This is a genomic window from Telluria sp. ZB4P37, from assembly GCF_059685855.1.
Genome location: NZ_JCASID010000016.1, coordinates 57,423 through 102,903 on the forward strand (window position 1 = coordinate 57,423; position 45,481 = coordinate 102,903).

Annotated in this window: 39 protein-coding genes and 1 tRNA gene (1 of these 40 running past the window's edge); 12 read left to right on the top strand and 28 right to left on the bottom strand. The window is 68.4% G+C overall.

Annotation, left to right across the window (positions count from 1 at the left end; all coding sequences use genetic code 11):
* From AC56K1_RS20065 to AC56K1_RS20135, 15 genes are all read right to left on the bottom strand, one after another.
* Positions 1-2,580, bottom strand: partial view of a DUF8189 domain-containing protein gene (locus AC56K1_RS20065; protein ID WP_497159557.1) — the 5' portion only. The gene continues 153 nt to the left of window position 1, outside the view; the window shows 2,580 of its 2,733 coding nt (coding positions 1-2,580); the start codon lies at positions 2,578-2,580; the stop codon falls past the left edge of the window.
* Positions 2,581-2,803: 223 nt separating this feature from the next.
* A complete protein-coding gene (locus tag AC56K1_RS20070) occupies positions 2,804-3,277 on the bottom strand; it encodes a MaoC family dehydratase (RefSeq protein WP_497159558.1) in 474 nt (157 codons plus the stop codon).
* Entirely contained in the window at positions 3,274-4,413 is a 1,140-nt protein-coding gene (locus AC56K1_RS20075; RefSeq protein ID WP_497159559.1) for an acyl-CoA dehydrogenase family protein, read from the bottom strand. The genes AC56K1_RS20070 and AC56K1_RS20075 overlap by 4 nt, the downstream gene beginning before the upstream one ends.
* Positions 4,414-4,423: 10 nt before the next feature.
* Positions 4,424-5,626, bottom strand: coding sequence for an acyl-CoA dehydrogenase family protein (locus AC56K1_RS20080; RefSeq protein ID WP_497159560.1), 1,203 nt, complete (start codon positions 5,624-5,626; stop codon positions 4,424-4,426).
* A 132-nt stretch (positions 5,627-5,758) separates the two neighbouring features.
* The gene (locus tag AC56K1_RS20085; protein ID WP_497159561.1) at positions 5,759-6,421 is read right to left on the bottom strand and encodes a PEP-CTERM sorting domain-containing protein; all 663 of its coding nucleotides are present in this window, start codon (positions 6,419-6,421) and stop codon (positions 5,759-5,761) included.
* Positions 6,422-6,904: 483 nt separating this feature from the next.
* Positions 6,905-9,175 (bottom strand): carboxy terminal-processing peptidase, encoded by a 2,271-nt coding sequence (locus tag AC56K1_RS20090; protein ID WP_497159562.1) that lies wholly within the window; start codon positions 9,173-9,175, stop codon positions 6,905-6,907.
* 157 nt (positions 9,176-9,332) lie between these two features.
* Entirely contained in the window at positions 9,333-9,914 is a 582-nt protein-coding gene (locus AC56K1_RS20095; RefSeq protein ID WP_497159563.1) for a hypothetical protein, read from the bottom strand.
* Positions 9,915-9,919: 5 nt separating this feature from the next.
* Positions 9,920-10,471 carry a thymidine kinase gene (locus AC56K1_RS20100; protein ID WP_497159564.1) on the bottom strand — a complete coding sequence of 184 codons (552 nt, stop codon included), beginning with the start codon at positions 10,469-10,471 and terminating at the stop codon, positions 9,920-9,922.
* Between the two features lie 112 nt (positions 10,472-10,583).
* Positions 10,584-11,207, bottom strand: coding sequence for a PEP-CTERM sorting domain-containing protein (locus AC56K1_RS20105; protein WP_497159565.1), 624 nt, complete (start codon positions 11,205-11,207; stop codon positions 10,584-10,586).
* Between the two features lie 128 nt (positions 11,208-11,335).
* A complete protein-coding gene (locus AC56K1_RS20110) occupies positions 11,336-11,893 on the bottom strand; it encodes a sugar O-acetyltransferase (protein ID WP_497159566.1) in 558 nt (185 codons plus the stop codon).
* Positions 11,894-11,900: 7 nt separating this feature from the next.
* Positions 11,901-14,129, bottom strand: coding sequence for a penicillin acylase family protein (locus tag AC56K1_RS20115; protein ID WP_497159567.1), 2,229 nt, complete (start codon positions 14,127-14,129; stop codon positions 11,901-11,903).
* Positions 14,130-14,172: 43 nt separating this feature from the next.
* Positions 14,173-14,964 carry a hypothetical protein gene (locus AC56K1_RS20120; protein WP_497159568.1) on the bottom strand — a complete coding sequence of 264 codons (792 nt, stop codon included), beginning with the start codon at positions 14,962-14,964 and terminating at the stop codon, positions 14,173-14,175.
* Positions 14,965-15,094: 130 nt separating this feature from the next.
* A tRNA-Leu gene (locus tag AC56K1_RS20125) sits at positions 15,095-15,179 on the bottom strand.
* Positions 15,180-15,508: 329 nt separating this feature from the next.
* Entirely contained in the window at positions 15,509-15,706 is a 198-nt protein-coding gene (locus AC56K1_RS20130; protein WP_497159569.1) for a hypothetical protein, read from the bottom strand.
* A 9-nt stretch (positions 15,707-15,715) separates the two neighbouring features.
* Positions 15,716-16,120, bottom strand: coding sequence for a hypothetical protein (locus AC56K1_RS20135; RefSeq protein WP_497159570.1), 405 nt, complete (start codon positions 16,118-16,120; stop codon positions 15,716-15,718).
* Positions 16,121-16,237: 117 nt separating this feature from the next.
* On the opposite strand from AC56K1_RS20135, the gene AC56K1_RS20140 reads away from it, so the two are divergent.
* Complete coding sequence (locus AC56K1_RS20140; RefSeq protein ID WP_497159571.1) at positions 16,238-16,909, top strand: SOS response-associated peptidase; 672 nt, start codon at positions 16,238-16,240, stop codon at positions 16,907-16,909.
* An 89-nt stretch (positions 16,910-16,998) separates the two neighbouring features.
* On the opposite strand, the gene AC56K1_RS20145 is transcribed toward AC56K1_RS20140, so the two are convergent.
* Positions 16,999-17,556: a hypothetical protein gene (locus tag AC56K1_RS20145; protein ID WP_497159572.1), complete on the bottom strand. Its 558-nt coding sequence runs from the start codon at positions 17,554-17,556 to the stop codon at positions 16,999-17,001.
* Between the two features lie 218 nt (positions 17,557-17,774).
* Here AC56K1_RS20145 and AC56K1_RS20150 point away from each other — a divergent pair, with 218 nt between their 5' ends.
* Entirely contained in the window at positions 17,775-18,143 is a 369-nt protein-coding gene (locus tag AC56K1_RS20150; protein WP_497159573.1) for an Lcl C-terminal domain-containing protein, read from the top strand.
* Between the two features lie 52 nt (positions 18,144-18,195).
* Here the strand turns inward: AC56K1_RS20150 and AC56K1_RS20155 are convergent, their stop codons facing one another.
* Entirely contained in the window at positions 18,196-19,635 is a 1,440-nt protein-coding gene (locus AC56K1_RS20155; protein WP_497159574.1) for a M20/M25/M40 family metallo-hydrolase, read from the bottom strand.
* Between the two features lie 80 nt (positions 19,636-19,715).
* Positions 19,716-20,858 (bottom strand): metallophosphoesterase, encoded by a 1,143-nt coding sequence (locus AC56K1_RS20160; RefSeq protein ID WP_497159575.1) that lies wholly within the window; start codon positions 20,856-20,858, stop codon positions 19,716-19,718.
* A gap of 211 nt (positions 20,859-21,069) precedes the next feature.
* Between AC56K1_RS20160 and AC56K1_RS20165 the strand changes: the two genes are divergently transcribed.
* From AC56K1_RS20165 to AC56K1_RS20185, 5 genes are all read left to right on the top strand, one after another.
* A complete protein-coding gene (locus tag AC56K1_RS20165; RefSeq protein ID WP_497159576.1) occupies positions 21,070-21,639 on the top strand; it encodes a PXPV repeat protein in 570 nt (189 codons plus the stop codon).
* 133 nt (positions 21,640-21,772) lie between these two features.
* Positions 21,773-22,735: a serine/threonine-protein kinase gene (locus AC56K1_RS20170; protein ID WP_497159577.1), complete on the top strand. Its 963-nt coding sequence runs from the start codon at positions 21,773-21,775 to the stop codon at positions 22,733-22,735.
* The gene (locus tag AC56K1_RS20175) at positions 22,732-25,062 is read left to right on the top strand and encodes an FtsW/RodA/SpoVE family cell cycle protein (protein WP_497159578.1); all 2,331 of its coding nucleotides are present in this window, start codon (positions 22,732-22,734) and stop codon (positions 25,060-25,062) included. Before AC56K1_RS20170 ends, AC56K1_RS20175 begins: the two co-directional genes overlap by 4 nt.
* A complete protein-coding gene (locus AC56K1_RS20180) occupies positions 25,032-26,594 on the top strand; it encodes a hypothetical protein (RefSeq protein ID WP_497159579.1) in 1,563 nt (520 codons plus the stop codon). The genes AC56K1_RS20175 and AC56K1_RS20180 overlap by 31 nt, the downstream gene beginning before the upstream one ends.
* Positions 26,595-26,602: 8 nt before the next feature.
* Positions 26,603-27,058 carry an SH3 domain-containing protein gene (locus tag AC56K1_RS20185; protein WP_497159580.1) on the top strand — a complete coding sequence of 152 codons (456 nt, stop codon included), beginning with the start codon at positions 26,603-26,605 and terminating at the stop codon, positions 27,056-27,058.
* On the opposite strand, the gene AC56K1_RS20190 is transcribed toward AC56K1_RS20185, so the two are convergent.
* On the bottom strand, positions 27,047-27,511 hold the full coding sequence (locus AC56K1_RS20190) for a GNAT family N-acetyltransferase (protein ID WP_497159581.1): 465 nt from the start codon (positions 27,509-27,511) through the stop codon (positions 27,047-27,049). The genes AC56K1_RS20185 and AC56K1_RS20190 overlap by 12 nt on opposite strands.
* A 69-nt stretch (positions 27,512-27,580) precedes the next feature.
* On the opposite strand from AC56K1_RS20190, the gene AC56K1_RS20195 reads away from it, so the two are divergent.
* The 3 genes from AC56K1_RS20195 to AC56K1_RS20205 all read left to right on the top strand — a co-directional run bounded on the left by AC56K1_RS20195 (position 27,581) and on the right by AC56K1_RS20205 (position 31,577).
* Entirely contained in the window at positions 27,581-28,879 is a 1,299-nt protein-coding gene (locus tag AC56K1_RS20195) for an MFS transporter (RefSeq protein ID WP_497159582.1), read from the top strand.
* A gap of 77 nt (positions 28,880-28,956) precedes the next feature.
* Positions 28,957-29,922 (top strand): PP2C family protein-serine/threonine phosphatase, encoded by a 966-nt coding sequence (locus tag AC56K1_RS20200; RefSeq protein ID WP_497159583.1) that lies wholly within the window; start codon positions 28,957-28,959, stop codon positions 29,920-29,922.
* Positions 29,923-30,038: 116 nt separating this feature from the next.
* Positions 30,039-31,577, top strand: coding sequence for an FHA domain-containing protein (locus AC56K1_RS20205; protein WP_497159584.1), 1,539 nt, complete (start codon positions 30,039-30,041; stop codon positions 31,575-31,577).
* Positions 31,578-31,815: 238 nt separating this feature from the next.
* On the opposite strand, the gene AC56K1_RS20210 is transcribed toward AC56K1_RS20205, so the two are convergent.
* The 8 genes from AC56K1_RS20210 to AC56K1_RS20245 all read right to left on the bottom strand — a co-directional run bounded on the left by AC56K1_RS20210 (position 31,816) and on the right by AC56K1_RS20245 (position 44,077).
* The gene (locus AC56K1_RS20210; protein ID WP_497159585.1) at positions 31,816-32,718 is read right to left on the bottom strand and encodes a pirin family protein; all 903 of its coding nucleotides are present in this window, start codon (positions 32,716-32,718) and stop codon (positions 31,816-31,818) included.
* 45 nt (positions 32,719-32,763) lie between these two features.
* Positions 32,764-34,986, bottom strand: coding sequence for an SUMF1/EgtB/PvdO family nonheme iron enzyme (locus AC56K1_RS20215; protein WP_497159586.1), 2,223 nt, complete (start codon positions 34,984-34,986; stop codon positions 32,764-32,766).
* A gap of 8 nt (positions 34,987-34,994) precedes the next feature.
* The gene (locus AC56K1_RS20220) at positions 34,995-36,977 is read right to left on the bottom strand and encodes a coiled-coil domain-containing protein (RefSeq protein WP_497159587.1); all 1,983 of its coding nucleotides are present in this window, start codon (positions 36,975-36,977) and stop codon (positions 34,995-34,997) included.
* 65 nt (positions 36,978-37,042) lie between these two features.
* A complete protein-coding gene (locus AC56K1_RS20225) occupies positions 37,043-38,035 on the bottom strand; it encodes a hypothetical protein (protein ID WP_497159588.1) in 993 nt (330 codons plus the stop codon).
* Positions 38,032-39,066 (bottom strand): hypothetical protein, encoded by a 1,035-nt coding sequence (locus AC56K1_RS20230; RefSeq protein ID WP_497159589.1) that lies wholly within the window; start codon positions 39,064-39,066, stop codon positions 38,032-38,034. The genes AC56K1_RS20225 and AC56K1_RS20230 overlap by 4 nt, the downstream gene beginning before the upstream one ends.
* Before the next feature lies 1 nt (position 39,067).
* A complete protein-coding gene (locus AC56K1_RS20235) occupies positions 39,068-39,616 on the bottom strand; it encodes a hypothetical protein (protein ID WP_497159590.1) in 549 nt (182 codons plus the stop codon).
* Positions 39,613-40,899: a hypothetical protein gene (locus AC56K1_RS20240; protein WP_497159591.1), complete on the bottom strand. Its 1,287-nt coding sequence runs from the start codon at positions 40,897-40,899 to the stop codon at positions 39,613-39,615. Before AC56K1_RS20240 ends, AC56K1_RS20235 begins: the two co-directional genes overlap by 4 nt.
* Positions 40,900-40,990: 91 nt before the next feature.
* On the bottom strand, positions 40,991-44,077 hold the full coding sequence (locus AC56K1_RS20245; RefSeq protein ID WP_497159592.1) for a penicillin-binding transpeptidase domain-containing protein: 3,087 nt from the start codon (positions 44,075-44,077) through the stop codon (positions 40,991-40,993).
* A 233-nt stretch (positions 44,078-44,310) separates the two neighbouring features.
* Between AC56K1_RS20245 and AC56K1_RS20250 the strand changes: the two genes are divergently transcribed.
* Together AC56K1_RS20250 and AC56K1_RS20255 are read left to right on the top strand one after the other, a co-directional pair.
* A complete protein-coding gene (locus tag AC56K1_RS20250; protein WP_497159593.1) occupies positions 44,311-44,526 on the top strand; it encodes a hypothetical protein in 216 nt (71 codons plus the stop codon).
* A gap of 185 nt (positions 44,527-44,711) precedes the next feature.
* Positions 44,712-45,323 (top strand): YXWGXW repeat-containing protein, encoded by a 612-nt coding sequence (locus tag AC56K1_RS20255; protein WP_497159594.1) that lies wholly within the window; start codon positions 44,712-44,714, stop codon positions 45,321-45,323.
* A gap of 72 nt (positions 45,324-45,395) precedes the next feature.
* Here the strand turns inward: AC56K1_RS20255 and AC56K1_RS20260 are convergent.
* A partial coding sequence (locus AC56K1_RS20260) for an IS3 family transposase (RefSeq protein WP_497159595.1) occupies positions 45,396-45,481 on the bottom strand: 86 nt, incomplete at its 5' end.

The window sequence follows — 45,481 nt, forward strand, 5'->3', positions numbered from 1 at the left end:
GTTGACGAACAGCCGGTCGACCCAGCCGCCAAGCGAATTCCAGCCGCTCCAGCCGTTGTTGGGCGCGGTCTGCCAGCGGTGCCACACGGCCTTGTCGGAACCGCGCGCGAACACCTCGATGCGGCCGTCCAGGTTGCTGCCGACCGCGATCTGGTCGATCCAGCCGCCCAGCGAATTCCAGCTGCTCCAGCCATTGTTCGGCGCGGTCTGCCAGATGTGCCAGAGCGCGGCGTCGGAGCCGCGGGCGAACACTTCGATGCGCCCGTCCTGGTTGCGCCCGACGTCGAGCATGTCGATCCAGCCGCCCAGCGAGGCCCAGCCGCTCCAGCCGTTGTTCGGCGCAGTCTGCCAGTTGTGCCACAGGGCGCCGTCGCCGCCGCGCGCGAAGACCTCGATGCGGCCGTCCTGGTTGCGGCCGATGGAGAGCCGGTCGATCCAGCCGCCCAGCGAAGCCCACTCGCTCCAGCCGTTGCTGGGCGCGGTTTGCCAGCGGTGCCACAGCGCGCCGTCCGGGCCGCGCGCGAACAGTTCCAGCCGGCCGTCCTGGTTCTGGCCGATTTCGATCAGGTCGACCCAGCCGCCCAGCGAATGCCAGTCGCTCCAGCCGTTGTTGGGCGCGGTCTGCCAGCGGTGCCAGACGGCCTTGTCGGAACCGCGGCCGAATACTTCGAGGCGGCCGTCTGCATTGCGCGCACTGCGGATGGTGTCGACCCAGCCGCCCAGCGAGGCCCAGCTGCTCCAGCCGTTATTGGGCGCGGTCTGCCACAGGTGCCAGACGGCCTTGTCGGTGCCGCGCGCGAAGACTTCCATGCGGCCCGTGACGCCCGTGCGCGCGGCCCGCACCGCCGCTTCGGCGTTGAGGAATTTGCCCACGGGCTTGCCGGCGGTGGTGGTCACCAAAGAGCCCGTGGAGTTGAGCAGGTCGCGCACCTGCGCGTGGCTCAGCGAAGGGTTCGTCGACAGCATGAGCGCGGCCACCCCGGCCACCTTGGGCGTGGCGCCCGAAGTGCCGCCGAAGTGGTTGCTGTAGCTGGCGTCCGACGCGCTGTGGCAGGTCACGTCGTGGTCCGAGTCTCCGGGCGCGGCGACCACGATGTTGGCGCCGAAATTGCTGAACCAGGCGCGCGGGTTGGTGGCCGGGTCGTAAGCGGTGGCGCCCACCAGAATCGATCCGGTGGCCGGAATCGGGTTGCCGGCATCGTCCACGCCCGCGTCGCGGTCGCCATTGCCGGCGGCGACGCAGACCACCACGCCGGCCGCAATGGCCGTCTTGATCGCCGCATTCACCGAGGGCACCTGCTCGTAGTTGCCGAAGGCGCCGGTCTGCACCTCGAGGATGATGACCTTGCGCTTGCCGCCGCTGTCCGCGGTGCGGACCCAATCGATGCCGCGCGCCCAGGCATTGCCGCCCAACGACGAGCCGGGGCCGGAATCGGCCTGGATGCCCCACAGTTCGGACTCGAAGCCGAAGCCTGCCATGCCCTTGCCGTTGGCGGAGGCGCCGCTCAAGCCGAGCACGCCGGTGCCGTGATAGATCGAGCCGCCGGTGTTCACCGTGCCGGAACCGTCGAAGGCGTTATAGGTCTTGGCCAGATGCGGCGCCAGGTCTTCGTGGCCGGTCCTGTAGCCCCAGTCGACGTCGGCGATGACAACGTTAACGCCCGAGGACATGCTCCAGGCATGGTTGGCGCGGCAGCGGAAGATATACCACTGGTTTTCCAGGCCGGTATGCGGGTTGATGACGGCCTGGTCGCTGTTGCCGACCAGGGGTTCGGCCAGCGGCGTGGCCGGCGGAGCCACGCGCTCCTGGCGCAGCCGCTCCGGGAAGTCGCCCCCGGCGCCCTCGCGCGGCGCATCAATCGGGCCGACGGTGCGCGGCGGCGCCTGTTCCAGCACGTCAACCGGCGGCCGCGCGGTCGGCACCGGGACGGCGCGCGCCACCTGCGGCGAGCTGCACAGCTCGGCGGCAATCTCGGAGACGTTGGCGTCCGGCGGGAAATGCAGGGTGATGAAATCGGCCAGGTGCGGCACGTCGATGCCCTGCTGCTGCGCGGTGGCGCGCGCGCTGTCGCCTTCTTCGACCGTGCGGTTGAAGGTGGGCTCGGCGCTGACCAGGCGGTAGCGCTGCAGGATCTGGTTGACCGCATCCAGGCCCACGCTGTCCGGCGCCGAGCGCGCCTGCAGCAACACGGCGGTACTGGTGGCGTCCTGGGACAGGCTGGGCTGGAGGCCGTCGCGGAACTGGACCTCGACCACGCCCGGCTCGTACTGCGGCCCGCTTGGCCGGCCCGGCTGTACGAAGCGCGTGCTGTCGCCGCCGCCGCCGGCTCCGCCCCCGCCTGCGCCCCCGCTCATGCCCGCAGGACGCGGCATGCCCGCCCCGCCCGCCCCCTGCGCGCCCGGGCGCGGCATGGTATCGGCCGCTGCCGCGCCTCCTGCGCGGGAGGCGGCCTGGCCGGGACGCGGCATCGGGTCCCCGCTTGCCGCACCCATCGACGGCGTGGGCATGCCGCTGCCCATTGCCCCGCCCCCAGACATCCCGCCCGCCTGCATCTGTTGCTGCCTGCCTTGCTCGCTCATGGTTCACCCCTGTAGTTGGACCGCATGAAACTGCCAGGGCCAGGGGACAGGCAAGCCGTGCCAGTCCGATGGCCAGAGCGCAGCTTAGGAGCTCAGCCGGACCGATTCGTTTGCGTTTACGCAAACAAGCGCCACGATCGAAATGCGGGCGACGCGTCTGGACGAAGGGGATGGAGGGATGGCGCCGGCAGGCCCGCCAACGGCCTGCCGACATACTGCTGGCTTAGGTCGTGCCGGCGGCGGGACGGCGCCCGAACAGGCCCATGCCGTCGATGGTGCAGATTTCTTCGCCATGCTGGTTGGTCGCGATCCACTTTGACCAGACCACGCCGCGATCTCGCTTGGAGGCGGACGCTTTTACTCTTGTCGTCAGGTAGCGCACGTGCAGGGTGTCGCCGCCGCGCAGCGGCCGGCGCCAGCACACGCCATCCAGGCCGGGCGAACCCATGCTCGAGGCCGAGCACATCATGCCGTCAACCACCATCCGCATCATCAGGCTGCAGGTATGCCAGCCGCTGGCGATGACGCCGCCGAAGATGGATTCGCCGGCGGCGTCCGGGTCGACATGGAAAGGCTGCGGGTCGAACGCGCGCGCGAACGCGATGATTTCCTCTTCGCTCACGCTGCGCGCGCCGAGGTCGATCTCCTGGCCGACGTAGAAGTCCTCGAAGTAGCGCTGCGGCTGACCTGCGCTCACGCGGCCTCCTGGAAACCCGGCTGGGCGGTGAATCGCGCCAGGTGGTGGTCGCGGTCGCCCAGGCTCAAGTCGATGGTCGTCAGGCGCTTGAAGTAATGGGCCGCGGCCAGCTCGTCGGTCACGCCCATGCCGCCGTGCAGCTGCACCGCCTGCTGGCCGATGAAGCGCGCGGCCTCGCCGATCCGGTACTTGGCCGCCGACACCGCGCGCCGCCGCTCGCAGGGGTCGTCGCCGTCGAGCGTGACCGCCGCCAGCAGCGCCATCGAGCGCGCCTGTTCCAGATGGATATACATATCGGCCATGCGGTGCTGCAGGGCCTGGAACTTACCGATCGGAACGCCGAACTGCTGGCGCGTCTTGAGGTAGTCGAGCGCCGCGTCGAACAAGGCTTCCATCGCCCCAAGGGCTTCGAAGCACAGCAGGCCGGCGCCATAGTCGGCCGCGTGTTCCAGGATGTCCCAGCCACTCCCCGCCTGCCCGATGACGGCGTCAGACGGCAGCGTGACGCCCTCAAGACGCACGTCCGCCGCACGCAGGCCGTCCAGCGTGCGGTAAGCTAGGACCTGCACGCCGGGCGCGTCGATCGGCACCGCGAACAGTGTGATGCCCGCGTCCTCGCGCTGGCCGCCACTGCTGCGTGCAGCGACAATCAGCACCCCGGCCTCGGCCCCGTGGATGACCGCTTTCTTTTCGCCCGTCAGGCGCCAGCCATCGCCCGCCTGTTCGGCCCGGGTAAGGATGTCGCGCAGCTCGTGGCGCGACTGGCGCTCGCCCAGGGCGCAGGCAAGTTTGAGTTCGCCGCCCGCCACCGCCTCGAGCAGGGCCCCGTGCGCACCGCCCAGTGTCAGGAACTTTGCCCCCAGCACGGTGGCGAAATAGGGCTCGACCACCAGGCCGCGCCCAAGCTCGCGCATCACGACGAACATGTCGGTCGCGCCGCCGCTGAAGCCCCCATGCCGTTCCGGCACCGGCAGCGCCGTCATGCCCAATTCCACCAGCGTGGCCCAGGCTTCGTTCGAGGTGCCCTGCGCGGAACCGATGATGGCGCGACGCTGCTCGAAGCTGTAGTCGCGGCCGATCCAGCGTTTCAGCGCATCGGCGAACTGGACCTGTTCTTCCTTCAGATTGACATTCATCTGGCTCTCCTTACAGGCCCAGGATCATCTGGGCGATGATCCCGCGCTGGATTTCGTTCGAGCCCCCATAGATGGAGGTCTTGCGGTAGTTGAAGTAATACGGCGCGAGCGGAGCGGCATCGTCGTCGCCGGCGATACTGTGCTCACTCTCGCCTTCCAGATAGGCCGCGTCGAAAGGCAAGGCCATCGGGCCGGCCGCTTCCAGCATCAGTTCGGTCAGCATCTGCTGGATATCGGTGCCGCGCACCTTGAGCACCGAGGCTTCCGGCCCCGGCGCCTTGTTGGCCTGGGCCAGCACGCGCAGCACGGTCATTTCCAGGGCCATGAGCTCGATCTCGAGCGCACCCACCTTGGCTGCGAACAGGGGATCTGCCAGGAGCGGGCGGCCGTTCTTTTGTTCGCGCCGGGCCAGGCGCTTGAGGAAGGCCAGCTCGCGCTTGCTACGCCCGACCGCGGCGATGCCGGTGCGCTCGTGGCCGAGCAGGTATTTGGCATAGGTCCAGCCGCGGTTTTCATGGCCCACCAGGTTGGCGGCGGGCACGCGCACGTTGTCGAAGAAGACTTCGTTCACTTCGTGGTCTTCGTCGAGCATGATGATCGGGCGCACGGTGACGCCCGGCGCATGCATGTCGATCAGCAGGAAGGAGATGCCCTCCTGCTTGCGCACGGAACTGTCGGTGCGCACCAGGCAGAAGATCATGTCGGCGTGCTGGGCCAGCGTGGTCCAGGTCTTCTGGCCGTTGACCAGGTAATAGTCGCCCCCGGCGTCCGTATGGCGAACCGCGGTCGTCTTGAGCGAAGCGAGGTCGGATCCGGCGCCCGGCTCGGAATAGCCCTGGCACCACCAGTCGGCGCAGGACAGGATGCGCGGCAGGAAATAGTCTTTTTGTTGCTGGGAGCCGAAGGCCATGATCACCGGCGCCACCATGTCGATCCCGAAGGGCATGATGCGCGGCGTACCGGCACGTGCGCATTCTTCTTCGAAGATATGGCGCTGGATCGGCGTCCAGCCAGGGCCGCCGAACTCGGCCGGCCAGCCGGGCGCGGCCCAGCCCTGCTGCGCAAGGATCTTGTGCCAGCGGACGAAGTCGTCCTTGTTCAGGCGCAGGTGCTTGAGCACCTTGGCTTGCAGGTCTTCGGGAAGATGGGAATCGAGGAAGGCGCGGACCTGGTCGCGAAAGGCCAGGTCCTCGTCCGAGTAATGCAGGTCCATGTCGTCTCCTTGTTATTGGGCCGCCTGGAATAGCACGACCGTTCACAAGGATTGTACCGCAATAGGACACGGCGCCAAGTGGAAACACTGGCGCTCATGCAGGACGGGCAGAGCCGCCCTGCAGCAGATCAATTAGCGGGTGCGGCGGCGCGCTGCGCCAACGCCCAGCATACCTGCCAGCATCAGCGCCAGGCTTGCCGGTTCCGGCACGGCGACAGCGTCGGCGCCTGTACCTGCACCGTTGCCAGTGCCGATGCTAGGCGCCGTCACGCTGACCGAGCCGCCGGCCGATGCGGATGGAATGCCCAGGCCGGCAGAACCGGTCGAACCAGCCGAACCCGATGGGCCGCTGGCTGCACCGCCGCCGGCGGTGGCGCCGCGTGAGACAATCGCTTCCTGGACCACTGCGCCGTTAGCCGAGCCGACCAGCGAGACGCCGGTACCCATGGCGGCTGCCATGATGGCCATGTTCGAGCCCAGCAGATAGTCGCCCGCAATGCCGCGCTTGAAGAACATGGTGGTCTGGCCGTTGTCCTGGGCGATCGAGGCCGATGCCTTGCCGTCCAGGATGTCCGCCAGGGTGGCCGCCGACGACGAACCGGCCGAGTGGGCGACACCGCCGATGAGCTTCAGGCCGCCTTCGAGAACACCGGAACCGAGGACATCAACCCCGTTGCCGGCAGTCCAACCGGACAGGAAAGTCGGTGGCGCGGAAGTGCTCGACGAAATCGTATCAGCTTGGGCGGCACCTGCGCCGACCAGCAGCGCAGCAATAACGAGGTGACGAATTGTCATGGGATTAACTCCTAAGTTGAGATTCAATTATTGTTCTTACAACGTAGGATTATCCTAACACACATAGAAAAATTACAACAAGACCGATAGCTCAACCGTGCGCGGGGTATGAATGCGGGAATATGCCCCGTGTTTGCGTAGGAATCTTCTTACGGCTATGTCGGCTGATTAAGGTAGCGCGCCTGCTTTTCTTGCGGAAAATGCAATCTTCGTAGAATACGACGTGGAAACGAATGGCGCTGTCAGAATCCGGGGTGGAAAGTGAACTGATGAGATAACGTAGTGCAATATTTGTCGTGTCGACCGCGTCGCACCGTCCTACAGGATTTGCGTCCAAGGCGCGAATTAAACAACATTTTTTTGCACTGGTGTCGTGGCCGGGCATGTTGACATCAACAATGTGACTGCGCTAAACGACAATGGCCGGCCTGCAGCTGCAGGACCGGCCATTTTTCTCAGTGCCAGCGGGGCTGGCGCCGTCGGTCAGTTACCGCGTGGCGAGGCCATGTACGGCATGGCACGCGAGGCCATGCGGGAGTCAAGGCGCAGCATGCCCACTTCGTCCGCGAGGATGTTGGCGGCTTCCTGCAGCAGGATATCCTTGGCATCCTTGGCCGCCTTCTCGGCAGCGAGTTCGGCCTTCAGGTCGCGCTCGTCGAATTGCAGGCCGTCGTCCTGGCGCGGCGCGCCGCGCACCGCGACGGTCGTCTTGCCGGGCTTGGTCGAAGCCGGCACCTTGCCGCGTGCTTCCTTGCCGGCCGGACCCATGGCAGGCTCGTCGGTCGCCGTGCCGCTGGCGCCGGCCAGGCGTGCTTCGCGCAGCCTGGCCCTGGCATCCTGGGCGTCGCGTTCCTTGCGGCGCACGGCTTCGTTCAGCGAGATCGCGTTTTCCTTGCGCACCTTTAGCACTTCGGCGATGTCTTCCTGCAGGAACTGGAACTCCTTGTCCTTGGCGATCCGGGCTTCGTGGCGCTTTTGCAGCGGCGCGATCAGTTCCTTCAGGTCGCCTGCCGCAGCGAAGCTGGCCGGCTTGATCGCCACCCATGGCAGCGCATTGTCATAGGACGACTCGCCGAAGCTGTCGGTGTCCGACAGCACCGGCAGCTTGATGTCCGGCGTGACGCCGCGCAGCTGGGTGGTGCCGCCATTGATTCGGAAGAACTGGGCGATCGTCATCTTCAGCTCGCCGTAGCGCACTTTTTCGCCCGGCGAGAAGCGGTCGAGGTCGATCAGGGTCTGGACCGTGCCCTTGCCGAAGCTCGGCTCGCCAATGACGAGGCCGCGGCCGTAATCCTGGATGGCGGCGGCGAAGATTTCCGATGCCGAGGCCGAACCGCGGTTGATCAGGACGCCCACCGGGCCGTCCCAGGCCAGGCCGGCATTGGTGTCGGATTCGACTTCGATGCGGCCCTGGGCGTCGCGCTGCTGCACCACCGGGCCCTTGTCGATGAACAGGCCGGTCAGCTCGATCGCTTCGGTGAGCGAGCCGCCGCCGTTGTTGCGCAGGTCGATCAGCACGTTGTCGACCTTTTCCTTCTTGAGTTCGCCAAGGATGCGGGCCACGTCGCGGGTGGCGCTGCGGAAGTCCTTGTCGCCGCGGCGGCGCGCCTCGAAGTCGAGGTAGAAGGTCGGCAGCGAAATCACGCCGACCCGTCGCTTGACGCCGCCATCCTTGACTTCGATGATCGACTTCTTGGCGGCCTGCTCTTCCATGCTGATCTTCTTGCGCACCATCGACACGCTCACCGGCTTGGCGTCGGGACCGGCGTCGCCTGGCAGCACGTCGAGGCGCACGGTGGTGCCCTTCTCGCCGCGCACCAGCTGGACCACGTCGTCGATGCGCCAGCCGAGCACGTCGGTGAGGGCGCCATTGCCCTGGGCCACGCCGGTAATGCGGTCGCCCACCTTCAGCTTGCCCGACAGCGCAGCCGGGCTGCCCGGCACGATCTCGCGGATGATGGTGTATTCGTCACGCGTCTGCAGCACCGCGCCGATGCCTTCCAGCGACAGGCGCATGGCGATGTCGAAGTTGTCGGCCGAGCGCGGGCCCAGGTAGTTGGTGTGCGGCTCGATGGCGGTGGCGTACGCGTTCATGAACATCTGGAACACGTCTTCGTTGTTGAGCTTGCGGATACGGCCGACGTAGTTCTCGTAGCGCTTGTCGAGCGTCTCGCGGATACCCTTGTCGTCCTTGCCGGCCAGCTTCAGGCGCAGCCAGTCGTTCTTGACGCGCTTGCGCCACAGGTCGCGGATCTCTTCTTCGGACTTGGCGTAAGGCGCCTTCTCGCGGTCGAGCTGGAGCGTCTCATTGAGCGCGAAGTCGGGCGTGGTCTTGAGCAGCTGGCGCGCGTAGGCCATGCGCTCCGTGAAGCGCTGCTGGTAGAGGTTGTAGATGGCGAACGGGACCGTGAGGTTCTCGTTGTTGATGGCGTCATCCATCTTGGTGCGCATCGGCGCGAACTGGTCGACGTCGGTCTGGCTGAAGTACAGCTTTTCGCTGTCCAGCGTCTCGAAGTAATTGTCGAAGATTTTCTGCGACATCGCGTCGTCGAGCGGCAAGGCCTTGTAGTGGTAGCGGCCCAGCACGCGCGACGCCCAGACGGCTGCCTGGGTCTGCTCGGCGAGCGGCTTCATCTGGGTTGCGCCGGCGATCCTGGTCGGCTGGACCGAGGCGGTTTTTTCCGGCTGCGCGGTGACCACGTGGGCCGACATGGCGAAGGCCACTGCGGCCATGATCAGATGGTGCTTTTTCATTCGTCGTTTCTCCGAAACGTATAGTGCCTTTGGCGCGTGCGGCAAGGCATGCCGGACAGGTCGCCCTTTGCAGCCCATTCTACAGGAAGCTGCAAGCGTGCAAAGCCAGCTTGTGTGCTATTGCGGCGCGTCTTTAAGGCTGGCATAAGCCAGGCGTTCACCCTTTGACAAGCCCGGGCAGGCTGGCGCCGTATTTCATGGCCAGGACGGCAACGAGGATGAGGGGAATCCATGGCCAGGAGCGCGCCGCCAGCCGCCAGTCCACCGGGGATGGCCAGAACGACAGGAATTGCGGCGCCAGGAACACGGCCAGCAGCAGATCGAGCGGCTCGAAGGTCCAGCCGTGGCGGATGCGCCACCAGGCCACCGCGAACGGCAGGCCCAGCACCATCAGCGGCGCCAGTGCGCTCGGGGCCGCGTTGTACCAGCGCAGGTTGGCAAACGTGACCGAGCCCAGTTCCCAGTTGTGGCCCTTGCCCGGACGCTTGATGCGGCGCGGCAGCACGCTCAGGCCCACCGGCTCGGCATTGGTCAGCAGGCCGACCGAGAAATGGGCCAGCTCATGGCACAGCGTGCCGGCCGCGGTGAAGACAAAAAAGAAGGGATGGGCGCCCGAACCGATCCACAGCAGCAGCGCCAGCGCGATCGAGGGCGCCAGGTAGAGCAGCATGTCGATGATGATGCCGCCCGTGCAGGCGGCGGCCGGCAGCCAGGCAGCGCAGCCGATTGCCGGCGGCATCGGGCTCAGCGCGCGTAGAAGCAGCGGCCGCAGGCCTGGCGGTAGCTTTCGTTGCCGCCAATACTTACCTGCTCGCCTTCGCGGACGCGTCGTCCGTCTGCGTCGACGCGGATGTTCATGGTCGCTTTTTTCCCGCAGCTGCAGATGTTCTTGATTTCCTCGATGTCGTCGGCCAGGGCCAGCAAATACGCCGAGCCAGGGAAAGGCTCGCCGCGGAAGTCGCTGCGTAAACCGTAGCAGATGACGGGAATGCCGCGCACCTGTGCCACCTGGTGCAGCTGCTGCACTTGCAGGGTGGTCAGGAACTGGGCTTCGTCCACCAGGATGCAGGAGACCGGCTGGGCCGCCGCCAGGAAGTCGGTATCCCGCTCGAAGGTATCGACTTCGCGCTGCGGTCCCAGGCGCGAGGTGATCAAGCCGACGCCATAGCGGTTGTCGATCGCCGCCGTGTAGAGCTTGACCGCCTGGCCCTGCTCTTCGTAGTTATGCGCGACCTGCAACAGCGCAGTCGATTTACCGGCGTTCATCGCCGAATACCTGAAATAAAGTTTTGCCACGCCCTGCCCCGGATGCTGGTGAAAAATTGCCGCTGAATTGCTGCTGAAATCGCCGGATTATAGCAAGCCGGCAGGGTCCAGCACCAGCCGCCCGGGGCTGCCGTGGACCCGATCAGCTGCGGCGACGGCGCGTGAGGCAGCCCAGCACGCCGAGGCCTGCGAGCATCATCCCGTAGGTGCCGGGCTCGGGCACGGCCGCGGCCAGGGTCAGGTTGTTCGCCGTTGGCCAATAGCCTTCGCCAAAGGTTCCGACCACGACCGAGTTCAGGGGCGAGGTCGAGACGAAGCCGACGAAGCTGCTGGTCTCGCTTTCCGGCAATACATAGGTGGTCGACGTACCGTCCAGCGCGGTCAGGATGATGGTCGTGCCCGGCGTGAATTGACCTTCCAGGTTGCTGCCGAAGAACTCTCCGCCGAGGGCGTGGACCGTCGACGAAAAGTTGCTGAAGACCAGCCTGTCATAGCCGGAATTGGTCGACAGCCAGCCATCGCCCCCCTCGCCCGCACCATACAGCCCTTGGCCGGCGGACACGGTATAGCTGAAGTCGCCTGCGCTCCGGCTCAGCGTCGGCCCGTATTGCTGCACCAGCAGGTCATCATAGGTATCGGTGCCGGCAGCGCCGGTGGCTGCCTGGAAGGCGCCGTAGTCGGTGTAGACGGCGATCTGGGCGTGCGCGGACACGGCGCAGCACAGCAGCGCGGCCAGGGTCAGGGTGTTGAGGCGGGTGGTCATCATTGCACTCCGGGGAAAGGGATATCGATCGGAAACGGCGGTTCTGCCGGGTCCAGTAGACATCAGCTCGATAGGAGTTGCAGTGTTGCTAATCTTGTTTTTACAGCATCTTGAGCTGGCTGAAAGAAGCGTCAGCTTGTTGCGCCCGGTACAAGCCTGGCCGGGTTTCCGGCCACGGTCGCGCCCGGCGGCACATCATGGGTCACCACGCTGCCCGCCCCGATGACGGCGTCGTCGCCGATTGTCACGCCGGGCAGCACGATCGCGCCGCCGCCTATCCAGACATTGCTGCCGATCACCACCGGCCGGCCTGACTCCACGCCGCTGCGGCGGAGCAGCGCATCCAGCGGGTGCTCGGCGGTATAGATCTGCACCGCCGGGCCGATGCGGGTATCGTCGCCGATGGTCACAGGCGCCACGTCGAGGATGACGCAGCTGAAGTTGACGAATACCCGGCTGCCCAGCCGGATGTTCCAGCCGTAGTCGCAATGAAAGGGTGGACGCACGATGCTGCCCTCGCCCACCGCAGCAAAACGCTCGGCCAGCAGGGTGCTCCACACGGCGACCGGTGCGCCGAGCGCGGCATTGTAGCGGGCCAGCCAGGCGGCGTTGGCCGCCTGCTCGCCGACCAGCTCGGGATCGTCCGCATGGTAGGGTTCTCCAGCCAGCATCTTGTGCCGCTCGCTCATGCGCACCTTATTCTCCCGGGTGATATTTCCGCTCGAGCTGCTTCTCGATGTCTTCCTTGTAGAAGAGCACATCCTTGAACTCGCCGCGGCTGTACATCTCGGCCTGGTCGGCGAAATGCTTCGAGGCCGGATTGTTGCTGTTGCCGCCGGCCAGGATGCTCTTGGCGCGCAGGCGAGGGCCGAACTCGACGACCGCCACGAAACTGTTGCCGCGGTCGCCGTAGATGCGCCTGGTTTTTTGCTTGGCCACCATGCCGAACGAGGCCAGCGAGCCCCAGTTGGCCGAGGCGAAGCCCACCGGCCAGCTCGGCTTGCTGTCGTCATACTGCTGGTCGACGTCACCGCTGATGCGCTGGAAGCGGTTGATCTCGCCCCACGGGGTCTGCCAGCTGCCGAAGTCGGCGGTGAGCTTGTTCGATGCACGCGCAAGCGCAGCCAGGCGCTCGTCCGGGTTCAGGCTGGTGGTGATGAAATCGACGGTCGGCACGCCCGCAGCGCGGGCACGCGGCGCATGCTGGGCAACCATGTCCTGGCCCCAGTATATCGCCAACGAGGTGGGCACCGAGGCGACGCCAAAGCGCAAATCCCAGCCGCGCAGCGCGGCCACCTGGGCGGCCAGCCCAGCCTTGCGCGGGTCGCTCGCGGGCAAGGCCTCGTAGTCGCTCAGCACTTGCGGGACCAGCGGCTCGAAGGCAGTCAGGTGGCTGTCGTAGGCTGCCGCGATCAGGCTGTCGAGAGTAAATCCTTTGGCGTTCCTGAGCACGCGCTCGGCATGACGGCCGCGCGCATTTTCAGGAAGCGACCACATGTAGGCCGGGAAATCCTGGCGCCGCGGGCTGTTCGCACCGGAGGCGCTGAACGGCCAGTTGTTCGTGTTCGAGATATAGCCGCTGGCCGGATTGAACAGGGTGATGGTCTCGGCAATAGCGTGCAGGCCCTGCCATTCGGTAGCGCGCAGGCTGCCGTCCACCGGCTTGTTCCAGTCGAAGCGCGGGTCGCGTTTCGGAATGAAATTGCCGTGGAAATAGGCGATATTGCCCTGGGCATCGGCATACACCGTATTGTTCGAGGAATTGGTGCGCAGTTCCATCGCCTTGTAAAAAGCCTGGTAGTCGCGCGCCTTGGTGCGGGTGTAGGACTGGGTCAGCGCCTTGAGCGGCTCGTCCATCATTTTCACGGCCACCCATTTGCCTCCCGCCTCCCGCACCACCGGCCCGTGGTGGGTGAAATAAGCGGTGACGGTCTTGCTCGCCATCGCGCCGGACGGCATCTTGTAGGGCAGCGTGATCACCCTGGCCTGTACCGGGCGCTCCTGCCCATCGTACTGGTAGAAGAACTTGCCGCCGCGCTCGACGACGGTTTCCAGGTATTCGTCGATGACGTCGCCACCGCCCGAGGTATGCATCCAGCCGGTCTTGTCGTTGAAGCCCTGGTAGATGAAGAACTGGCCCCAGGTCACCGCGCCATAGGCATTCAGGCCCTCTTCGCTGACCATGTGCACTTCCGGACGGAAATAGAACGAGGTATGCGGGTTAATCAGCAGCAGCGCCTTGCCGGAGGCGGACAGTTTCGGGGCGATCGCGAAGCCGTTGGAGCCGCGCGGTTCCGCGTCCAGGTTCCTGCCGGCCGCGGCCAGGACCGGCTGCGGGCCCTTGCCGTAGAAGCGTTCCAGCTCCTTCAGCTCGATCGATTCGATGTCGCCCCCGATGCTGCCTTCGCTGAAGCTCAGCGCCATCCAGGGCTCGAAGCGGGTGATCAGCTTCGGCTTGACCTCGGGATGGGTATGCAGGTAATAGTTCAGGCCGTCTGCAAAGCCGACCATCAGCTCCTTCAGCCAGGCCGGGCTGGCGGCATACCTGGCCTGCATGTCGGCCGGGGTGATATACATCTTCATGCGCAGGTCGCGCCAGAGCGCCGATTCGCCCTCGACCTCGGCCAGGCGCCCCAACGCATTGATGTAATTGAGTTCGACCCGGTTGAAGTCGTCCTCGGCCTGCGCATACAGCAGGCCGAAGACGGTGTCGGCGTCGCGTTTGCCGAAGACGTGGGGAATGCCCCATTTGTCGCGCATGATCACTACCCGCCCCGCCGTCTTCTTCCAGCGCGCCAGCTCGGCACTGCCGTGGGCCGGCTTGGCCGCCGGTGCGGCGCCGGCTGGCGCGGCCGTGGACGGCAGCGTGGCGCCCAGGACGGCGAAACCGAGAATGGCCGGAGCGATCAGGCGGGATGCGGGCATGCGTTGTCTCCTGTGGGTGAAAAACCTGCGAGTAGTCGTTTATTTACGCCAGGCCGGCGTGCACCAGGCGCTGCTTGAGGACTTCGTTCTCGGTCAGCAAGGTCGCGACGCGGTCCTTCAGCGAAGCCACTTCGGCTTTCAATGCAGCCATCTGGTCGGCCGGGTCGACCGGCACGGTTTCCTTCTTCGGGCGTGTAGCCATCTTCTGCTCGCGCACCTGGCGCGCGGCCTGCTGCAATTCCTTGCGGCCACCGGCTACGGCGGCGATCTGCATTGCTTCCGGCAGTTGCGCCACGTTGGCGGCGGCATTGATCGAGATGGTGCCGGCGCGCACGGCTTCGCGCAGCTGCGGTGTCGCGGCCTTCTGGATGCGTTCGATCTGGCTGATGGTATTGCTCGACACGCGCGCCGCCTTGGCCACTTCCTCGCGGGTATTCCAGGGCGGCGGCGGACGCGATTCCATGTCGTCTGCTTCCGGCTGGGGCGGCTGAGATGCGAGCTGCTCGGCCATGCGGGCGGTGACGATTTCCTTCTTTTTCAGCGCCAGCACGCCGCGCTGGAAGTCCGACACGCTGCGCCGGGCCAGGTGGTTGTCGATCATCCAGAGCATCACGTCGTCGATCGATGCGAAGCTGTTGTTCTGGACGGTGCGGAAATCGATGCCGTGCTTGCGGCAGATCTCATAGCGGTTATGGCCGTCGATCAGGGTCTCGCCCCACAGCACGAGTGCGTCGCGGCAACCCTCCGCCAGCAGGCTGCGCTCGAGCGCAGTGTATTCGATGGGGGTCAGCGGGTCGACAAAGGCGCGCAGGTCGTCGTTCAGTGTGATGTTCAATTGATGTCCTCTTGCTGCGGCGCCGCCAACATGAGGCGCCGTCCGGCATGCTACACCATACGGGCTGGGGGGCCAATCGATGAGCTCGAGAGCTGGTCGGGAATCGACCGAAGATGCAATTGAGGAGTGGTGGTGCGGGCAGCCGGAATCGAACCGGCACGCCTCACGGCGGCAGATTTTAAGTCTGATGCGTCTACCAATTTCGCCATGCCCGCGCCGGGCAGGATTGTACTACGGGCAGCAAGCAGGGTGTTAATAGTTGAGTCCGAACCAGGAAGCCGCTTGTCCAGCGTGGGGCGCGGAATCCGTGCCCGCGCTGCTGCGGACGGACAAAAAAAATCCGCCGCCCTTTCAAGGGCAGCGGCGAATAACTCAGTCTGTACTGAGCTGGAGACACACGGAGAGGCAAACTATCCAAAAGAGGATGGACGACAGATAGGGACGATGCTTCTCCCCTCAAGCTCCGATGTGGCTCACGGTTTTGTCAGCCTAATCGCACACGCACAATGCAAGATCCAAGTGAACACGGCAAGCCCTCGGGCTGCTACAGACTCTGCCAGGCCACCGCCAGGCAGACGATCGCAACAAAAAACAGCAGCCCATAGACGAACATCCGCATCGACGAGGCCAGTCCGACGACCGCGCGGTTCGCGTCCTCGCTCAGCTTGCCGCGGCGCCGCGCCGCGTTCAGCAGCATCGACACGAAGACGAACAGCGTCGCCAGGATCAGCACGAGTTTCATGCCGCGCTCCTAGGTGCGCCCGAGCACCAGGGCCAGCGCCACCAGGGCAAACACCCCCGTGACCCCGGTCGCCATGCCCAGCCACATCAGCCGGCTGCGCGCCAGTTCCATCTTGGCGATCAGCTGGGCGTTCTGGTCGGCCAGGTTGGCGATGATCTCGGATGCCTGCAGCATCTGGTTGCGCAGGTCGGCAAGGTTCGATTCGTTTTTCTCGACGCGCGAGACCAGGATGCCGAACACGTCTTCGTCGGGCTCCATGTCCATGACCGGGCCAGGGGCCATCCCTTGCGCGGCCCCCGATTTGCGCGACACCGTATCCCACAGCCTGCGCGCGCCGGTCGCCACCTGCGGCGCAGCGCTGATCACTTCGCTCCAGGGCACGGTCTTCAAGACGCTCCACCAGCCAGTTGCCATACCGTTTTCTCCCCGTTATCAATTGAGCCACGAGCATACCACTGCGTGCGGGCGCGGACCCGCGTGCCCCAGCCCTGGCGTGCCGCATGCTGTGCGGAGCTGCGGTACCATGCGCCCATGTGTGGACGATTTGACCAGAGCCAGACGGCTCGTTATTACGCCAGCGTGTTCGGCTGGGCCGACGCCGTGTATGACAGCGAGGCTGCTCCTGCCTGGAATGTTTCCCCCGGCAGCTACCGGCCCGTGATGCATGTCCAGGACGGCGAGCACCGCATCGACGACGTGTTCTGGAGCTACCGCGCCAAATGGGCCGGGGGCAAGGTGCCGATCGTCGTCAATGCGCGCATGGACAAGCTGACCAACCGCTACTGGAAGCCGCTGCTCAAGTCCGGGCGCGCGATCGTGCCGGCCGAGGGCTGGTACGAGTGGACCGGCGAGAAAGGCGCGAAGCAGCCCTGGCATATCCACCGCAAGGACCGCGCGCCGCTGTTCCTGCTGGCGCTGGCCAATTTCGGCAGCTTCAGCGAGAACCGCGCCGAAGCCGGCTTCGTGCTGGTCACCGACGACGCGGCCGACGGCATGCTCGACATCCACGACCGGCGCCCGGTGGTGCTCGACGCGGCCGATGCCGAGCTCTGGCTCGATCCTTCGCGCACGGCCGAGGAAGCGCTCGACCTGGCGCGCCGCGCCGCCCTGCCCCCGGATGCCTTCGACTGGTACAAGGTTACCACGGCGGTGAACCGCGCCGGCTCCCAGGATCCGCAGATGGCCCTGCCCCTCCCTGACTGAAAATTTTGCCAGTCGTAAAAAAAACCCTAGCTTACCGGCTGCGGGTTTTTTTTCAGGGCAGCAAGCTGTACCTGCGCTGGTGACGAAGCTTATTGCGCGGTCGCAGGCGCCGGCATGACCGCGGTCGGCATGCCGGTCTCCGGATCCACAGTCGAGGGCACGGTGGGCGCCGCGGCAGGGGCTGCCGCGGTGGGCGCCGGCCTTGCCGGATTGCCGCTGGCGGCAGCCGGCGTTTCCACTGGGGTCTCGTAGCCGCTCAGCTTGGCAGCCGGGGCCGGCGCGGCTACCGGCTGGCTGGCGCCGGCCGATGGTGATGTTGCTGCAGGGGCCGTTGCCGTCACAGCAACTGCCGCCGCTGGCGCTGCGCCGGCCAGCCCGGTCCTCGGGCTCGCCGCCACGGGCGCCGGGACGGCTTCTGGTGCGGGGACAGTCGCGGTCTCGACCGGGCTTGCCTCCACTGGATCAATGGCAGCCGATTCCGGCGCCTCGGCACTGGCCACGCTGGTCACATCGGCTGCGGTGGCGGAATGCCGGATCGCGGGCCCGTCGTGGATCTCACCCCCGCAGGCCGTTACCAATGCCGCAGCGGCACAGCATAGCGCCGTGTCGAGGCGGAAGCCGGAAGCAAAGCCGACGTATCGTTTCATGTAAGGTCCTTGCGTCATTCAATGCGTGAGTAGCTTTGAGCGGTGGAAACTTCCTAAGTTCAACTTTTTTCCAAAAAACTTGTCGGAGATATCGCATTACCCAGCGTAGTTCCTCAATGAAATTAAGTATTTGTATGAGCCAGATCGAACAGTGGACGCAACCAAAGGCCGATCCGGACGGTCTTAATGGAACGCTACCAACCACGAGGAAAGGTTATATGGGCGAGTTCATGCAAGTGCGGGCCATGCTGCAAGACGGCGAGGCCTATGCGGGGTTGATCCTGGGGAAGGACGACCTTGATTACCACCTGATCCTGCTGCCGGGCGAAGCTGCCGACGTCAGCTGGCCGACGGCGGCCGACTGGGCCGGAGCGCGCGGCGGCGCGCTGCCGACGCGGCGCGAGCTGGCGCTATTGTTCGCCAACCAGCGCGAAGGCTTCGAGCGCAACTGGTACTGGTCCAGCGAACCGCACGAGACGCGGTCGCAGCTGGTCTGGGGCCAGAATTTCGCCAGCGGCATCCAGACCATTTACGGGCGGCCGTACCGGGGCCATGCCCGCGCGGTGCGGCGCATTCCCGTGCCTTGAGGCGCCCGGGCGCGCCGGCCCGGCTCCGGACACGGCGCCGCCGCCGCAGGGCTTAATTGACGCTTGGCACGTTCGCGCGCCCGATCGGCTGCTCGATATTCGCCAGGAACCAGGTGGTCGCAGCCATTAGCGCCACATGGCGGCGCAGGTGGTCCGGGTCGACCTTGTCGAGCGTATCGGCCGGGGTGTGGTGATAGTCGAAATAGCGCGAAGTGTCCAGCAGCGGCGCGAAGCTGGGCACGCCTGCGCGCTCCAGCCCGGACAAGTCGCCGGTCGAGAGCGCGTCCTGGCGCTGGAACACACCGGCCCCGATCGGCAGCAAGGCCGCCTGCAGCGGCGCGAACAGCTTGTTCGCCGCCGCCGGCACGCTGGCACGCAGGCCGAAGGGACGGCCGGCGCCATTGTCGCTTTCGATGGCGGCGATGTGCTTGTCGACATTGGCCTGCTCGGCCGCCAGGTAGCCGCGCGCGCCGCGGGTTCCGTTCTCTTCGTTCATCCAGGCGATCATGCGGATGGTGCGGCGCGGGCGATAGTCGAGTTTCTTCAGGGTGTCGAGCACGGCCATGGCACTGGCCACGCCCGTCGCATCGTCGTGCGCGCCGGTGGCCAGGTCCCAGGAATCGAGGTGGCCAGAGACGATCACGATTTCGTCCGGTTTCTCAACGCCCGGCAGGTCGGCGATCACGTTATAGCTGTCGGCGTCCGGCAGGTTTTGCGGGGTCAGCAGCAAGCGCATGCTGATCGGGCCCCGTTTGGCCAGGCGGCTCATCAGCATGGCGTCTTCCGCCGTGACGGCCGCGGCCGGGATGCGCGCGCCGTCGACCAGCCCGGTGCCGCCGGTGTGCGGCAGGCGGTAGCTGGCGCCACCGACCGAGCGCACCAGCGCGGCGGCCGCGCCGAGTTCCGCCGCCAGGCGCGGGCCGTCGCGGCGGTAGGCCGAAGCCTGCCCATAGGCCTGGCCGGCCAGGCCGCGGTCGGCCATGTGCTGATCAAAAGCCACGTCGAACAGGACGATCTTGCCGCGCACCTCGGCGCCGCGCGCTTTCAGTTCCTCGAAACTTTTTACCACCACGACCGGAGCCAGCAAGCCAGCGGCCGGCGTCGCACCCGAGCCACCCAGTGCGGTCACCACCACGCGCTGGCTGATGCCGGTCGGGCGGCCCTGGTACTCGACCAGCTCGCCCGTTTCCTGGCCGCGCACCCAGTGCGGAACCTTTACCGGCTGCAGCGTGACTTTCGCGCCCAACTTGCGCATGGCTTCCGCCACCTGCGTCACGGCGGCGGCCGCCCCGGCCGAGCCGGACAGGCGTGGGCCGATCAGGTCGGTCATGTCCGCCGTGCGTTCCCATGCATAGTCGCTGGCCATGGCCGTATCGCGGATCCGCGCCAGCGCCGCCGGATCGTTGCCGGGGCTGGCGGCCCAGGCGGAAGGCGCGAGGAGCGCGGCAGCGAGGATGCTCAAGACAGGGAAACTGCGGATGCGGCGGTTCATGCGTGGAATCCTTGGATGGAAATGCGAGGAATCCAAGCTTAGCGCATCCAGCATCTTTTTGCTGCGCACTATTGCCGTCTTTACACGACTGCCGGGCCGGCGACCAGGCGCACCAGCGTGATCTCCGACGGCGCCCCGAAGCGCTTGGGCGGCCCCCAGTATCCGGTGCCGCGGCTGATGTACACCCACATGTCGCGCACCCGGTGCAGCCCGGCGACAAACGGCTGCTGCAGCGGCACGAACAGATTCCACGGAAAGAACTGGCCGCCATGCGTATGCCCCGACAATTGCAGGTGGAAGCCCGCCTTGGCCGCCTCCGCCGCGCTGCGCGGCTGGTGCGCCAGCAGCACGCGTACCTGGACGTCCGCCGGAGCGCCCGCGGCGGCGGCCCAGGCATCGCTTTTATGCGCCGGATGAAACTGGTGGGCGCCGTAGTCGGCCACCCCGGCAATCATCAGGCCGGCATCCTGGCGGCGCCGGATCACGTGCTGGTTCATCAGCACCGTGATGCCGAGCCGCCGCACTTCGGCGATCCACTCTTCCGCTCCCGAGTAGTATTCGTGGTTGCCGGTGACGAAAAACACCCCGTCGGGGGCCGCCAGGCGCGCCAGCGGCCGGGTATGGGCGGCCAGCCGCTGCACGCTGCCGTCCACCAGGTCGCCGGTGATGGCAATCGCGTCGGCGCCGAGCTTGTTGACACGCTCGACGATGGCTTCCAGGTAGGGCCGGCGGATGGTCGGGCCCACGTGGATGTCGGACACCTGGGCAATCAAATAGCCGTGCAGCGCCTGCGGCAGGCCGGCGATCGGCACGTCGACATGCACCACCCGCGCCAGGCGCCGTGCGTTGACGAAGCCCAGCAGGGTGACAGCCAAGGCAAGCAGCGGCACCGCCACGGCACTGCCGTGAATCATGTCAGGAGTGAGCATGCCGGCCAGGCGCAGCGCCAGCAGCACCAGGTCGCGCGCCAGGGTGGTCACCAGCAGCGAGGAAAAGAAACCCATCGACAGCAGCCCGGCCCAGGCGAGGCCTTCGGACCAGCGCCGCCTTCGCAGCGAGGCCGACAGCAAGCCCACCGGCACCAGCACGGTCAACAGCACCAGCAGCAATACCGCAACGACAGCTGGCAACACACCCAGCGCCAGGTCCGGCAGCAGGCGGATGCCGATATACGCCTGCAGCAGCACGAGCAAGGAGAGGACGGTGGCGAAGGATCTGTTCACAGGGGGGCCGGGCGGGGATAAACGGTAACAATTGTTAGATGGGGCGGCCCGGCCCCACTGCAAGGGAGCGTTTCCCATGTTACGGCCAGTGTCCACTTGTAATAATCTGTATTAACGAGTGGCAGTGCGAAGGCATGGCCCTATAGTTCACTCATGCCTGGCGTCGTCATGATCATCCTGATCCCCGCTGAGGCAATAAAAGGAAAACGCCATGTGGAAATCTAAATGCTTTGGTGCGGTGGTGCTGGCCGCGGTTGCCGTTTCGCCTGCTATGGCGGATGACCGTGGCGTGAATACTGCAATCGGCGCCGTGGTCGGCGCAGCTATCGGCCACAGCGCCGGCGGCTCGGGTGGTGCCCTGGTGGGTGGCGTGATCGGTGCGGCGCTGGGCAATTCGGTGTCGCGCCACAACGATCGCGGCTATTACGACAACCGTGGCTATTCCGGCAACCGTGGCTATTACGACAACCGTGGCTATTACGACAACCGTAACTATTCCGACAACCGCGGCCACTACGGCAACCGTGGCTATGCATCGGTTGGCTACAACAATGGTGGCTACTACCAGCCGCGTCCGGTGTACGTCCAGCCGCGTGCCGTGTACGTGGAACCGCGTCCGGTGTACGTGGAACCGCGCCCGGTGTACGTGCAGCCGCGTGCAGTCTACGTCGACAACCGCCGCGACTGGGACCGCCATGACCGTCACAACCGCCGTGACTGGGACCGCGATGGCCGCCACGACCGCCGCGACTGGGACCGCGACGACCGCTACGGCCGCTGATCCACAACAACCGCGCACTGCGCGGTTTTTTTACGCCCATCCTGTTTACCCGCCGCGGGCGGCGCCCCGGTTTTTCACCTCCCCCCGCTAGCCATCCCCAAGGGCGCCCGGCGCCGGTTGCGGGAGGCAGGCAATGAACCAGCAAGGCAGCATCGTTTCCCTGGCACGCGGCCAGTACCTGTTGCGCGAGCGGCTCGGCGGTTCCGCCTATGGCCTGGTCTGGCGCGCCGAGGCGCCAGGGGGCGCAAGCGTCGCCATCAAGCTGGTCAACCGCGAGCAGATGGGCCGCGCGCCTGCCGCCCTGCGGAGCCACTGGACCGAAAGCGCCCGCAAGGAAGCAGATTTCCTGTCCAGCCTCGCACCCTGGGATGGGCGCCACATCGTGCGCCTCTTCGACAGCGGCGAGCATGATGGCTTGCCGGCGATGGCGCTAGAGCTGTTGGACGGCGACCTCTCCAGCCTGCTCAAGGCCGAACAGCTTGCCGGGCGGCGCACCAGTCCCGCCCAGGCGCTCGACTGGGCGGCCCAGGTCAACCAGGCCCTGGCCAAGGTCCATGCGGCCGGCTTCCGCTACCTCGACCTCAAGCCCGCCAATTTGCTGGTCGAGCACCGCACCCGCAGCCTGAAGCTGGCCGATTTCGGCACCAGCCGCGCGCGGCAAGACGCCCCGCTGCAGCCGTACGCCGGCACCGCCAGCTGGCAGGCGCCCGAGCAGTTCTTTCCCCAGGCCGGCGGCCTGTATGCAAGCGATGCGCGCAGCGACTATTTCGCGCTCGGCGCCCTGCTCTACTACCTGGCTTGCGGCCAGGTGCTGCGCTACGGCGCCGCCTGCGCCCAGGCCTATGCGGCGCACGGGCGCGAGGGCGCCACCAATCTGCGCGAACAACATGGTGGACTGCCGCCGGTGCTGCAGCCGGACGAAGCGGCGCGCTTTGCCGGCTGCTTCAAAGGCGCGCAGGTCCAGGCGGACGCGCTGCTGCGATGCCTGCTGGCGCCCCAACCCGGCGAGCGGCCGCGCCATGCGCTCGAGATCAGCCGCATGCTGGGCGCGGTGCGCGACGGGATGAATCGACCCCTGCTGCGGAGCGCCGCATGAAGGCGCGCCTCGCCTGGGCCGCGCTGGCCCTCGGTGTTGTGTGCATGCTGCAGCTCGCCGCGCTCGTGCTGACGCCCCAGCGCTGGCTGCCCGCCGCGATCACGCTCGAACTCAAACCCGGCGAATCGGCCCAGCTGGGCCGCGCCGGGCTGGCCGCCCCGCGTGCGGGCAGCCACCAGTTCACGGTCAGGCGCGACGCGCGCGGCGGATGGTGGCTGCAGAACGCCAACCCGGCGCAGGCGGCCGTGCTGGGCCAGGGCGACGAGCGCCGCCATACCGGCAGCACGGTCCTGGCCGGAGGCCAGGGCCTGCACATCGGCGCCGCGCTGTTCGAGGTGACCGGCCTGGAGGATGGACGCGCCGCGCTGCGTGGCGCCGGCCATACCTGGGCCTACGACGGCGCGCTGTTGCTGCGCGACGGCGCCGTGCAGCCGGCCTGCCCGGAGGCCGGCGCCAGCGCGCACCTGGCCACCTGGTGGAACCGGATCACGCCGAATGTCCTCGCCTTCGAACGTCCGCTCGCCTTCGGCGGCCATCTCCATTGCGGCAACCGGCTTGCCGTGCCGGGCCTCGACACCGGCAAGGTGACGCTCGCGCGAGACAATGCCGGCGGCATTGCCTTGACCGTGCGCGGATCGCAACCGGTGCTGGTGCGTGAGCACGGCCTGTGGCGCGATGCGGCTCAGCGCGAGCACCGCCTGGAAGCCGTTTCCAGCCTCGCGGTCGGCCGCACCGCCTATGCACTATCCATCGAAAACGGCGCCTTGCGGCTGCTGCCATCGGCCCAGGTGGAGCTGTTCGCGGAGCCCAAAATGGAATCGGCCCCGGCCGTGCGCTGGACCTGGCGCGAGCGCTCGCTGTGGCGGCTCGCCACGCCCCCAGCCGCCGCATGGGGCGCGGCGCTCGCCGCCGCCCTCCTCGCCGGCCTGGCCGGCTGGCGCCTGGCAGGTCCGCTGCGCGGCGCCGCCCCCGTCGCCCGCGTGCTGGCAGGCGTCGCCATCGTCGCGCTTGCCGTGCTGGTGCTGGTCATGCAGAGGACGAGCGCGGCGCCGGGCGTGGGCTGGGCCTTGCTGCTGGCCTGGGCCGCGCTCTGGCATGCCTTGTTGTGGCCGCGCCGCGTGCCGGTGCTGGGCGCGGCCGCCCTGTTGCTGCTCGGCGCCGGCCTGCTGGTGCAACTCGAACTGGGCCTGGGCGCGCGCGACACGGCCTGGCTGCGCCACGTGGAAAACAGCTGCGTGCTGCTGGCCCTTGGGCTGCCAACGGGCTTGTTGCTGCTGCAGGGCGTCGCGCAAAACCGCGTGTCGCGCCCGGCCACCGAATGGCTGCTGGTGGCGCTGGCCATCGCGGCGCTGGCGGGCCTGGTGCTGCAGGTGGCTTTTGGCAACGAGACCGGCGTGTTCGACGTGCAGCCGGTGGAATTCGCCAAGCTGGCCCTGGCGGCCCTGAGCGCCCACTGCCTGGCCCTGGCCACGGGCGGGGCCATGCCCGGCCAGCAGCCGTGGCGCAGCTGGCTGCGCTTGACCGCACCGGCCTTGCTGTTCGTGCTGCTGCTGGCGGTGGCCCTGATCCAGGTCGACGACTATTCGCCGCTGATCCTGCTGCTGGTCTGGGCCGCGGTGAGCTTTCTCGCCTGGTGCCTGGCCAGCGGGCGCCGGCGCGGCGCCGTTTCGTTTGGCGCGCTGTGCCTGGCCCTGCTGCTGGGCGCAGCCGCCTTGCAGCAGGCCGCACCGAGCATGGGCGCCGCCGGTTTCTACACCGAGCGCTTCCAGGTCTGGGCCGACCCGACCGCCCACCCGCATACCGGCCAGCAGATGCTGATGGGCGCGCGCGCAGTCGCCGACGGCGGCTGGCTGGGCAGCGACGGGCTGTTCGGGGTCGCCTCCCTCGGCCAGGCTGCCGGCGACGCGCTGCGCATCCCGGCCGTGCAGGACGATTTCGCCCCATCCTTCCTGCTCAATCGCCACGGTTTGCTGGGAGGCCTGCTGCTGTGGGTGCTGCAGGCCGGTCTGTTGGGCGCCCTGCTGCATGCGGCCGGCACGGCCTGGCAGGCGGCGCTCGCGGCCGGCGACTTCCGGCGCGCCTGGCTGGGGCGCTTCCAGTGCTTCGCCCTGTGCGGCGGTGCGGCCTTCCTGGCTGGGCATTTCCTCCTGTCCTGGGGCACCAACCTGGCGCTGTTTCCCATCATGGGCCAGCCCATGAGTTTCCTGTCCGCCGGCGGCTCGCACCTGCTGTTTTTCATCTGCCCCCTGCTAGCGTTCGGCATGGCGAGCGTTCAATCTTTCGAGGAGAGTCAATCATGCCGGTCTACGTCCAACACGAAGTCCTAGCCAGGGTCAGCGACGTGTTCAATGCCGAGGCGCTGTGGCAGGCCCCTGGCCTGGCGCTGTTCTCGCGCCGTCCCCTGTTGCGCGACTTGCTGGAGCGCTCGCCGCGCGAACAGCGCGGGCGCGCCGCCACCCGCTGCTTCTCGCACGTCACGCTGATGCTGCCCCAGGACGAGGTCGACGACGATCGCCACCTGACCCGCGGCGCGCGCGTGCGCGACCTGGCGCAGTCGCTCGCGGCCCTGCACCAGCAGGACTTCGGCGACCTGCTGGGCGGCGACGAAGTGCGCTACCACGTGGTCGGCGCCGACGAAGTGAACCAGGGCGAAGTCAAGGTGAAGTTCGGCCACGCCGTCTACCTGCCGGCCCCTGGCGAGCAGGTCCTGTACACCGTCAGCGCCTCGCGCGACAGCGCCATCTGGCAGCCGGTGTGCGCGGTCTACCCGAACCAGCGCCTGACCGTGGTCGGCCAGGATGCCGCCAACGCGACCTTCGGCGTACCTGGCTGGCCCTTCGGGGTGGAAGGCGGCATCCTCCTGATCAACGATGGCGCCGACGCGCCAATCGAGGTGCAAGTGCGCCCGAAGAACGCCCTGGACTGCCAGTTCGACGAGGCCAACGGCTATTACGTCATCCGCAGCAAGCGCGGCACCGGCGACACCGCCGGCCAGCGCCTGCTGCTGCGGGTCACGCGTGCAGCGGGCGCGCCGCTGGCCGAACCCGACAAGCCGGAGAACGCCGCCCAAGTGCGCGCCCCGGCAGTCTGGAAGGCGCGCGCCGCCGTCCCCGACCACGCAGAGAGCGAGATGACCGCCATGCCGGCAGCAAGCCAGCCGCCTGCCGCATCGGCCGCACCGGAAAACGACGCCACCTACGCACCGGTCGCGCGCCACCGCATCACGCTGGCCGCCCTGGCCTTGCCGCGCCTGAGCCGCTACCGCGACACCGGGGCCGAGGCGCTGGAAATCGGCCTGGGCGCCACCCTGGCGCCGGCCGCCCCTGGCAAGGAGAACCTCATGCGCTTCGCCGTCGACGAAGCCGACGAGGTATATGCGATCACCGCAGCCGGACGCCAGCGGGTCAGCGTGCCATCGAGCTTCGCACCCTTCGACGGCGGCAGCGTCCAGCTGCACGCGGTGCCGCCGCAGATGGCCGACCGCTACTGCGCCCTGCTTGCGCTGCCCCAAGGCCCGGACCAGCCGGCTGCCGCCGGCACCCGGCTCGTGTTCGGGCGCGGCATGCCCGCCCTGGCCGGGCTGCGCGTGCTCGACGCGCCGCAATTCCTGCGCCAGCAGGGCGGCAGCGTGGCCGCCAGCGCGGATCGCCTCGGCCTGTCGCGCAATGCCTTCAGCTGGGAAGTCGCCAGCGACGGCATGCGCATCGTGCGCTTGTCCGAGACCCAGGCCCTGTTCCACCTGGATGCGGAACTGCGCCTGGTCGCGCAGGTCGATGTCGCCACGTCCGAGCAGCCCTACCTGGTCCCCCCCGGCCACCACCTGGCCGCCGGCCATTACGTGCTGCGCTTCGACGCCTGAACCCTGCCATGTTCTCCGCGACGATTATTGCCGCCTATCTGGGCGGCCTGCTGCTCTCGCTCTGCCTTGCAGCCTGGCTCACGCCGCGCGCCTGGTGGCGCCGGCCCAATGCACGCGCGCTCGCCGTGCTGGTGTGCGGCACGGCGCTGCTCGGGGCCCTGCTGCATGGACTGTTCGGGCCACCGGCAACTGTCCACGCGGCCGCGCTGCCGGCAACGCAGGCGGCTGCAGACACGCCGGTCGCCGGTGAACGTTATCGCGTGCGCGACGACCTGAATCTGCGGGCGGCGGCCGGCGTCAACGCGCCGCGCCTGGGGATCGTCCCGGCGGGCGCGCAGGTGACGGCGACCGGCCAGTTCGAGGGCGACTGGTGGCGGGTTACTGCGCAAGTCGATGGAAAACAGCAGGAAGGCTGGGCCAGCAGCCTGTGGCTGCGCCGGCGCCAGGAAGCCTCAGTCTTCTAGAGCGTCGAGGCGCATCGGGTTGAAATACAGGCCCTTGGCGCACTGGGTCGGGCCGACCCGCACGAAGCCGAAGCTTTCATAGACCGGCACCGCGAAATTCGAGGAGTTGACGGTGAAGGTGCCGTCGCCACCGGCGGCCAGCGCGGCCTCGCGCCCGGCATCCCACAGGGCGCGCGCCACCCCGCGCCGGTGCCAGCGCTTGCCCACGAACAGGTGGAACAGGTGGCCGCGGTCGCGCACCGCCACGAAACCGGCCAACTCGCCCTCGACGACCGCCACATGGTAGACGTGGCCGCGCGCCAGGAAGCCGCGCACGCCCATCTCGTCGTTCTCCGCGAGGAAGGTGGATGCCCCTTCGGGGGTCGACTGGTGCACGATGAATTCCCGTGCGAGCTCGCGCAACAATGCAGCCACAGCCGGAATGTCCGTGGCTGCCAGCGGTCGGATCAGCATGGCCGTCAATACAAGATGTTTTGGGAACGCCACAATATCATATTAAAGACTTTCCTAAAGGCAATTTTATTGACCTTTGGCACGGAAGCCTTCTACACTGTGCTGACCATGTCCAACCCCAGCACCAGTACCGGCGCCGCGCCTTCTGCGGCCACCACCCGCCGCAAAGTTCCCCTGACCCGGCCGCTGCGGCACCGGCGTTACCGCAACATCTGGCTGGCCAACATGGTATCGAACCTCGGCACCTGGATCCAGACCTTCGCCTCGGCCTGGCTGGTGGCCTCGATGTCGCAATCGGCCTCGATCACCTCGATGGTGCAGACCGCGACCTATGTGCCGATCTTCCTGTGCGCCCTGCTCGCCGGCGTGGTGGCCGATGCCGTGCACCGTCCCAAGTTCCTGTTCTTCTGCAATCTTTACATGGCCGTGTGCGCCACCGCCATGGCGGTGCTGGTCACGACCGGGCTGGTGTCCAGCCGCGCGGTATTGGCGATTACCTTTTGCGTCGGCATCGGCACCGCCTTTGTCTGGCCGGCCTGGCAGGCTGCGATGTCGGGGCTGGTGGAACCGGACGAAGTGGAAGCGGCGGCCACCCTGAACAACCTCTCGTACAACCTGTCGGCCATCATCGGCCCGGCGCTCGGCGGCCTGCTGTTCGGCTGGATCGGCGCCAGCGCCCTGTTCCTGGCCAATGCGCTCTCGTTTGCCGGCCTGCTCGGGGTCTATTGGTCCTGGTGGCAGGAGCGCATGCCCCAGCCCACCGTGCGCGAGAGTTTCACGCAGCGCTTCCGGCTAGGCATGTGCACCGCCTTCGGCTGCGCGCGCTACCGGCGCATCCTGCGCAACGTCTGCTCGGTGTTCTTCGCTACCATCGCCTTCGCCAGCCTGCTGCCGGTGTTCGTGCGCGACGTGCTGCACCAGGAGTCGAGCACCTATGGCCTCCTGATGGGTTGCCTGGGCGGCGGCGCCGTCATCGCAGCCTTCTTCCTGCCGCAGGTGCGCGCCCGGGTCGACAAGACCGGCGTGCTGGTCGGCGCCTTGCTGGTGTATGGCCTGATGCTGGTGACGATGGCGAGCACCCGTTCGCTGTCCCTCTTGGCGCCCTTGATCGTGTGCGGCGGCATGGCATGGTCGGCCACGGTCTCGACCCTGAATGCGGCGGCCCAGCTGTCCTTCCCGGCCGAGGTGCGGGCCCGCACCCTGTCGATCTATCTGTTCGTCATGTCCGGCGGCTATGTCGTGGGCAGCGTGGTCTGGGGCCAGGTCGCCGACCACTGGGGCGTGCAGGCCGCCCTGGGCGCGGCCGGCGCCTGCGTGCTGGCCAATGCGCTGATCCTGGCCACGGGAAACCGGAAAAACCCTATCTGATCGGGGCTTTGCCCGGTCTTGTTCAGGTGTAAAGTGGCAGGATCGCCACGATTTGCACCCGAACCATGCCGCCTGCCTTGTCCGATCTCCTGTCCGCCTTCCAGTTCGCGCCGCACTATGACGTCGCCGTCGCCAGCCGGCGCGGCAGCGGCCCTGCCCAGCGCGCCGAGAACCAGGACAATTTCGTGGTCATCGACTTCACCGGCAGCGCCTGGCAGCTGCTCGGGCAGGAGCCGCGTCGCACGCAACTGGCCAGCTGGCCGGCGGGCCACGGCCGGGTCGCAGTGCTGGACGGGATGGGCGGACACGGCCATGGACGCGAGGCGGCCGAAGCGGTGGCCTCCAGCCTGCTCGCGCTACCGCCCTGCCGCACCACGGACGAGCTCTCCCGCCAGCTCGACCTGCTGCACGCCAGGCTGCAGCGCCAGTTCGCCGGTGAAGCGGGCCCCCGGCCCGGCACCACCTTGACCCTGCTGGAACTGCCTGCCGGCGGCCAGCCACTGCTCTATCACGTGGGCGACTCGCGCCTGTACGAGATCAGCCATGAATACGCCCTACCCCTCACCGTCGACCACGTGCCCGCCACTGCCGCGGCCATGAGCGGGCGCATCGACGAGCACGCCTGGCGGCAGCAGGTGCACGGCGGGCATTCGCCGCAGATCGCCCAGGCTTTCATTCTCGGCAACACCTTCAGCCACCCGTCCCGGCTGTCCGACCCATTGGTCGAATTGACGCCGCCGATGCTGCCCTCCTGGCTGCGCCAGCTGCCGGACCGGCGGGTGCTGAGCCTGCGCCTTGACGCCGCCTACCTGCTGGCCACGGACGGTTTCTGGTCGTGCGCCGCGCCCGACCGGTTTGTCGGCCGCTGGCCCGCCCTGCTGGCGGACGCGTCTACGTCCGCCGTCATGGTCGCGCGCCTGTTCGACGCGCTCGACGAGATGCCGCCCCCGGGGCTGCAGCCCGATAACCTCACCGCGCTGGTAGTGCGCGCGCTGGTCTCCCATCTTGATGAGACCGCCTTGCCGATTGATGCCGCGACTTAAAAAATTCCCAATAGAAAATAATGTTACTTATCAACGATTGCGGCGCGCCGCTGGCACCCAAAAGCGCATAAACTTGCGCATGCGCTCGTCAACCTGTCGAAAGCCCGTTCCGGACCATGAACCGCTGCCGTAATCCCGATCATCCGCACTGCACCGTCTGGGTCATGCCCGGCGACGGCGCCTGTGCGCACGGGCACGCGCAGCCGGCAGATGCGCCTGCTACCGCGGCGGCGCCTCCGATTGTCTGCAGCGCCGGCCTGCCCTCGGGTTTCGATGCGATCAGCGCCCTGCGCGCCGGCCGCGGCCCGGTCGCGGCAACCGTCTTTGCGCCACAGCCGCCGCCCCGGGTCCTGCTGCAGCGCCCGCAGCTGCACATCAGCGGCTTCGACCCGCGTGCCGCCGGCGGGCGCCAGGCCATCAAGCTCGAGCTGCGCGGCATGCCGATGGATTGCGCGCCGGAAGTACGCATGCTGGTGCATACCGGGCTGCGCCTGCGCGACGCCGAACACCATGCCTTCCAGCGCACCTCGCGCGGCGACTGGCGCCCGGTCTTCCTCGAATTTTCCTCGCGCGGCCTGGAGCACGGCCAGTACCGGGTCGAGATCGAACTGCACAGCCGCCATCCACAGCGCCTTGACGCCAGCCGCACCTGGACCTGCAGCCCGGTGATCCTGGTGCCGCGCCAGGATGCGAGCCTGGGCGAGATCCATCAGGCTTTCCTGGCCACCTGCAAGAACGTGCGCGTGACGGCCGACGACGCCGGCATCGCGCGGGTGCAGGCGCCGGGCGGCGGCCGGGTCGACATCGACGTGACGGCCCGCAACGCCTCGATCGCGCAGGTGAACCTGGGCGAAGACAATGGCAAGATCGACCTGGGTTTTTCCACCATCGCCTGGGACGAAGACCTGATCGAGATCGACGTCCCGACCGGGGCGCAAGACCACCCCTGTCCTGGCAGCACCGCCAGTCTGGTGCATGCCGAGCCCGACGCGGCGGCGCAGCGCCACCTGCGCCTGTTCGCGCTGGATGAATGCGTGCTGGGACGGTTCGAGGAATCTGCGCCGGAAGCCGACCTGCTGCTGGCTCATTACGGCGAGCATGGCATGGAGCGCGGCGGCCTGACGCGGCGCCTGTCGGGCCGCCATGCGGTGATCCGCCAGAGCCGCCACGGCTTCGAGATCGAAGACGTGTCGCGCTACGGGCTGCTGCTCGACGGCGTCTGGCCCGGCAGGCACACGCCAGTGCCGCTGCGACTGGGCATGCGCATCGCGCTCACTGCCAGCATCCGCGACGTGGCCGAGCTCGAGGTGACGGCCCTGCTGCCGCACGGCGTCATCCTGCACCGCGTGGATGCGGGCGCGGGCGCCGAAGCCTTTTATATCCTGGCCCCGGACACCGATCCGGGCAAGGCCGGCGTTGCAGCTCTGCCGCGCGCGGCCGCGCTGCCGCTGCTGTTCCACCGCGACGGCGGCTTCTGGCACCGCGATCCCGTATCGGGACAGGACACGCCGCTGGCGCCGGGCACGGCCCTCGACCGTCTGCGCGGCATTGGGCCGCAACGCCGCTTCGCAGCGCAGCCGTATCCGGAAGCGCGCGATTCAACGGTGCGCAGCAGCGAGCGCCGCCGCGCCCTGCCTGCCTGGCTGGACGCCTGAACCTGTCCGGGGCGCTTCAGGCGCCTGGCGGACGCAGTATCAGGAAGACCAGCGACGCGCCCGCCAGCAATGCCGCCTGCAGGGCAAACACGATGAACGGGATCTGGAGATGTTCTGGAATTTTCATGGCGCATCCTTTCGCGCGTGACATAAAAACCCGGTATGGGATGACCAGCGTACTCCTTCCGCACAAAGTGCGCGCGCGCCAGCCTTGCGTTTAACAGCCAGGCCCCGCAGCTCAGGCGCGTTGGTCGCCGTGCCGCCAGGCTGCCGGCCAGGCCGGCAACGGGATGCGCTCGTCGTCGCCCGGCACCGGCGTGAAGGCGCCCGCCTCCCAGTCGCGCGCCGCCTGTTCGATGCGCTCGCGGCTGGACGAGACGAAATTCCAGAATATGTAGCGGCGGCCGTCCAGCGGCGCGCCGCCGACCAGCACGAAGCGCGCGCCGGCGCTTGAGGACACCCGCACCGGCAGGCCCGGCTCCACCATCGCCATGGTGTTGGCGGGGATTGCTTCGCCGTCGACCTCGATCGCGCCGATCGGTGCGTACACGGCGCTTTCTTCGGGCAGGCCGCCCAACTCGATCGATGCGCCCGGCGCCAGCTGCACGTCGAGGTAGAGGGTCTGGCTGAAGGTCGGCACCGGCGAGCTGCGGCCAAAGGCCGTGCCGACCAGCACGCGCACGGTGGCGCCTTCGAATTCGACTTCCGGAATCTGGTCTGCGGGCGTATGCGAGAACGCGGCCGGCGCCTCTTCGTGCTCGCGCGGCAGCGCCGCCCACAGCTGCAGGCCGTGGGTGCGCCGCACCTTCTGGAGCAGGTCCTCCGGCGTGCGCTCGGAGTGGACGATGCCGCTGCCGCCGGTCATCCAGTTGATCGCGCCGGGCTCGATGCGCTGCTCGGTGCCCAGGCTGTCGCGGTGCATGATGGCGCCCTCGAACAGATAGGTAACGGTGGCCAGGCCGATGTGCGGGTGGGGGCGCACGTCGTGGCGCGCGCCCGGCTGGGCTTCCACCGGCCCCATGTGATCGAAAAACAGGAAGGGGCCGATCGACTGGCGCGCGGCCGCCGGCAGGAGGCGCCTGACCGTGAAGCCGCCGCCGAGATCCTTGTCATGCGATTTGAGCAGGTGCGCGATGGCCATGGCGGGTCTCCCGGTGGTGAATGGTCTTTAACTGTACACCATCCGTCAGGCCAGCTCGCGCACCACCCGGAAGCCCACGATGTCGTTCGCCAGGGAGCTGGAAAAGGCATTGCGCAGCGCCGAGCGCAGGTAGCGCGGATTGTAGAGCCAGGAACCGCCGCGCAAAATGCGGCGGGCCGGGTCGCCGCCGCTCTCCCAGGCGCTGCCGTCGAGTGGCGCGCCTTCGTAGTTGGCGTGCAGGGCGTCCTGCACCCATTCCCAGACGTTGCCGTGCATGTCGTACAGCCCCCAGGGATTGGGCGGGAACAGGCCGGCCGGTGTGGTACCGCGGCGGTAGGCGCCGAGCGGGCCGCCGTTGTAGCTGAAGCGGCCATCGTAATTGGCCAGCTCCGGGCTGATCGTGTCGCCGAAACTGAAGGCGGTCTTGGTGCCGGCGCGGCAGGCGTATTCCCATTCCGACTCGCTCGGCAGGCGGTAGGCCATTCCGGTGGCCTCGCCCAGCCAGGCCAGGTATTGAATAGCGTCGTCCCAGCTCACCCCGACCACCGGGTGCGCATCGGTTTGCGCAAAGCCCGGGGCATCCCAGTGCACCTCGCCCTTCGGCTGCCAGCTGGTGGCCTGCACGAACACGCGCCACTCGCCCACCGTGACCGGATAGCGGCCCATGGCGAAGGGGCGCTCGATGCCGACCCAGCGCTGCGGGGTTTCGCGCTCCAGCCACTTCTCCTGCGCGCCCGCCTCCATCGCGATCCGTCGTTCATGCTCGTGAGAGCCCATCTGGAAGCGGCCGGTCGGGATCAGCACCAGCGCCGGGCCGAACCCGGCGCCGTCGAGGAAGGGATCGCGCAGCACACCTTCACCGTCGGGCACCGGGCTCTCCAGTGCCGGCGTCAAGCGGGCCAAATCGTCGGCCGTGCGCGCCGCCTGCAAGTCGCGGGTCCGCTGTTGCTCGGCCAGATAGATTGCGGCGGCGCGCGCCTGCGTTACCTTGTGCTGCGCCGCTTCCCGCGCCAGCCGGGTCTTGGCCGCTTCTTCCTCGCGCCTGGCCAGCAGCTGTTGGCGCAGCGCTTCCTTGCGCGCGGCCCGCGCTGCCTCCTCGGCGGCGCGCTCGGCGCGCTGCTGCTCGCGCCGCTGGCGGTCGATCTCCGCACGCGCCGCCAGTTTCGCCTGCTCCTCGAACTGGCGCCGCGTGGCCAGCTCGCGCTCGCGCTTCTCGGCTTCCGCGCGCGCCGCCGCTTCCTGCGCCGCGATTTCCTCGGGCGTGGGGCCCATGGCGCCGCGCAAGGCTTCCAGCAAGGCGCGCACACTCAGCGGGCGCGCGGCCGGATCGCGGGCAAGGCCGCGCCGCAGCACCTCCCACCGGTGCGGTTCGATGGCGACGGGCGCCACGCTTGGATCGCTTGGCAGCGCGCCATCGAGCATCTGGTAGATCATCATCGATACCGCGTACACGTCCAGCATTGGTGCCGGCTGGCCCAGCTGGCCAGCTTCAGGTGCCCGGTAGCCGGCGGTGCCCGAGGTCCCCGGCGCGTCCGGCGGCAATGCGGCGCCCGCGCCCGCGCGTGCGCGTGCCGCGATGCCGAAGTCGAGCAGCTTCACCTCGCCGCGTTTGGTGACGAAGACGTTGCCCGGCTTGATGTCGCGGTGGACCAGCCCATGCTTGTCCCAGGCGTAGTCGAGGGCGGCGGCCACCGGTTCCAGCAGTGCCAGCACGCGCTCCAGCGGCAGCCGCCCTTCGCGCGCCAGCAGGCCGTCGAGGTCTTCGCCGTCCAGGCATTCCATGATGATGAAATAACTCGACGTTGCCGGATCCTGCGCCCATTCGTAGACGCGCACGATGTGCTCGTGCGCCAGGCGCCGCGCGCGGGTCGCTTCCTGGATCAGGAGCTTGGCGTGGCTGGCCGACTGCGTCAACTGGGGCGGCAGGATCTTGAGCGCCACCTGGGCGCTGTGGCCCAGCTCCGCGTGGGTGGCCAGGTCGGTGGCCTGCCATACCTGGCCCATGCCGCCCTGGGCAATCAGGCGTTCGAGCCGGTAGCGCCGGTTCTGCGGGCCCAGTTCCTGGCCGGCCATCAGCCCGATCTCGGTGCCGGGGCGCAAAGGCTGGGCCGCCTCGTCCGGCACCGTCAGTGCGTCGTCCGCCATGGGAGCCGGCGCGTAGACCGCATCGAGGATGGCATTCTTGCGCTGGTCGAACTCCTGGCGGCTGAGCAGCCCGTCCTCGTGCAGCGCACGCAGTTCCCGGATCTTGTCGATGGCTGTCTGCATCGCTTCCGTCAGCTTGCGACCGGCGCGCCGCAGGACGCGCAGAAGCGGTCGCCATCGCGCGCCGGGTGGCCGTGGGCGCAATGCCGCACGGCCTGCACGATCCCTGTGCCAAAGCGCGCTTGCGTCGCCAGCAGCTCGACCTGGTGGCGGCGGTCCTTGTCCATTTCCAGTTCACGGCGCGCCTGTTCCTGCTTCACCTGCTCGAGCGCTTCGGCCGGCGTCAGGCAGCCGGCGCCAACCACGCCCGCCAGCGCCGCCAGCTGGCCGGCATCCATGGTGGCATGGACGCGGGTCTTCATGAAATCGTTCAGCGCCGCGGCATTCGGGGCGGCGGCCAACGCCAGCTTGGCGCTGTCGTCCATCGCGGCGAAAGCATCCATGCGGCGCAATTCGCGCTGCGCCTGGGCGTCGCCCTCCTGTAACTGCAGCGCGTGGCGGCGTTCCTCGGCCTCGAGCTGGACCGATTGCTGTTCGCGCGCCTCGCGCGCATCGAGCTCGATCGTGCGCTGCAGCTTGTCCTGCTGCAGCGCGGTGCGGGTGGCCTCGACCTGCTGGCGCGCCTGCTCGTCTTCCCATGCCTGCAGCCGCTCGGCCTCGCGCCGGCGGGCGGCGTTGGCCAAGGCCAGCATCTGATACCTGGCCAGGTGCTCTTCTTCGTCGATCGCGCGGGCGCGCCGGGCCGCGTCTTCTTCGCCGGCGCGCAGGCGCACGAGTTCGGCCTGCTTGCGCGAGGCGTCCTCGATCAGGCCAGCTTGCTCGATCTTGTTGCGGATCTGCTGCTGCAGCAAGGCATGCGAGAAGCGCTGGCGCGCGACCTGGCGGGCCTGCTGGGCTTCCTGCTGCGCGACCTCGAGTTCGGAACGCATGCGCACCTGCGCCAGCGCGCGCAGGTGTTTCCATTCCTGGACCTCGTCGAGGCGGGCGGCGCCTTTCTTGCCCAGCTCGTGTTCGAGTTCGGCCAGCACTTCGCCGGCGCCGCGCTCGAGCGCCTGCTTGCGCGACCCGGCATCGAGGATGCGCGCGTACAGTTCGATCTGGCGCGAGCGCACGGCATGGGCGCGGCCGGCGCCGGTCAGCGACAGCTCGGCGCGCGCGATGGCGTCATCCTGGCGCAGCTCGGCCTCGCGCTGGCGCACGCGCGCCTGCTGCTCGCTGCGGCGCAGGCGCTGCCATTCCTCGGCATCGTACAAATCGTCGAGGTGCTTGCGGTGCTCGACCTGCACGTGGCGCTCGTCGGCCGCCAGCCACAGGCTGCCGACTTTCGCGCGGTTGGCGTCGTATTTGTCGTGGCGCAGTTCGACGGTATCGACCTTCACCACCGCCAGGCCATACTCGGCCAGGAGGAGCTTGAGGCCGCCCTGCAGGCGCTCGTCCAGCTGCTCGCGCAGTTCCCGGTTGCCGGCCATCTCGCGGATCGAGCGGGCGCCGACGAATTCCTCGGCCAGCTGGCGCACCGGCGCGCTTAACAGCTCGGCCAGTTCCTTGATGCCGATGGTGCCGGGCATCGTCATGAAGTGGCGGGCGAAGGCCGGTACGTTTTCGATGCGCAGGCTGACCGTCAAGCGGGTACTGACGGCCAGCTGTTCGCTCGTGAGGACGTCGTCGAAGCGGAATTCGACCGGCAGCGCGCCGGTGCGGGTGACCAGGATTTCGGCGTGCTGGTCGCGCAGCAGGTGGTTCAGGCGGGTGAAGAAGCCTTCGATCTCGTATTCGCCCTGGGGCACTTCAGTGGCCTTGTCGCCTTGCAGGACGAAGGCGCGGGCGGTGGCCGGCACGCGCAGGGTCTTCACGAACACGCCGGAGAGTTCACGCACGCCGAAGAACACGGCCAGTTCGTCGGGCCCGGCCACCCAGCGGTTCTCGCGCAGCACCGGCGCGTTGCGCGGGGCGCCGAGGATCATGCCGCAGCCGGCGCAATAGCGCGCATCGCTCCCCTGCTTTTTCTCGCAGCGCGGGCAGCTGGCGCCTTTCACTCCGAACATCTGGAACATATCCGACTCCATTTCATTGCATGCAACATGCTGCTTCAATCGATTCTAACAGGGGCACCGAGGATTCAGATGATCCCGATTCGGTCCACGCAAGCGCTACTTGCGCCGCGTTCGCGCAGTGCTTCGCGCCAGCCGGAGGGCAAATCCTGCTCCCAGGCTCGGGGCACCAGGATGCGGTCGCCTGGCGCCGCTTCGCGCAGCAGCAGCGCGCATTTCGGCGCCAGCCCATCGACCGTCTCGACGCGGCCGGCATGCCAGCTGGCCGACTGTCCCGTGGCGAGCACCCGCCCACGCGCCAGGAAGTCACGGCCGCGCGCCATGCGGTCGGCCATGACCAGCGCGAGTTCGAAGGAGCCACCCTGGAAGCGCTCCTCGCCAAAACGGACCGTTGTTCGCCACTGGCCCGTGCCGCGCCCGTCGTAATGGCGCGCGCCCGCCAGCACGGCGCGCACCCGGGCCTGCAGGGCCGCGTCCACGCCAGGGGCCGCGATGCTCGTTTCCTCCTCCTCCTCGTGCGTCGCGGGCCGCACGCTCACCTCGACCCAGCACAGGGTATCGCCGCCGCCGCCGCTATGCAGCGGGAACCAGGCGCCGGCCGTCGAGATCGCGGCGGAGGGATCCGGATGGCCGCTCAAGCTACCCAGATGCGGCAAGCCTTCGCCGCCGGCCAGTACGCCAACGGGCACCTCACGCAAGCCGTTGCCCTCGATGCGGCCCAGATGCCAGGCGTCGGACCAGCCGTTCGCCACCACCGCCCGCTGCGGCGTCCACACGCCGCGCACGATGCGGTCGGCCAGCACGGCGGCCAGTTCCCAGTCACGGTTTCCCGGCGCCGGGGCGCGGTCGAGGCTGAGCACCACCTGGTCGCGGCTGTCGAAGCGCGGCTCGGTATGGCGCGCCAGTCGCACCACCTGCTGCATGCGCTGCGCCACGTCCGGCGCATCGGGCACGCTGCACTTGACTTCGGCGCGGCCCCCGCGCGGGCGCGGGGTGGCGGTGATAGTCAAGAGCGAGCCGTCGGGGGCGATGCTGCGGCAAGTCACGCTTGGCGCGTTCATGCGGCCTCCTCGCGCAGCGCGCGGCGCGCCGCGCAATCACATTCGAGATTGGCCACGATCCGGTCTGCCTCGTCCAGCAGCAAGGCTACCCTCGCGCCCTCGCAATGCTGCATCCGCGCCAGCAAGGCCCAGGCCTCGTCGAGGGCGCCGGCTACGCGCCGGCTGGCACGCGCACGGCGCAGCTGTTCGCCGGCCGCCAGCGGCTCGTTGGGCGCCGCCAGCGCCAGCGCCGGCATGGTTCCCACCGACAGGCTGACCAGGTCAAGCCGGCGCAGCAAGTCCTGGTGGCGGCGGAAGGTCGTGCAGTCAAGCGGGAACACGGCCAGGCGCAGGCCGCAGATGACACCGGGCAGCTCCAGGAACAGGCGGCGCAGCGACCTGGCATCTTCCGCGGCCGCGTCGAAAGCTTCCTGCGGGGGTGGCGGCGGCGCGCCTGGCGCGGGCTGCAGCGCCAGGCGCGCCGCCAACAGGGCCGCCAGGTCGCGCGCGGCGCCCAGGTCGACCGGCACGCATTCGTCCACCATCACGCCGAAGCGGGTATAGAGCAGCTGGTTGAAACCGGTGCGGAAGGCATTCCACTCTTCGAAACTCGTGCAGGGCGGCAGGTCCAGGTTGCCCTGGGCCAGCTCGCGCTGCAACGCGGCCTGCAGGTCCGCCACGAAACCAGCGAGCGCTACCTGCGGCCCGCCTTCGCTGGCCAGGAACAGGTCGAAACGCTGCTGGGCCTCGCGCGGATCGGCGCCGTCGATGGCAAAGCGCACGCGCAAGCCGATTTCGGGCGCACCCGCGAAGGGCGTCAGGTCGCAGCCATAGGGGCCCGGATGGACGCACCAGGCGCTCTCGCCGTCGAGGATCGCGACGCGCGCGCCTTCGCCCAGGCGCCGGGTATGGCCCTGATTGTTGGCGAGCACCGCAAAGCAGCCCTCCGGCACCGTGCTTCGCTTGGCCAGCGGCAGCGCGATGAAGGCCGCGCCCAGGCCCGTCAGGTCGAGGGTCGGCTGGCGGAAGGGCCGTGTGAACAGGTTCAGCATCTCAGTTCCCGGACGGCTCCACGCAAAAGCGCGCGCCGTGCTGCTGGAAATGCCGCGCCGGCGCCTGCTCGAACGGCCAGAGACCTTCGCATTCGCCGTCGCTGTCGAGCTGCCCCTGCAGGACCGTGGCGCCGGCGCCGTCGCGCACGCGCAGGCGCTGGCCGCCACGCAGCAGCGAAGCAGCCAGGGGCGACTGCGGATCGAGCTGCAGGATCACCCGGTCTTGCACGAAGTGCAGGCGCCAGGCGCCGTCGTCCGTGACCAGGGTGTCGAGCGGCGCGCCGCCGTCGGCTGCGCGCAGCATGCCGGGGCTGCCGCGCCAGGCGGCCGGCGCCGCAGCCGCGCGCCGTTGGCCGGCCAGCACCTGCAGCCGGCGCGTGGTGAGGGGCGAGGCTTGCAAGGCCGCGCGTTCGCCCGCGGTCAAGGGCCGGCTGCCGTCGAGCGCGGCCAAGAGCACCGCGTCGGCCAGCACCAGCCGGTCGCCCTCTACCCTAGCTCCGGCCAGCAGTTGCGCCTGCAGCTTGCGGTCCAGTCCTGTCATGTCCATCATCTTTCCTCCTTCATGCCTGCCGCCGCGCCAAGGCGGGCGATGGCGGCCTCGCGCCGTTTGCGCAGGGTCGGCAGCGAGACACCATCGAGCAGCGCGAGCTGCTGCATCGTCGGCAGTTCGCCCGTTTGCGGATCGAGCCATTCGGCCGGATAGCTGTCGTCAAACAGCCCGACCAGTTTGGCGTAGACCGCCAGCCGCACCGGCAGCGAGTCGTCCGCCATGTTGCGTATTGCCCAGCTGCCTGCTTCCTGAGCGGCCGCTGCCATTTCAAGATAGCGGGGGGTCAGTGAAACGCGCTGCGCCAGCCCGGCGTCCAGCATCAGCGGCGGCTCGGCTGCCGGCGCAGGCAGCTCGTCTTCCAGGCTGGCGAGATCGAGTTCATCCTGGCGCGCTTCCAGGACCCGGTCCGGTCCCGGCGTGCTGGCGGCTTCCGATTCGCCCAGCACGCGCCAGTAGTCGTCGAGCCAGGCCGTGGCGTCGTTCGCGTCCTGCAGCCAGTCGCGGTCCCCGTTCGCCGAGAGGGTTTCGTACTCGCCGATCTCGCGCAGCATGGCGCCGATCTTGTCCGGGTTCGTTTTCAGGCTCGCGAAGCGCTTGGAGCGGGTGTGCAGCGGACCCGGCGCCCCCGTGAAATTTTCCAGCGTTTCGCTCCAGCGCATGATCCACTCCGGACGGCAGCCGCTGATCGAACGCAGCTGGCGCGCCTCGATCGGTTCCGCGTCGAGGCTGCGCCCGAGAATGGCGCCGACCTGGTCGCGGTGCTCGCCCCAGGCCGCGAACAGACGCGCCACCTCGCCATGGGCGGTGTCGAGCATGCGGTAGGCGTACATGCGGTTCGGGCTGCAGGGACGCCCGCATGCGGCCTGGTAGTTGTCGCTGTCGACCTTGTCTCGCAGGACGGCATACAGGTCGTTGAATTTCTTGCGCAGCAGCGCCTCGCCGCCGGGCGCCGTCCAGAAGGCGCCAATGCGCGCGTGCTCGGCGCCGACCGCCGCGCACAGGGCGGCCCAGTCGGCCGGACGCGCCTGCAGTTCGTAGACCAGGGTGAGCGCCAGTTCGCGGGCGGTGTCGCCATAGCTGTTGCCGGGCGCCGCGCCGCGGCTGCCACTCCTGCCCAGCAGGCCGGCAACGGCATCGACATACTCCGCCAGGGCGTCATCAATGCCCGGCTCGAACAGCCGCGCAGGATCGAACCGGGCGAACGCGGCCAGCGAGCACTGTCCCAGCAATTTGCGGACCTGCTCCCAACCGTGTTCCTGGTACCGGGTTCCCGGCAAACGCATGCTTTCCTCATCTTCGATGGCGACCCGCAAGGGGGCGGATTGTCAACAGATGATGCCATACAAACACATCGTCGAGGCGCGCAGGAGAAGGCTAATCCGGCTTCTGTTCAGGGGATCGGGCCTGCATCGAACGCAGCAGCGCCGCGACGATTGGAGCGGCATGGGCGCCGCCGGTCAGGCTCGATTCGCTGACAAAGGCCGCAAAGGCCAGGGGCCGGGTCTGGCCAGGGAGCGTGCCGGGCTCGATCCAGCCCATGAACCAGACCGTCGCCATGCCGTCCTCGCCCGTGGGTGCCGTGCCGGTCTTGCCGAACAGGCCGGGGCGCAGGCGGTTGAACTCCCTGGCGCGGAAGGCGCCGGCCGCCGTGCCGGCGTCGACTACGCCCTTCATGCCGGCCCGGATGCGGTCCAGCCGCACGCCCAGTTCCGCGCCCGGCTGGCGAATGGCCTCGCGCCCGTCGAGTTCCAGCAACAGGCGCGGCGCCACCAGCCGGCCCTGCCCGACCGCCGCGGCCACCAGCGCCATCTGCAGCGGGGTCGCCTGCATGCGCAGGCCGATGGCCATCTGGCGCACTTCGTGGCGGGTCTGGATCGGATCGAGCATCGCGGCGCTGCCCTGCAGGGCATCCCAGGCCGACCAGCGGAAGTCCGCCGGCAGCAGCCCGCCGTCCAGCCGCAGCGGCGTGCCAAACCCGAGCTTGCGGGCCATGCCGGCCACCGGACGCACGGCATCGAGCGCTCCCGGCTCGACCTCGCGCACGCCGGGTGCCCCGCCCTGCGCCTGTCCGCCGAGGCTGCGATCGCCCAGTTCGGCGGTCCAGGCGAACCAGGTATTGACGCTATGGGTCATGGCTTGCGCCAGCCCCAGACGCCCTTCGGTTGCCCGGGCCCCGGCCAGCTGCTCGCGGAAATTCGTGATGCGCGCGCTGCCGTCGACCGGGTAGCTCGGCGCCCCGGTGCGGAAACCATAGCCCTCTTCGCGAGCATGGCGGTCGATCTCGGCCAGCGGCATGCCCGCAAGCAGGCGCGCCAAGCGCTGGTCGCGGCGCGCCGCCGCCTCCAAGCCCAGCGCGCTGACCACCTTGAAGGTCGAGCCGGGCGCCCGGTGCGCGCCGCCGTCGTGCTGGAAAGCCGGCAGGCGCAAGGGGCTGCGCGCCGGATCGGCGCGGTCGAAATCGCGCACTTCCGGCCAGCGCGCGGGCGCGACGCTGCCGGTGCCGGCGCCCGCCGCCGCCAATACGTCGCCGTTTCCGGCATCCAGCAACACCAGAGCGGCCTGGCGTCCGGCCGGGCTGGCTGCCCCGCCGGCACACCGCCTGCCATCCCATTTTCCCTGGCGCAGGCCGACACAGTCGAGCGCCGCCTGGCTTGCTGCCTGCAGGCGCAGGTCGAGCGTGAGGCGGGCCGCGTGCGCCGGGCCGGGAATGCGCGCCAGCATGCCCGCGACGCTGGACGCGTGATCGCGGTGCACGCCCAGCAGCGTCCCGAGCCCGGCCGCCTGCGCGGCCGTGCTGGCTAGGCCGTCGCTCCACAGCGCTTCGCCGTGGCGGTCGGCCAGCCGCACCTCGGCCATGGCCGCGTGGGTCGCTCCTTCGCCAGCCGGCAGCGCATGCCAGGTTAGATGCCCGCCGTCGACCCGCAGGTGGCGGTAGGCAGCGTCGGCATTGCCTGAGAGCGCAGCGAGGTCGAGCGGCTCCACTTTCAGCACGATGCGCCGCGCGCCCGGCTGCGGCACCAGGCTCACGCGCTGCACCGCGCCGCGGTCCGGGCAGGCGCGGCCATCGCATTCGCCGCGGATGTCGGCCGTGGCGCCCACTACCTTGCGCACCCGTCCGGCCAGCAGCAGCTCGACCGGGCCGGCAGCGTCCAGCGCCAGCACGGCCGTGCCCTCGGCGCCGCCATCGTCCCAGGCGGCCACTCGCCGCCATGGCGCCCAGCCTTCCGGCAGGCGCGCGAACAGCCGCATGGCGGCCACCGGCAGGGCATCGATCTGCGCGACCGGCATGCCGGCCACGCTGGCCTGCCACTGTGCAGGGCTGCCGGGGCGGACCCGCCAGGCCAGCAGGCGGCGCTCGCTGTTGAATACCCGAACCTGCTCGCGCACGAAGGCGCCGTCGGCGCGGTAGTACAAATGGTCGAGCAGTTTGCGCCCTGCCTCGTCCAGGCGCGCCCCCTCCCAGCCCGGCAGCGGCGCCCGCCCGTCCGGCCCTGCGGCCTGCCATGCGCCCAGGTCGCGCGGCGCCGTCTCGGCCAGGCCGTTGCGGCCCAGCCGGATGAGTCCCCGGTCCTGCAGGCGTTCGAACAGCCGCGCGTCTTCCAGTCCACGCGGCGCTGCCGCCGGCACCCGGTACTCGCCGGGCGCCAGGCGCAGTGCCGGCAAGGCCGTGCCGGCTCCGAAGGCCTGCACCAGGGCGGCCCCGCCGGCGCCAGGCGCGTAGCGCTGCACCAGCAGCTCGCCCGCCTGCGCACAAGCCTTGCTTGGACGGCGCGTGAAGCGCAAGGCGCCCTCCTTCCACACCAGCCAGCCTGCCTGCCCAAACCGGCCCTGGCCGCTCGCCCCGCGCACCACCAGGCCATTGCCGGCGTCGCTGATCCATGCAGCCTTGCCCGCGCCCGCATGCCAGGCCAGGCCCAGGGCGCCGCGCGCATCGCCGCGCAGTTCCACGCGCGGCATGGTCGAACCGGGCGCGGCGACCAGTGCGTTGCGGGCCGGCGCGCCAGCCCTCAGGGCCTCGCTGAAGGGATAGCCGATCCGCAGCGGCAGCAGGGACAAGCGCTGCGGGTCGGCCAGTTGGGTGCAGAGATCGATCCGGACCGGCGCCTGCGCCTGCATCCCGGACGCCACCACGAGGGCCGCGCCGCCGTGCTGGCTGAGGGCGATCCCGGCTTCGCCCGGGATCCGGATGGTGACGCCGCCGAGCAGTGGCTGGAGCCCGGCCAGCGCCGAGGCCCCCTCGGGCGCGGCGCCGCCGGTAGCAGCGGACAGCGAGCGCGCCGCCTGCGCCAGCACGAAGCCACACAGCAGCACGGCCACGCCGGCGAGCAGCAGCAGCCACAGGTTCAGCTTGAGGTGCCGCCGCGCTGCCGGGCGCGTGCCCGCACGCAGGTTGCGCGCGCGGCGCCAGGCGGTGCGGGTGGCGGCGATCTGTCCGGCTAGCTGGCTGAAGGTGGCTGTCATCGAGGGTCTGCTGGCTGGCGCAGCCACCGATGGGCTGCATCAACCAGGCCTAGCGGGGGGATGCTGAAAACCCATCCATTGCGCGCATGGCGTGCGCACGTTCGCGCGGGCTTTTTGACAGCTTGTTCCGCGTTTTCCGCGTCTCGTCGCAATCGGCTCGCGGCGCGTGCGGCCCTGGCCTACATTGCACACATCGACAAGCCGTCGACAACCCAGTCCCAAGGAGAAATACCATGAACGTCATGAAGCATATGGAAGCCGTCTTCGTCACCGCGATCTGCCTCGCCGTCTCCGGCAGCTACCTGTTGGAGAGCATTCCGGAAGCCCAGGCCCGCAACTACAGCGCCGATACCGCCCTGGTTGCCAGCGGCGACAAAGTGGCCGTGGTCACCGTGACCGCCAAACGCCTCACTGACGAAGAAAAACAGGCCGCAGGGAGCCGTGGATGAATGCCGCAAGCCGGCCGGCTGTCGCGTAAGGGCGACAGCTGGCGGCTCGCAGCACAGCCATTTGTATCAGCGCCCCCAGCAGTACCCACCCCCATCTGTTTCAGATGTAAGCATCTGCTTCAAGCCTGCCTTTCCAGCACCGCCGGCGATATAGTGGGTCATCCATTTTGGATCTGGAGACCGACATGAAACGCACTCTTACCCTTGCAGCCCTGATCGCCATTGGCGCCGCCTTCGCGCCGCTGCCGGCCCTGGCGCAATCCGACTTCCAACTGTATATCGGCTCGGCCCCGCCGGAACCGATGTACGAACGCATTCCCGTCGCACGCCACGGCCAGGTCTGGGCTCCAGGCTACTGGGAATGGCGTCGCCACCGCCACCACTGGGTGCCGGGCCATTACATCGTCGCCCGTCCAGGCTATGTGTATGCGCCCCCAACCTGGCGCGAACGCCAGGGTCGCTGGTACATGGAACCGGCCCGCTGGAGCCAGTATGGCGGCCGTGACCGCGACCGCGACGGCGTGCCGGACCGCTTCGAGCGCCGTGACTACCAGCCGGTATATGCCGGCGGCTACCGCGATGGGCGCGACGGTTACCGTGATGGCCGCGACGGCTACCGTGACGGCCGCCGCCACGACCGCCACGGCTACCGCGATACCGACCGTGACGGCGTCCCGAACCGCTACGACGGCGACCTCGACAACGACGGCATCCGCAACGAACACGACCGCGATCGCGACGGCGACGGCGTGCGTAACCGCTGGGACGACAGGCCCAACAATCCGTACCGCCGTTAATCCGCGTTCCTGCGGGTCCGACAATGGGAAAGGCGCCCTCGTGAACTGACCCCGTAAAGTTGGACGGTTGGTTTAATGAGCGGCCAAGGGCTGGGTTCTGTATTGCACAGGACTCAGCCCTTTTAGTTTCATCTTGATGCGGTCGTGATTGTAATAGC

Excerpts from the sequence above, each read along its gene's own strand:
- AC56K1_RS20210 (WP_497159585.1), bottom strand. The coding sequence starts at position 32,718 with ATGGCCATCGCGCACCTGCTCAAATCGCATGACAAGGATCTCGGCGGC.
- AC56K1_RS20095 (WP_497159563.1), bottom strand. The coding sequence starts at position 9,914 with ATGCCGCCGGCAATCGGCTGCGCTGCCTGGCTGCCGGCCGCCGCCTGC.
- AC56K1_RS20130 (WP_497159569.1), bottom strand. The coding sequence starts at position 15,706 with ATGAAACTCGTGCTGATCCTGGCGACGCTGTTCGTCTTCGTGTCGATG.
- AC56K1_RS20230 (WP_497159589.1), bottom strand. The coding sequence starts at position 39,066 with ATGCTGAACCTGTTCACACGGCCCTTCCGCCAGCCGACCCTCGACCTG.
- AC56K1_RS20255 (WP_497159594.1), top strand. The coding sequence starts at position 44,712 with ATGAAACGCACTCTTACCCTTGCAGCCCTGATCGCCATTGGCGCCGCC.
- AC56K1_RS20170 (WP_497159577.1), top strand. The coding sequence starts at position 21,773 with ATGAACCAGCAAGGCAGCATCGTTTCCCTGGCACGCGGCCAGTACCTG.
- AC56K1_RS20205 (WP_497159584.1), top strand. The coding sequence starts at position 30,039 with ATGAACCGCTGCCGTAATCCCGATCATCCGCACTGCACCGTCTGGGTC.
- AC56K1_RS20155 (WP_497159574.1), bottom strand. The coding sequence starts at position 19,635 with ATGAACCGCCGCATCCGCAGTTTCCCTGTCTTGAGCATCCTCGCTGCC.
- AC56K1_RS20175 (WP_497159578.1), top strand. The coding sequence starts at position 22,732 with ATGAAGGCGCGCCTCGCCTGGGCCGCGCTGGCCCTCGGTGTTGTGTGC.
- AC56K1_RS20085 (WP_497159561.1), bottom strand. The coding sequence starts at position 6,421 with ATGACAATTCGTCACCTCGTTATTGCTGCGCTGCTGGTCGGCGCAGGT.
- AC56K1_RS20215 (WP_497159586.1), bottom strand. The coding sequence starts at position 34,986 with ATGCAGACAGCCATCGACAAGATCCGGGAACTGCGTGCGCTGCACGAG.
- AC56K1_RS20250 (WP_497159593.1), top strand. The coding sequence starts at position 44,311 with ATGAACGTCATGAAGCATATGGAAGCCGTCTTCGTCACCGCGATCTGC.
- AC56K1_RS20135 (WP_497159570.1), bottom strand. The coding sequence starts at position 16,120 with ATGGCAACTGGCTGGTGGAGCGTCTTGAAGACCGTGCCCTGGAGCGAA.
- AC56K1_RS20185 (WP_497159580.1), top strand. The coding sequence starts at position 26,603 with ATGTTCTCCGCGACGATTATTGCCGCCTATCTGGGCGGCCTGCTGCTC.
- AC56K1_RS20225 (WP_497159588.1), bottom strand. The coding sequence starts at position 38,035 with ATGAACGCGCCAAGCGTGACTTGCCGCAGCATCGCCCCCGACGGCTCG.
- AC56K1_RS20105 (WP_497159565.1), bottom strand. The coding sequence starts at position 11,207 with ATGATGACCACCCGCCTCAACACCCTGACCCTGGCCGCGCTGCTGTGC.
- AC56K1_RS20075 (WP_497159559.1), bottom strand. The coding sequence starts at position 4,413 with ATGAATGTCAATCTGAAGGAAGAACAGGTCCAGTTCGCCGATGCGCTG.
- AC56K1_RS20245 (WP_497159592.1), bottom strand. The coding sequence starts at position 44,077 with ATGACAGCCACCTTCAGCCAGCTAGCCGGACAGATCGCCGCCACCCGC.
- AC56K1_RS20140 (WP_497159571.1), top strand. The coding sequence starts at position 16,238 with ATGTGTGGACGATTTGACCAGAGCCAGACGGCTCGTTATTACGCCAGC.
- AC56K1_RS20090 (WP_497159562.1), bottom strand. The coding sequence starts at position 9,175 with ATGAAAAAGCACCATCTGATCATGGCCGCAGTGGCCTTCGCCATGTCG.
- AC56K1_RS20165 (WP_497159576.1), top strand. The coding sequence starts at position 21,070 with ATGTGGAAATCTAAATGCTTTGGTGCGGTGGTGCTGGCCGCGGTTGCC.
- AC56K1_RS20220 (WP_497159587.1), bottom strand. The coding sequence starts at position 36,977 with ATGTTCCAGATGTTCGGAGTGAAAGGCGCCAGCTGCCCGCGCTGCGAG.
- AC56K1_RS20190 (WP_497159581.1), bottom strand. The coding sequence starts at position 27,511 with ATGCTGATCCGACCGCTGGCAGCCACGGACATTCCGGCTGTGGCTGCA.
- AC56K1_RS20235 (WP_497159590.1), bottom strand. The coding sequence starts at position 39,616 with ATGATGGACATGACAGGACTGGACCGCAAGCTGCAGGCGCAACTGCTG.
- AC56K1_RS20180 (WP_497159579.1), top strand. The coding sequence starts at position 25,032 with ATGCCGGTCTACGTCCAACACGAAGTCCTAGCCAGGGTCAGCGACGTG.
- AC56K1_RS20110 (WP_497159566.1), bottom strand. The coding sequence starts at position 11,893 with ATGAGCGAGCGGCACAAGATGCTGGCTGGAGAACCCTACCATGCGGAC.
- AC56K1_RS20145 (WP_497159572.1), bottom strand. The coding sequence starts at position 17,556 with ATGAAACGATACGTCGGCTTTGCTTCCGGCTTCCGCCTCGACACGGCG.
- AC56K1_RS20240 (WP_497159591.1), bottom strand. The coding sequence starts at position 40,899 with ATGCGTTTGCCGGGAACCCGGTACCAGGAACACGGTTGGGAGCAGGTC.
- AC56K1_RS20080 (WP_497159560.1), bottom strand. The coding sequence starts at position 5,626 with ATGGACCTGCATTACTCGGACGAGGACCTGGCCTTTCGCGACCAGGTC.
- AC56K1_RS20115 (WP_497159567.1), bottom strand. The coding sequence starts at position 14,129 with ATGCCCGCATCCCGCCTGATCGCTCCGGCCATTCTCGGTTTCGCCGTC.
- AC56K1_RS20150 (WP_497159573.1), top strand. The coding sequence starts at position 17,775 with ATGGGCGAGTTCATGCAAGTGCGGGCCATGCTGCAAGACGGCGAGGCC.